At 66.1% G+C, this 44,678-nt stretch carries 44 protein-coding genes, 1 tRNA gene and 1 pseudogene (1 of these 46 cut by a window edge); 20 read left to right on the forward strand and 26 right to left on the reverse strand.

The window, feature by feature from the left end:
- Together EB75_RS24630 and EB75_RS24635 are read right to left on the reverse strand one after the other, a co-directional pair.
- A protein-coding gene (locus tag EB75_RS24630) for a cytochrome P450 (protein ID WP_073697868.1) crosses the window boundary here: on the reverse strand, nucleotides 1-532 show its 5' end (the start). The gene continues 716 nt to the left of window position 1, outside the view; the window shows 532 of its 1,248 coding nt (coding positions 1-532); the start codon lies at nucleotides 530-532; its stop codon lies off the left edge, out of view.
- 6 nt (nucleotides 533-538) lie between these two features.
- Nucleotides 539-1,498 carry a sterol desaturase family protein gene (locus EB75_RS24635; protein ID WP_073697869.1) on the reverse strand — a complete coding sequence of 320 codons (960 nt, stop codon included), beginning with the start codon at nucleotides 1,496-1,498 and terminating at the stop codon, nucleotides 539-541.
- A 170-nt stretch (nucleotides 1,499-1,668) separates the two neighbouring features.
- Here EB75_RS24635 and EB75_RS24640 point away from each other — a divergent pair, with 170 nt between their 5' ends.
- Complete coding sequence (locus EB75_RS24640) at nucleotides 1,669-2,271, forward strand: TetR/AcrR family transcriptional regulator (protein ID WP_168176118.1); 603 nt, start codon at nucleotides 1,669-1,671, stop codon at nucleotides 2,269-2,271.
- Nucleotides 2,272-2,955: 684 nt separating this feature from the next.
- On the opposite strand, the gene EB75_RS24650 is transcribed toward EB75_RS24640, so the two are convergent.
- Nucleotides 2,956-3,882 (reverse strand): hypothetical protein, encoded by a 927-nt coding sequence (locus EB75_RS24650; protein WP_073697872.1) that lies wholly within the window; start codon nucleotides 3,880-3,882, stop codon nucleotides 2,956-2,958.
- Between the two features lie 229 nt (nucleotides 3,883-4,111).
- On the opposite strand from EB75_RS24650, the gene EB75_RS24655 reads away from it, so the two are divergent.
- The 5 genes from EB75_RS24655 (at nucleotide 4,112) to EB75_RS24675 (ending at nucleotide 8,755) form a co-directional block, all read left to right on the forward strand.
- Complete coding sequence (locus tag EB75_RS24655) at nucleotides 4,112-4,543, forward strand: hypothetical protein (protein WP_073697918.1); 432 nt, start codon at nucleotides 4,112-4,114, stop codon at nucleotides 4,541-4,543.
- A gap of 474 nt (nucleotides 4,544-5,017) precedes the next feature.
- On the forward strand, nucleotides 5,018-5,647 hold the full coding sequence (locus tag EB75_RS30215) for an endonuclease domain-containing protein (protein ID WP_353651659.1): 630 nt from the start codon (nucleotides 5,018-5,020) through the stop codon (nucleotides 5,645-5,647).
- Nucleotides 5,647-7,137: an ATP-binding protein gene (locus tag EB75_RS29010; RefSeq protein WP_168176119.1), complete on the forward strand. Its 1,491-nt coding sequence runs from the start codon at nucleotides 5,647-5,649 to the stop codon at nucleotides 7,135-7,137. Before EB75_RS30215 ends, EB75_RS29010 begins: the two co-directional genes overlap by 1 nt.
- Before the next feature lie 10 nt (nucleotides 7,138-7,147).
- Nucleotides 7,148-7,378, forward strand: a complete 231-nt coding sequence (locus EB75_RS24670; protein WP_073697875.1) for a helix-turn-helix transcriptional regulator — start codon at nucleotides 7,148-7,150, stop codon at nucleotides 7,376-7,378.
- A 54-nt stretch (nucleotides 7,379-7,432) separates the two neighbouring features.
- Nucleotides 7,433-8,755, forward strand: a complete 1,323-nt coding sequence (locus EB75_RS24675) for a tyrosine-type recombinase/integrase (protein ID WP_502689393.1) — start codon at nucleotides 7,433-7,435, stop codon at nucleotides 8,753-8,755.
- 43 nt (nucleotides 8,756-8,798) lie between these two features.
- Here the strand turns inward: EB75_RS24675 and EB75_RS24680 are convergent.
- Together EB75_RS24680 and EB75_RS24685 are read right to left on the reverse strand one after the other, a co-directional pair.
- Nucleotides 8,799-8,871: transfer RNA gene (locus tag EB75_RS24680), tRNA-Arg, on the reverse strand.
- A 115-nt stretch (nucleotides 8,872-8,986) separates the two neighbouring features.
- Nucleotides 8,987-9,937, reverse strand: a complete 951-nt coding sequence (locus EB75_RS24685; protein ID WP_073697877.1) for an LLM class flavin-dependent oxidoreductase — start codon at nucleotides 9,935-9,937, stop codon at nucleotides 8,987-8,989.
- An 84-nt stretch (nucleotides 9,938-10,021) separates the two neighbouring features.
- Between EB75_RS24685 and EB75_RS24690 the strand changes: the two genes are divergently transcribed.
- Nucleotides 10,022-10,840 carry a helix-turn-helix domain-containing protein gene (locus EB75_RS24690; protein ID WP_073697878.1) on the forward strand — a complete coding sequence of 273 codons (819 nt, stop codon included), beginning with the start codon at nucleotides 10,022-10,024 and terminating at the stop codon, nucleotides 10,838-10,840.
- A gap of 96 nt (nucleotides 10,841-10,936) precedes the next feature.
- Here the strand turns inward: EB75_RS24690 and EB75_RS24695 are convergent, their stop codons facing one another.
- From EB75_RS24695 to EB75_RS24705, 3 genes are all read right to left on the reverse strand, one after another.
- Nucleotides 10,937-11,638, reverse strand: coding sequence for a DUF4396 domain-containing protein (locus EB75_RS24695; protein ID WP_286150311.1), 702 nt, complete (start codon nucleotides 11,636-11,638; stop codon nucleotides 10,937-10,939).
- Nucleotides 11,639-11,709: 71 nt separating this feature from the next.
- Nucleotides 11,710-12,675: an oxygenase MpaB family protein gene (locus tag EB75_RS24700; RefSeq protein WP_083612549.1), complete on the reverse strand. Its 966-nt coding sequence runs from the start codon at nucleotides 12,673-12,675 to the stop codon at nucleotides 11,710-11,712.
- Nucleotides 12,676-12,822: 147 nt separating this feature from the next.
- Nucleotides 12,823-13,545 (reverse strand): TetR/AcrR family transcriptional regulator, encoded by a 723-nt coding sequence (locus EB75_RS24705; RefSeq protein ID WP_083612550.1) that lies wholly within the window; start codon nucleotides 13,543-13,545, stop codon nucleotides 12,823-12,825.
- A 278-nt stretch (nucleotides 13,546-13,823) separates the two neighbouring features.
- On the opposite strand from EB75_RS24705, the gene EB75_RS24710 reads away from it, so the two are divergent.
- Entirely contained in the window at nucleotides 13,824-14,597 is a 774-nt protein-coding gene (locus EB75_RS24710; RefSeq protein WP_142239801.1) for a hypothetical protein, read from the forward strand.
- Between the two features lie 27 nt (nucleotides 14,598-14,624).
- Here EB75_RS24710 and EB75_RS24715 read toward each other — a convergent pair whose 3' ends face one another.
- Nucleotides 14,625-14,927 carry a hypothetical protein gene (locus EB75_RS24715; RefSeq protein ID WP_073697882.1) on the reverse strand — a complete coding sequence of 101 codons (303 nt, stop codon included), beginning with the start codon at nucleotides 14,925-14,927 and terminating at the stop codon, nucleotides 14,625-14,627.
- Nucleotides 14,927-15,310 carry a heme-binding protein gene (locus EB75_RS24720; RefSeq protein ID WP_073697883.1) on the reverse strand — a complete coding sequence of 128 codons (384 nt, stop codon included), beginning with the start codon at nucleotides 15,308-15,310 and terminating at the stop codon, nucleotides 14,927-14,929. The genes EB75_RS24715 and EB75_RS24720 overlap by 1 nt, the downstream gene beginning before the upstream one ends.
- A 277-nt stretch (nucleotides 15,311-15,587) precedes the next feature.
- On the opposite strand from EB75_RS24720, the gene EB75_RS24725 reads away from it, so the two are divergent.
- From EB75_RS24725 to EB75_RS24735, 3 genes are read left to right on the forward strand one after another with little or no spacing between them, the layout of a single operon-like run.
- A complete protein-coding gene (locus EB75_RS24725; RefSeq protein ID WP_060999945.1) occupies nucleotides 15,588-16,373 on the forward strand; it encodes a bestrophin-like domain in 786 nt (261 codons plus the stop codon).
- Nucleotides 16,374-16,420: 47 nt separating this feature from the next.
- Complete coding sequence (locus EB75_RS24730; RefSeq protein WP_061010375.1) at nucleotides 16,421-16,822, forward strand: ArsR/SmtB family transcription factor; 402 nt, start codon at nucleotides 16,421-16,423, stop codon at nucleotides 16,820-16,822.
- Nucleotides 16,819-17,829 carry a cation diffusion facilitator family transporter gene (locus EB75_RS24735; protein ID WP_061006794.1) on the forward strand — a complete coding sequence of 337 codons (1,011 nt, stop codon included), beginning with the start codon at nucleotides 16,819-16,821 and terminating at the stop codon, nucleotides 17,827-17,829. The genes EB75_RS24730 and EB75_RS24735 overlap by 4 nt, the downstream gene beginning before the upstream one ends.
- Here the strand turns inward: EB75_RS24735 and EB75_RS24740 are convergent.
- Together EB75_RS24740 and EB75_RS24745 are read right to left on the reverse strand one after the other, a co-directional pair.
- The gene (locus tag EB75_RS24740) at nucleotides 17,826-18,260 is read right to left on the reverse strand and encodes an ester cyclase (RefSeq protein WP_064858306.1); all 435 of its coding nucleotides are present in this window, start codon (nucleotides 18,258-18,260) and stop codon (nucleotides 17,826-17,828) included. The two genes, EB75_RS24735 and EB75_RS24740, sit on opposite strands and share 4 nt — an antisense overlap.
- A 48-nt stretch (nucleotides 18,261-18,308) precedes the next feature.
- On the reverse strand, nucleotides 18,309-18,671 hold the full coding sequence (locus EB75_RS24745) for an ArsR/SmtB family transcription factor (protein WP_061006796.1): 363 nt from the start codon (nucleotides 18,669-18,671) through the stop codon (nucleotides 18,309-18,311).
- Nucleotides 18,672-18,754: 83 nt separating this feature from the next.
- Between EB75_RS24745 and EB75_RS24750 the strand changes: the two genes are divergently transcribed.
- Nucleotides 18,755-20,704, forward strand: coding sequence for a heavy metal translocating P-type ATPase (locus EB75_RS24750; RefSeq protein WP_083612551.1), 1,950 nt, complete (start codon nucleotides 18,755-18,757; stop codon nucleotides 20,702-20,704).
- Between the two features lie 21 nt (nucleotides 20,705-20,725).
- Here EB75_RS24750 and rd read toward each other — a convergent pair whose 3' ends face one another.
- Together rd and EB75_RS24760 are read right to left on the reverse strand one after the other, a co-directional pair.
- Nucleotides 20,726-20,908 carry a rubredoxin gene (gene rd / locus EB75_RS24755; RefSeq protein ID WP_073697884.1) on the reverse strand — a complete coding sequence of 61 codons (183 nt, stop codon included), beginning with the start codon at nucleotides 20,906-20,908 and terminating at the stop codon, nucleotides 20,726-20,728.
- A 28-nt stretch (nucleotides 20,909-20,936) separates the two neighbouring features.
- The gene (locus EB75_RS24760) at nucleotides 20,937-22,019 is read right to left on the reverse strand and encodes a fatty acid desaturase (protein WP_073697885.1); all 1,083 of its coding nucleotides are present in this window, start codon (nucleotides 22,017-22,019) and stop codon (nucleotides 20,937-20,939) included.
- A gap of 83 nt (nucleotides 22,020-22,102) precedes the next feature.
- Between EB75_RS24760 and EB75_RS24765 the strand changes: the two genes are divergently transcribed.
- Together EB75_RS24765 and EB75_RS24770 are read left to right on the forward strand one after the other, a co-directional pair.
- Nucleotides 22,103-22,819 carry a TetR family transcriptional regulator gene (locus tag EB75_RS24765; protein WP_162563671.1) on the forward strand — a complete coding sequence of 239 codons (717 nt, stop codon included), beginning with the start codon at nucleotides 22,103-22,105 and terminating at the stop codon, nucleotides 22,817-22,819.
- 43 nt (nucleotides 22,820-22,862) lie between these two features.
- The gene (locus EB75_RS24770) at nucleotides 22,863-24,062 is read left to right on the forward strand and encodes an acyl-CoA dehydrogenase family protein (protein WP_073697886.1); all 1,200 of its coding nucleotides are present in this window, start codon (nucleotides 22,863-22,865) and stop codon (nucleotides 24,060-24,062) included.
- Nucleotides 24,063-24,129: 67 nt separating this feature from the next.
- Here EB75_RS24770 and EB75_RS24775 read toward each other — a convergent pair whose 3' ends face one another.
- A complete protein-coding gene (locus tag EB75_RS24775) occupies nucleotides 24,130-24,750 on the reverse strand; it encodes a hypothetical protein (RefSeq protein ID WP_061006800.1) in 621 nt (206 codons plus the stop codon).
- Between the two features lie 231 nt (nucleotides 24,751-24,981).
- The gene (locus EB75_RS24780; RefSeq protein ID WP_061006801.1) at nucleotides 24,982-25,185 is read right to left on the reverse strand and encodes a hypothetical protein; all 204 of its coding nucleotides are present in this window, start codon (nucleotides 25,183-25,185) and stop codon (nucleotides 24,982-24,984) included.
- 256 nt (nucleotides 25,186-25,441) lie between these two features.
- Between EB75_RS24780 and EB75_RS24785 the strand changes: the two genes are divergently transcribed.
- Nucleotides 25,442-28,918: a serine/threonine-protein kinase gene (locus EB75_RS24785; protein WP_142239802.1), complete on the forward strand. Its 3,477-nt coding sequence runs from the start codon at nucleotides 25,442-25,444 to the stop codon at nucleotides 28,916-28,918.
- A gap of 19 nt (nucleotides 28,919-28,937) precedes the next feature.
- Here the strand turns inward: EB75_RS24785 and EB75_RS24790 are convergent, their stop codons facing one another.
- Complete coding sequence (locus EB75_RS24790) at nucleotides 28,938-29,228, reverse strand: hypothetical protein (RefSeq protein WP_073697887.1); 291 nt, start codon at nucleotides 29,226-29,228, stop codon at nucleotides 28,938-28,940.
- Between the two features lie 214 nt (nucleotides 29,229-29,442).
- Here EB75_RS24790 and EB75_RS24795 point away from each other — a divergent pair, with 214 nt between their 5' ends.
- Entirely contained in the window at nucleotides 29,443-29,781 is a 339-nt protein-coding gene (locus tag EB75_RS24795; protein WP_502689394.1) for a MerR family transcriptional regulator, read from the forward strand.
- A gap of 33 nt (nucleotides 29,782-29,814) precedes the next feature.
- Here EB75_RS24795 and EB75_RS24800 read toward each other — a convergent pair whose 3' ends face one another.
- The 5 genes from EB75_RS24800 to EB75_RS24820 form a co-directional block, all read right to left on the reverse strand.
- Nucleotides 29,815-31,377, reverse strand: coding sequence for an FAD-dependent oxidoreductase (locus tag EB75_RS24800; RefSeq protein ID WP_135356968.1), 1,563 nt, complete (start codon nucleotides 31,375-31,377; stop codon nucleotides 29,815-29,817).
- Between the two features lie 2 nt (nucleotides 31,378-31,379).
- Nucleotides 31,380-31,763, reverse strand: coding sequence for a heme-binding protein (locus EB75_RS24805; RefSeq protein WP_073697888.1), 384 nt, complete (start codon nucleotides 31,761-31,763; stop codon nucleotides 31,380-31,382).
- A 324-nt stretch (nucleotides 31,764-32,087) separates the two neighbouring features.
- The gene (locus EB75_RS24810) at nucleotides 32,088-34,232 is read right to left on the reverse strand and encodes an MDR family MFS transporter (protein ID WP_073697889.1); all 2,145 of its coding nucleotides are present in this window, start codon (nucleotides 34,230-34,232) and stop codon (nucleotides 32,088-32,090) included.
- A 22-nt stretch (nucleotides 34,233-34,254) separates the two neighbouring features.
- Entirely contained in the window at nucleotides 34,255-34,812 is a 558-nt protein-coding gene (locus EB75_RS24815; protein WP_073697890.1) for a type 1 glutamine amidotransferase domain-containing protein, read from the reverse strand.
- Between the two features lie 22 nt (nucleotides 34,813-34,834).
- The gene (locus tag EB75_RS24820; RefSeq protein ID WP_064858314.1) at nucleotides 34,835-35,485 is read right to left on the reverse strand and encodes a TetR/AcrR family transcriptional regulator; all 651 of its coding nucleotides are present in this window, start codon (nucleotides 35,483-35,485) and stop codon (nucleotides 34,835-34,837) included.
- Between the two features lie 144 nt (nucleotides 35,486-35,629).
- On the opposite strand from EB75_RS24820, the gene EB75_RS24825 reads away from it, so the two are divergent.
- Nucleotides 35,630-37,282 (forward strand): alpha/beta hydrolase family protein, encoded by a 1,653-nt coding sequence (locus EB75_RS24825; RefSeq protein WP_142239803.1) that lies wholly within the window; start codon nucleotides 35,630-35,632, stop codon nucleotides 37,280-37,282.
- Here EB75_RS24825 and EB75_RS24830 read toward each other — a convergent pair.
- Nucleotides 37,263-38,084, reverse strand: coding sequence for a TIGR03621 family F420-dependent LLM class oxidoreductase (locus EB75_RS24830; protein ID WP_060999400.1), 822 nt, complete (start codon nucleotides 38,082-38,084; stop codon nucleotides 37,263-37,265). The two genes, EB75_RS24825 and EB75_RS24830, sit on opposite strands and share 20 nt — an antisense overlap.
- A gap of 64 nt (nucleotides 38,085-38,148) precedes the next feature.
- Here EB75_RS24830 and EB75_RS24835 point away from each other — a divergent pair, with 64 nt between their 5' ends.
- From EB75_RS24835 to EB75_RS24845, 3 genes are read left to right on the forward strand one after another with little or no spacing between them, the layout of a single operon-like run.
- On the forward strand, nucleotides 38,149-39,663 hold the full coding sequence (locus EB75_RS24835; RefSeq protein ID WP_353651660.1) for an MFS transporter: 1,515 nt from the start codon (nucleotides 38,149-38,151) through the stop codon (nucleotides 39,661-39,663).
- A gap of 46 nt (nucleotides 39,664-39,709) precedes the next feature.
- Nucleotides 39,710-40,519, forward strand: a complete 810-nt coding sequence (locus tag EB75_RS24840; RefSeq protein WP_073697893.1) for a GNAT family N-acetyltransferase — start codon at nucleotides 39,710-39,712, stop codon at nucleotides 40,517-40,519.
- Nucleotides 40,506-41,732, forward strand: a complete 1,227-nt coding sequence (locus EB75_RS24845) for a lysine N(6)-hydroxylase/L-ornithine N(5)-oxygenase family protein (protein WP_073697894.1) — start codon at nucleotides 40,506-40,508, stop codon at nucleotides 41,730-41,732. Before EB75_RS24840 ends, EB75_RS24845 begins: the two co-directional genes overlap by 14 nt.
- Here the strand turns inward: EB75_RS24845 and EB75_RS24850 are convergent.
- From EB75_RS24850 to EB75_RS24860, 3 genes and pseudogenes are all read right to left on the reverse strand, one after another.
- Nucleotides 41,722-42,948 carry an Nramp family divalent metal transporter gene (locus EB75_RS24850; protein ID WP_073697895.1) on the reverse strand — a complete coding sequence of 409 codons (1,227 nt, stop codon included), beginning with the start codon at nucleotides 42,946-42,948 and terminating at the stop codon, nucleotides 41,722-41,724. The two genes, EB75_RS24845 and EB75_RS24850, sit on opposite strands and share 11 nt — an antisense overlap.
- Nucleotides 42,949-43,013: 65 nt before the next feature.
- Nucleotides 43,014-44,093 carry an NAD(P)H-dependent amine dehydrogenase family protein gene (locus EB75_RS24855; RefSeq protein ID WP_073697896.1) on the reverse strand — a complete coding sequence of 360 codons (1,080 nt, stop codon included), beginning with the start codon at nucleotides 44,091-44,093 and terminating at the stop codon, nucleotides 43,014-43,016.
- An 8-nt stretch (nucleotides 44,094-44,101) separates the two neighbouring features.
- Nucleotides 44,102-44,632 (reverse strand): annotated as a pseudogene (locus EB75_RS24860) (SDR family oxidoreductase); the annotation flags it as partial.
- Nucleotides 44,633-44,678 lie beyond the last annotated feature (46 nt).

Genomic DNA, 44,678 nt, shown 5'->3' on the forward strand with positions numbered 1-44,678 from the left:
GGCCTTGGGCGATGAGCTTGGAGGCGTGCCCGAAGCGGGGCTCGTCCTCGACGGGGACGCCGAGCAGCCGGCAGATGACGATGACTGGCAGCGGGTAGGCGAGGTCTTCGATGACATCGCCGGTGTCGGCGACGCGGCCGAGGAGGTCGTTGACGATCGTGGTGATCTCGGGTCCCAGCTCGCGAATTCTCCGCGGGGAGAACGCTTTCTGGGCCAGTTTGCGGAGCCGGGTGTGATCGGGCGGATCGAGGATGAGGAAGCTGTGGGTGTCGAAATCCGCGGGGTCGGCGCCGCCGGCGATGGCGTTGCGGACGAGGGTGGATTTGCGGCGGTCAACGGCGCCGTCGGGGTGCCGCAGGATTTGGTCGCAGTCGGCGTAGCTGCCGAAGACGACCATGTTGAACTCGGGCAGCGCGAACGGTGCGGCGTGGCCGGCGGCGCGGAACGCCGGGTACGGGTTGGCGCGGACAGCGGGGTCGAAGATCGCTTCGAAGCGCGCCTGGGGGCTGGCGGGAATGGTCGGCACGGTCATCGTGGGTCAGCTCGCTTTCTGGATCGTCGTGGTCGCGCTGGCGGTCGGGGTGGGGGTGTCCCCGTGCTCGATGACGGGTAGCTGCTCCTCGGATGTGTTGGTGGTGGTGGGTGTTTCGCTCCAGCCGGGCGGCTTGAGTAGGTAGTTGACGCGGGCGCGCCAGGTCTTGGCGTTCCATACGTCGCGGGCTGCGCGGGCGAGTTCCCAGTAGTTGACCTTGATCGGGTTGTAGGTGGTGATCTGCTTGGTCAGGCCGTAGGCAACCTGCTCGGTCTCTTCGGCGTAGGTGCCGAACATGCGGTCCCAGATGATGAAGATGCCGCCGTAGTTCTTGTCGAGGTAGGGGTTGTTGACGCCGTGGTGCACGCGGTGGTGTGACGGGGTGTTGAAGATGAACTCGATCCAGCGGGGCAGCAGTCCGACACGTTCGGTGTGGATGGGGAACTGGTAGGTCAAGATGACGGCTTGCAGCAGGAACAGTAGCCACAGGGGCAGGCCGGCCAGCAGCAGCGGGACGTAGAACAGGAACGACGACACGATGTCGGTGGGCATTAGCCAGCCCAGCCGCAGCGCGGTGGTCTGGTTGAAGTGTTGGCTGGAGTGGTGCACGCTGTGCCCGATCCAGAACATGCGGATGCGGTGGTGGGCGCGGTGTTCCCAGTAGTAGACGAAGTCGACCAAGATCAACGCTGGCAGCCACCACGCCGCTGACCACTGCACCGGGGCCACTGCGGCAGCCAGCACCAGCACTGGCAGTTGCACGAACTTGGAGATGACGTCGGTGAATGCGCCGATGCCCGACATCGACAGGCTCGTCACCGCGTCTTTGGCGCTGACTCCGACCATCGGCCGCCGCGGCGGTTGCTCGCGACGCTTCTCGATCCAGTAGGCCAGGAACTCCACGGCGATCAGCACGGCGAACGCCGGAAGCGTCCACAGCGAGAGGTTGTCGAGCAGATCTGACACGGGCGTCCTTCTTTCTGACTGGCGCGGCGCTGGAAGCTGCGGTGCGCGACGACCCCAATCATCGCTAGGGCAGTTGCGTAGGTCAAGTGACCTAAAGTGTGATGTGTGTCCCCCTGCTTTCCGCTGTGGGCTGTGACCAGCAGTTTCGGCGGTCTGGCAGACTGGCGGCCATGACCAGCTCTGCGCCACGAAGCACCGAGCGTCGCGACACGAGTAAGCGTGATGCTTTCGTTGCGGCGGCGGTCAGAGTGATGGCTCGGGACGGCGTGGCAGCGTTGACCACCCGACGCATCGCCGAGGAAGCCAGTCTTCCGCAGGGGATATTTCACTACTGGTTCGCTAACAAGGCCGAACTGCTCGAAGCCGTGCTTCACGCGGTGATGGCCGATGCCGCTACCGCCACCGCACCGCCGGATGTCAACGACGACCCGGCCGCCAACTGGAAGGCGGCATTTCAGAAGATCCGTGAGGACGACGCTGGCCGCCAGCTCGGCGCCTACGAACTCACCGCCATGGCCCTGCGCAATCCCGAGCTAAAGGACATGGCGCAAAGGCTCTACCAGGGTTACCACGACATGGCCCGAACCGACCTCGCACCGCTCGTCGATGAACTCAACGCCGATGGGGCCGATCTCGACGTTAATCTCGTCGCTGCCCTGATCGCCGCGCTGTTCGACGGCCTCACCTTTTCCTGGCTCGCCAACCCCGACGCGCCACCCCCCGAAGAAGTTCTCGACCTAGCGTTTCAGCTGATACGCAAACAGTCTCGTTAAGCAAGCACGTACGTAGGTGCACTCGTCGATAGGCACATTCACGCCAGTCTCAAATCTGGAGAAACAAGGCGCTGCCAGGAACCGCCTACTGGTCCGGCATCGCTCCAGTTCGCGCTGTCTCGTTTCTGGTCTGACGAACCTGGCGGATCCGCCATCATTCCGCCAACAATGGTGCGATTCCGCCACATTCCGTGCGAACCTGCACAGTATCGGCCGTATTGGAGAAGGCAAAGAATGCGGCGAACTCAAACTGTCCGACCGCTTACGGTGCGTGTAGGTCAATGGAACAGGTCGGAAACAAGCGGTTGAGGTAGTGTCTGACGTGCTCTGTCTCTGCGTGTCCTACCGCGATCGAACTGTCGGAGGTAGACCCGTCCCACCAGTGCCAGCGTCCTCGCCGCCGAAAGCCGAACGGCCGTGGTACCTCTAATCCGGTGTGCGTGGCAACGAATGTGCGGGCAGCTCCGACGACGAACCACCAATCGGATCCGGCGAAGGTCACCGTTCCGTCATCGCTGCCCAGATGTGAAAGATTGCGCGACAGACGAACTCGCGCTCGGAAAGGCTCCGGTACCGGCTGCTGTGAGACCATGGCAGGTGTGCAGCCGCCGTCATCGCCAGGTCGATCGTGCCAAGACTCGAACCGGCTCGGGTGAACGATCCAGTTGTCAGCCGGCGCCGGCGTCATGACGGTGTTGCCCTAATGTCACCGCTCGGCCGGACGAAAAGTGTTCGCATCGTGTGATCTTGGAGCTCGTCCGCCTTATGCTCTAGAGGAACTGTACGCTTAGTGGTAGCGAATTCTTCGCAGTAGCTGTTCCATTCACGCATCAGGCGCAGGGCCTTTTCGCGGAGTGCGGGGCCTCGCTTCACTTCCTCGAACGGGCATACAAGCATCTTGCGCAGCGTGGAGGATGGGACGAAAACTAAAGCCTCGTCGCGAAATTCAGGGACATCGCGCGAGTGGTAGTACACGCGTTTGGCGTGATGAAGTCGAAACTGTTCCATAACTTGGCCGGTTTCCTGGCATGTTCTGGCGAACACTGAGCGTAGGGTATCGCGGCGTCTTACCAGTTCGTCGATCTGGTCTTGGCAGGCCCTGCGTGCGGGCCAAGGCATTGAATCAATTGCTCTGCTTGCCAATTCGGCTAACTGGTTGCCGACCAGATCGTATTCCTTCTGGAGGACGTCGACCTTTTTCTGGCAACGGTAGAACTCGTTTGCGATTGCGGTGTACTCGCGTGAGAACGCTTCGGTTTGGTCGAAGTAGGTGTGCAGTCGCTCGTAGTGACGTGCTCGTCCACAGACGGCGAGATACTGCGAGCCAAGCTCGACTGTGTCTTGTCCGGCCTCGATGCGTTGCGCTGTGTCGGCGCCGCCGATTAAGTCTTCTGCAATGTCCTCGGATGTAAGAACTGCCGCACGTGCGAGTGCGTCGATCTGGCGCAGTATCTGTTTGCGTGTCTTGCGGATCTCGACTCGATGCAGGCCGCTCACCCTTCGCACCTCAGCCGGAGCTACGCCCGCCGCGACGGCAAGCTTGGCTGCGGCAACGTTGAGGGCACGGTGCCACTCTGCGGCGACGCCCGGAGCCGGTGATTCGACGAGCATTCACTCAGGGTAGGGCCCGCGACTGACAAACAGCGGTGGCGCGGGATGGCGCTAAACCGTGCGATGTACCGGGGTTCCGCGCTCAATAGTCACCGCGTCCGTCGTGCCGGCCGGTCTGACCTGCGGTTTTCTCGGTTTGGTGACAAATGGCGACTGATGGCGTTCCAGCAATCAATCTTGACTCTGAGGAGCGCAGGTGGCGTCCCCGAAGTTGCAAAGGAACTCTCTCATGGCTGATCTGAATCGACTCGATGAACTCGTCCTAGACCCGACGCAGGTCTTAGCGTTCGGTACGGGCGGGGGCGCGCGAGCGCAGAGTGTGTACAAGGACGGAGCCGCCACGGACGAACCCGTATTGGTCGACGACGCGCAGCTCTACAAGGTGACGGGGCTTGCCGTGAGCGTCGGCGGGCGTGGACTGGACGGCGCAGAGGTACGGACCACCACGCCGATGGAATCCGTGCCAGCGGGCGTCCTGTTCCAAGCAGAGGGCCGCTGCACTCTGTCGATTCGCGCCGATGCGCGTCCGGGATGGGGCGATCGCGGGCCGCGAGGTGTGCTAGCCGTGACGGTCTACATCCAAACGCTCAAACCTGTCGGTTCCGTGACCGATATCCTGCGAGGGGCGAACAGTGGCGCACGCCGCGGTGGCGGTGAATGATGTTCAAAAAGAACCAATTTCGAGAATCAGATCCGTTCCGCCTGTCCACCCTCGGGCGTGGTCGGGCATTCGTGGCCTGGCTTCGCGGTCCAGCACTGATGCGCCGATGGCTGGTCCTGCTGCTCAGCGCGACATCTATGATGTGTCTCGTTGTCGTGCTGGTCCTCGCTTTCGTGATGCACGGTGCATCACCGTCAGTGCCGAGTCCGGCTGACATGACGTCGCGGGACATCCAAGCAGAAGCGTTCCGGGCCGGCCCCACGGCGTCAAAGGTGGTTGATCGCCCTGGATTCGACTGCCACCCCATGCCAGATCTCGGGCTGAAGTACTTGAACCCCATGAATACCGGCCCATCAGTAGTGGCAATAGGAAAAGACGGCGTGGTGTGGGGGCCTATGTGCATCGTGACCGACGGATGGGCCGGTTCCTGAGATGAACGATCCTTTGGCCATCTTCCCGGCGCATCGCCAGCCAATGGTGATTCGGACACTGGTGTGTCGACGTGGCGTCGAGCGGGTCGAGATACCCGGCGTACGTTCGATTTACCGCTCATCGGATGAAGTCCGAACGGTCATCGTTGAACTCAGCAAGAAGCCTTGCTTTGCGCCTCCATCTGGCGAGCCAGGTGACCGCCCGAGCCCTTTCAAGAACTCTTCCCGTCAGCGGCTTTATCAGGCCCTGATTGACGAGTTCGGTCCGATGTGTCAATCCTGTGGACAGCGGTACGGCCACGTGGTCGACCACGATCACTTCTCGGGATTGGTTCGCGGACTACTGTGCCGCGTATGCAACACCTGGGTTGATACCTGTGTGCACGCCGATTCAGCGATCTGCCAGTATGCGTCGTACTTGAACGCACCGCCCGCTGAGAAGTTGGGACTTCAATACCCTGCAGGTCATCGACAACGGGCGATGGACGAAGTTCGCCGCGCAATCCTTGGATTCGATGTACTTGACCCAAGAACCTGGCCGTCGACTGAGCCGGTCGATTGGTCTTGGCCCGCTCCCGATAGCGCGAGCCTCAGCGAGGTGGCTTCCAGATGGTGGAGCGGACACCCTGGTGCGTCGGCGCCAAGGCGGATTCCGCGGGCGGCGGTGGAATGATGAGTGTGGTCCGCATCGCGATGTGCTGCGCAGCAGCAGCATTCATGTTCTGGGCTGTGTCGATGTCGGGGTATGGAACGCTGTTGGTCTGGATCGTGTCCGTTGTGGCACTTTCCGCTGCAACGGGTTACGGGATCTTCCGCGTGCAACGTCGCCGCTGCTGGTCGAAGTATGGACCCGATCTGCGGTTCGCAATGTCGGTGCTAACAAGTCGCCGCAAGTGGGCGGACGTCGCAGAAATTCTTGACCTCTCGGTTGACGCGGACCTACGTCGACCGCCGGTAACACGTGCAGTGGGCCTCGGCCGCGGGGAGCGGAAGGCAGTTCGATACATCCCCAAAATCACCGCAGTGAGGTGTGCGCCCTATGGCATGGCTGTGGCGGTGCTGGGTGCTCCCGGACAGAGCCTGGAGGGCTGGCAAAGACACTCGGGACAGCTCAAGTCCGCGTTGCGAGTGCCGGAAGTGACTGTCACAGAGCCGAGGGCGGGAGTATTCGAACTTGCACTTCGTGTGCGTGATCCACTCGCCGCGGCGATTGTTCTGCAATCACCGCTGAGGGCGGAAGGCTGGGAGATTCCCCTGGGCGTCGATGAGTACGGAGCACCTGTACGCGGCTCTTTTCGCAACGTGAGTGGACTCGTCGTCGGAGGTGTGCCCGGTGGCGGTAAGAGTGCGTGGCTGGCGTTTGCAATGGCTTCGCTGGCTCATCGCGACGACGTTCAGTGGCTGCTGATCGACGGCAAGCAAGGCTACGACCTGGAAGCGTTGTCGCCGCGCGCGTATCGGTACATCAGCGGTGAAGCTGCGGGCGACGTGGAGGTAGTGAGGGACGCACTCCAAGACGTGCAGACACTGATGCGGGAACGTTTGAGGTACTCGCGCGATCTATACGGACACCCGAACCTCTGGTCGACCAGTCCATCTCGTCTGCATCCGGCGGTCGTGGTCGTAATTGACGAGTGCCAGACGTATCTCGACCCGAAGTCGTTCTCAACGAAGGAGACGAAAGCTGCTGGTGCGGAGATTGACTCGATAGTGCGAGACCTCGTGAAACGTGGAAGATCGGCCGGAATCGTAGTCATTCTGAGCACGCAGCGCCCGACTGCGGACAGTATTCCGACCAGCACGCGTGACAACTGCGGATTACGCGTCTGCTTCTCCGTTCGGACGCGAGAGGCGGCAGCGGCAGTACTTGGCGAGTTCTCGACAGAAACTTCGGTGAATCCCATCGGTGCACCAACCGGCGTCGGTGTCAGTTCCGTTGCCGGTAGAGAAGTTCGGTTTCGTAGCCCGTTCGTGCCCGAGCATGTGATCCGCGGGCATATCGAATCGACCGCGGTTCTCGCTGCGAATCCGCTCGACCTCCTGTGCGGCGCGTTGATGGATAGCGTGTCTCGGGACGGCGAAGGGTGCGACGACACAACCATTAGCCATACAGACAGCTCGGACACAAGCCGGCCTCGGCCGGCGCGTGAGCCTCTGACGTGAGGAAGACGTGATGCGAGACGACGTGAAAAGCCGCCCCGGTGCACAGGGCAATTCGAACGACGAGCTGCTGAAGATCGACCAGGTGGCGAGTCTGTTGAAGGTGTCTGTCGGATGTATCAGGGCCTGGCGGCTCAGGGGCGAGGGGCCGCCCGCGATCCGGATCGGTGCAGCCCTGCGCTGGGATCCAGTCGAGGTCTTTGACTGGCTCGACGGGCGGCGCGAGTCGCGCCTGGAGGTGTAGCGAGTGATCGAGGCGAGGACTGGCCCGAATGGGTCCCGCGTGTATCGGGCTCGGGTGTACTACCGCGGACGCTACGTCGCCTCGCGGACCTTCTCCCGTAAGCGGGACGCGCAGGAGTGGGAACGCAAGCAGGTCGACACGTTGAAGACCGGAGCGTGGGCCGACCCGAAGGCAGGGGAGAAGCCGGTCCGCGAATGGTGCGAAATCTGGTTGGCTGCGCAACCGGCGAGGGCGGCGGCAACGGAGCGGAAGATCCGCGGTGTAGTGACGAAGCAAATCGCCGGCACCTTCGGCAGACGACCTTTGGTCTCGGTGCGTCCGTCAGAAGTACAGGCTTGGGCGGCCGACATCTCACGGAAGCAATCCGCCGCGACTGCTCGCCACTCGCTCGGCGTCCTGCGGAGAGTGTTCGACCACGCGGTGCGCGATGGTGCCATCCACCGCAACCCTGCCGCCGGCATACGGCTCCCGAAGGTCCAAGGCAACGACCCGCGCCCGCTGACTCACGACGAACTATGGCGGCTGGCCGATCACCTCAACGAGTTGCGCGACCGTGTACTGGTGCTCGTCGCCGGATATTGCGGCCTGCGGTGGGGTGAGTTGGCCGCGCTGCGGTGGAGCGACGTCGACCTTCGGAACAAGGTGTTGCGTATCTCCCGTGCTTACTCGGAGGAGGCGCCCCGCGGTGAGATGTCGCCAGTGAAGGACCACCAAGCGCGGACGGTACCAATTCCAGGGGTCGTGTCGGACGAACTCGCTATGTTGTCGGCATCCCAGAAATCTGATGGTCTCGTATTTCCCTCCGCAAGTAAGACACCGCTTCGCAACCGAAACTTCCGGCGTGACGTCTTCGACAACGCTGTCGACGCCCTGGACCTCGACATCACCCCGCACAACTTGCGCGATACGGCCGCCTCCCTGGCAATCCAAGCGGGTGCCTCCGTTGTGGCTGTGGCCCGATTGCTCGGCCACGAGTCCGCTGCAACGACCCTGAACCACTACGCCGGCCTGTTCCCTTCTGACCTCGACGACGTTGCGCAGCGGCTCGATGCAGCTGCGCGACGGGTTCAGCAAGGAGACAGCCGGGACGACGATGGGCAGATGGATCAGGAGCGCCGCTGGATTCCGGCGAATGAGGCCGCTGAAATTTTGAACAGCACGCCGGTCGACGATGGGCTCCATGAGGACATCTACGGTCCAGCGGAACCGGGGGACAGCGGTGAGGCGTCGGGTGAGACCGACTACTTGTTGAGGTCACCCGAGAATGCGCGACGCCTGTTGGAGGCCGTGGCGCGTGACAAACCCAGTCAGCCGGCACCATCCGATGCCAGCGAAGCACCGACCAAGCACCGACCAGAGGGGAGCGACGGGCAGTAGGGCAGCTGCCCGGAAACATGCGCTGATCTGCAAAAACACAAAGTGCCCCCGGCAGGATTCGAACCTGCGACACCGGCTTTAGGAGAGCCGTGCTCTATCCCCTGAGCTACGGGGGCGGGGACGCCTCATGGTAATCGGCAATCGGCCGACTGACGGTATCGGGGCGGCGCGGGTGCCTGGATCGTCTGCTACATCTCATGTGCTGACCGCATGCCCACCACGGCGAGTGCCTCATCGCAATAGAGCATGGACTGCCTGCAATTGCCGCAGTTGCTCGGTGAAACCGTCGGGGCCGAGGACGCCGATCCGACACACCAGGTGCCGCGCACCGGCATCGATGAAGCTCGCCAACTGGGCGGCGACGGTGTCGGTCGTCCCCGCCGCGTAAGTCTGGATCTGCTCGAGGACAGCAATGCCGGCCCCGTAGGTGTTGGTGGCGAAATGATCCAGCGCGGCCCGGCCACCGTCGGCGTCGTCGGTGACCAGCACGGTGACAAACAGCGCGGGCGTGACGGCGTCGGCGGCACGGTCGGCGCTCTGCGCCGCGGCCCGAACCTCAGCCAGACCTGACCGATATACCTGCGGCGTCGGCGGATACGGCAGCCAGCCGTCGTACAGTCGGCCAGTGCGGGCCCGGGCACCGCTGGTATCGGCGGCGAGCCACACGGGCGGGCCTGACTCGCTGAATGGCGTGATGCCGGCCGGGATGTCGTCGAGCTGCAGCACTGAACCGTGAAATGAACTGGTTTCCTTGCAATTCCAGAGCTGACGCCATAAGGCGACGGTGTCGTCGAGGCGTGCGAAACGCCGCTGCCAGGGCACCTCCGAGGCCGCATACTCCCTCTCGGACACTCCAGGAAAACCCGCGCCCACCGCCACAGTCAGGCGTCCGCCCGACAGCCGGTCGATGGACGCGAGTACCTGCGCCGTCTGCACAGGCCGGCGCAGCACCGGCTGCAACGCCGCGGTACCCAGCGTGATCCGGTCGGTGACAGCCGCGGCCGCCGACAGAAACGTCAGCGCTTCGATCCGTGGGCGCACCAGCGAATCGTTGGCCCACAGCGAATCAAATCCCAAATCCTCGACGGCCCTTGCCATCTCGAGGAGCTCGCGGAGATCGGTACTGGCCCACGGTTCGGCGGCCAGGGGTGGCATGACACCAAGACGGATTGACTGATCCATGCCACGAGCGTCGCGTCAGCGTCGCTGCGCGACAATTCCCCGCAGGGAATAGCGGTCAGCACCGCAATTGGGTTGACTGGTCGCATGACCGCTTCCGCGCTCGGTGACTTCGGTACGACGCTGCGACAGTGGCGCAATCTTCGTCGGCTCAGCCAGATAGACCTCGCGATCGATGCCGGCACCACCCAGCGACACCTGAGTTTCCTGGAGCAGGGACGTTCAGCGCCCGGGCGCGACATCGTCAGCCGACTGGCCGACTCGCTGAAACTGACGCTGCGGCAACGCAATGCGCTGCTGTCGGTGGCCGGCTTCGCGCCGTCGCATCCGGAGTCACCGCCTGACGCGCCGCTGCTCGAACCGGTGCGCAAGGCACTTCAGCATGTTCTCGACGGCCACTTGCCGTACCCGGCCCTGGTCATGAACGGCTTTGGCGAGCTGGTCGCCAACAACAGCGCGTTCGGCCTGCTGACCGACGAGGTCGCGGACTGGTTGCTCGAACCGCCGGTGAACGTTTTGCGGGTTGCCTTGCATCCCGAGGGCATGGCACCACGGATCGTGAATCTCGACGATTGGCGGCGCCACATCCTGCACGCACTCCGCGAGCGCGGCCCGCACCCGCGAATCGACGCGCTGATCGCGGAACTGGAGAGCTACGGCGTGCCCGCGCCGGGCAGTCAGCCAGTCGAATCTCTCGGCTTCGCGGTGCCACTGCACCTGTCCTCGCCTGACGGTGACGTGCGGCTCATCGCGACCATCGCGACGTTTGTGACCGCGCTCGATGTCACGGTGTCGGAACTGCGCCTGGAAGCATTTCTGCCAGCCGATGCGCAAACCGCTGCCATCCTCGCGCGCCGCAATGAAGACCGACGTCCCGCTGAAAACATTGTTGCAGAACATGTTTGACCGAGTCTTCGGGGTCAGGTCAGGTCAAATCGGCGCCGCCGGCGCGGCGTGCAGTGAGTCGGTGACCTATCGGTGGCATCGGGATTCTGATGTCGGTCACGGTGCCGCGTGTGCGGACGGTGCTGTCTGACTGTGCGACGCGGTGTCGGGTGCGCCGAGTTGATCTGCGACGGCGACAACCAGGCCGCCGAGCATGAAGGCCGTGATCGCCGCGGCCAGCGTCGGCGTACTGAGGCTGGGGATGAATCGCCGGGCTCCCGCGATGTCGGGACCGCCGCCCCCGTGGTACTTGTGCGTCAGTGCGTGGCCTTTGCCTTTTTGCAGCAGGTACCGGTTCACCGGGTAGGCGGCGAAGAAGGCGACAGTCAGCGCGATCATCATGCCGATCCAGAAGATCGGGTTGACCAGGCCGGCGTTCATCGCGCCCGGGATCACCGCCATGACCAGGTTGTCGACGACCTCCATGGTCGCGATCGAGAGGGTGTCGGCGGCCAGCACCACGCTGAGCGCCGTGCCGATCGCCAGGCCGGCCTTCAGCAGCGGCAGCGTCGAGAGGGTGTAGCCGAAGATGAAGGCCAGCGCGATGGCCAGGGCGATGGTGGCCAGGTTCGTCAATCCAAGGGCCGTGCCGATGATCAGACCGACGATCTCACCGATGGCGCAGCCGGTGAGGCAGTGCAGCGTCGCACTGACCGCCATCGCGTTGATGTCGGCGCCGTGGTGCGCATGATCCATGTGAGAGCTGTGGTCATGTTCGGCGTGGTGGTTGCCGTGGTGGTCGTGGGACTCGCTGGCCATGGTGTCGTTCCTCATCGTCTCGATCGCGGTATCGGAGTCGAGACCACCATACCCCCAGGGGGTATATATGGCTAGGCTGTGGAGGTGACGGTGCCGCCCTCGGCCTCGGCGCGGTTGGCCGCAAGTTGCGCGCGCGAGTAGTGGGTGCGCCAGCCGGGTTGTCCGAAGCGTCGGCGCACTGCGAAGTAGGCGGGCCCGAACTGTCCCGCGACCGGGATGGGGATCGCCCGCCAGATGGCGGCGTGGATGCGGCGCTCCAAGCGGTCGACTGCGGTCGTCCGCAGGCCCAGGCCAGCGTGGAACTTCTCCGGGACGCCGGCGAGTACCCCGACGCGGACGGTGCGCGTCACCGGCAGTGACAGCAGTCGCCACAGCGACATCGGGACCAGGTCCCAGCCGCGCGGCTTCGCGAGGTTCAGCGCATGGTCGACGATGAACTGCACCTGGGGATTGACTTCGAGGGTGTCGTCGACGATGGGTTGCCAGTAGTCGCAGAAGCCGGCATAGGTCTCCGGTAGGGCGCGGACGCCGTAACGGATGCCGACCTCCTTGAGTGCGCGGTAGGCCTGTTCGCGTTCGTCGTCGTTGGCGAACAGTCCGAACTCGTCGGCGATGTCGAGGACGCCTTTGAGGATGGATCCCCAGGTCCAGTTCCAGACGTCCTTGTTCCACGCGTGATACGGGCTGCCGTCGGGCATGGATCCAGAGATGGGGCGGTGCAGTTCGTACAGGCCGTGGGCGACCTCATCGGCTTCCGGCCCGGCGAACACGATGCCCATCACCATCTCGTAGGTGCTGATCAGACGGCGGCTCGCTGCCTGCAAGGTCGGGAGGTCCTCAGTGCCGTTGAGCGCGCGGTCCTTCTCGCTGAGGACATGGGCGATCTTCGGGTGCAGCGTCGGCATGATCAGTGCCGGCACGTTGGCGTACAGCAGCACCAGTGGATGGCCGACGACGTGGCGTCCCAGTGAGCCTTCGGCCAATGGGTCGGCCGTTGAGGCCGCGGGGCGCGCGGTGGATGCGGGGGTGGATGTCATTGCACAGACTCCCTTGTCGGCGTCGAGTATAGAGAAAACGGTCGTCTTCTCAACTGGGTGGACGCTAACACGACGCCGCGCAGTAGGCCAGTTCTGCCGTGACGCGCGGCTGTCAAAAAGGGGCTTGACGTGCGGTGATATCCCTTGTCAGAGGGCGATGGGCGAACGCTCCGCAGGGGTGAGGACGATGCGCTCGAGCAGGATTCGGGCCATGTCGAGGATGTCGAGCAGGGTCGCCACGGAAGCTGATCCAAGGTGTTGCACGACCAGCTCGTTGACGCCACCGAGGGCCCCGACCAGCAGCGCGCGATCGGACGACGTCGGAGCGGGATCGGGGCCCGCCGCGCCGCGGACCCGGCGCAGGTGCTGCACCAAGACGCCGGCGAAATCGGCCAGCCCCTGCGACCGGCGCGCCCGGATGCGATCCGTGGAGGCGACTGCCTCGATCACCAGACTCTGGGTGAATGCCGGTTGGGAGGCCAGGGTCCCCAAGTACGTCCGGGCACCCGCTTCGATCACCTCTGCCGCCGTGGTGGCGATGGCCGCTGCGTCGCGCATCCACTCGACCAGAAGATCCACCGCGGCGTAGGTGGCCAGGAAGGCGGCTTCCTTGTCGGGGTACAGCTCGTAGAACGTCTTGGTGGAAATGCCTGCGCGCGAGGCGATCTGGCGCACGCTCGCGCCGGCGTAGCCGTGCTCGGCCACCACTTCCACGGTGGCCACTTGCACCCGGGTCTCCTGCGACTGGCGTACCTCGTCGCGGGTCAGTCCGTGGCGGTGACGCGGCAGCACGGTGGCCGCGTGCCCGGCCTCGTCCAACAACGATGCTCCCGTTGCGGCACGTTGTCGGGCCGGCTCTGCTTCAGTCACTTGCCAGTCCTACGCCACAAGTGCGGCGATTCGCAACCGTGGGTAGTGACGCGATGTGGCAGGAATTCAATCGAGTTGGCAGGTGGCGCCGTGGATCGTGGGGGCTGCTGTGGATGAGACCGATTCGGGCCTGGTCCTGAAGTGCGGAAATTCCGCCATATTTACGCAATTGCAGAATCCTCCCCGCGGCCGGCGAATTGCAAGGTGATCGCCGGGCAAATGTCAAATCGCAGCAATCGTGGTAATGACGTTCTCTGGTTGTCTACACTTCCGTCCAAATGTGTGAATTTGACATGAACGCGTGCGATCCCGTCGATGTGGCGCAGCAGTTGGACGCGACCGGCGTGGCTCGGGTAGCAAACGCCCTGCAATGGGATTGGGTGATTGATTCCCGGGCCGAAATCGACCGGTGGTTGGCCGAGTACGGCGAGCAAGACCATTTCGTCCTGGCGCCACAGGACGGGCACCTGGAATCAATTCACGCTTTCATGGCCAGCGATTCGGTTCGCGCATTTCTCGACAATGTCGTTCGCCAGCGGTTCCCGGACCGCGCGCATGAAATGGCCGGCACCGCGGTGCGTATCGTGGCCGGGCCGCATGCCGACGGCGATGCCTGGTGGTTCCACTACGACGCCAGTGTCGTGACGATGGTGGTCCCGCTGTTCATCCCGGAAGCGGAACCGGGCCGGTCGGGCGAGTTGGTGGGGTACTTCAACAAGCGGCCGTTCCGCCGCTCGGTGCTGGTCAACATCTTCGACAAGATCGTCCACCAGAGCGCAACGTTCCGGCGGCGGATCCTGGACAGCCTCGGCCGGGCCGGCGGCCCGACCGTCGTCGACATGAATGTCGGTGACGTCTACCTGTTTTGGGGATACCGGAGCCTGCACGCCAACATGCCGATCGCCTCGGGTCAGCGGCGCGTGACGCTGCTCATTCACTACGGCCAGCCGCACGCGCCCAGCGGCGCACTGGCCGCGGCCAAGCGCTTGCACTGGGCTTTGCGTGGCCGCACCGACGCCGCGGACCAGCCGGCCGCCGCAGGGGCGTACTGACCGGCGTGGTCCGAGGCGGGTGCGGGCTCAGCGGCAGGTGTTGGCGCTGACCCAGCGGCCGTTCCAGCCGACGCAGCCCTGAACCGGCGGTGGCGGCGGTGGCGGCGGCATGTCCTCAGGTAGTGGCGCGTAGTAGGCCGGCGGCGGAGCGTACGGCGCGACTGCGCCGAAGTCGGTGCATCCGCTGACCGTGATGCGTCGTCCGGCGCCGAAGCAGACATCGGCGCCCGCGGTGCCGGCGGGGACGACCGCGATCAATCCGGGTACGGCGGCTGCGGCCAGTGCGGCGGCGAGCAGCCGGCGGCGGGGGCGTGGCGAGATGGCGGACATCAGTCGCCCAACAGCGGACGGTCGGGCTGCTCGAGGCCACAGCGCTCGCGGAAATCTGTCATCGGCTGACGGATCGCGCGAAGTTCGTTGTGCGCCTGCGGGTTTGCGTCGAAGAAGGTGCGCACGTCGTTGGCGACCTCATCGCGAGGCTTACCCTGCAGGCTGCCGTAGAAGTCGTTGACGTCCGGGTGCGTGAACAGATAGGCCGATGCGGCAGCGGCGACACCCGAAGCTACGCCGGCCAGATCCGCGGGAGTGCAGTTGGGGGCCGCCGGGGCGGCCAGCGCCTGACCCGACATCGGCAGGGCGACGGCCATGACGGCCACGGCGGCTCCTGCGGCAGCCACGACCGCCCGCTGGGCGACCGATTTGGTGAAGACCATTGCCGTATTCCTTTCCACAGTGCCAGCTCCGGGTCGATCGATCACCGGACACAGCCGGACTGTAGCAGGCGGATTGACCCCGCCGACATTTTCTGGGTGCGCGCAGTCCGGAGCTTGCCGGCAGTCAGTTCTGTGCGACGGCCTTGGCCGGGGCGCCGGCCGGGCCGGACGTTGCCGGCGCACCCGGCAACCGAGTGGTGTTGTGCGGTTTCGTGCTCGAAGGAGTTTGCCGGAATGCTTGGCAACGCCTCGAGGTGATTGGCATGCTTGGTCCACTATGGGTGACCTCGGAGTGTTCGGCGCGTGGCTTCTGCTTGCCATGGTTGTCGGCGGGGCGGTCTGCGTGGCGGTCGGCTGCGTGTTCGTGACGCGACGCATGATCGCCCGCGATGCGCGCCCCGAACAGAACTCGTTCCTGTCGCCGTTCCTGACTGTTGTCGGTCTGGTCTACGGAGCGCTCCTCGGATTCACCGTCGTCGTCGGCTGGCAGCAGTTCCTCAGTGCCGAGACGAACGTCGCCAACGAAGCGTCGACGTTGACGACGCTGTACCGCCAGACCGTCGCGATGCCGCAACCCGAGCAGGCGCAGGTTCGCGAGCAACTGCGTAAGTACGCCGCCGCAGTGCAGGGGCCCGCCTGGGGCATGGACGAGTTCGCCGACATCGGCAACAACGGCCGCGCCGCGCTCAGCGAGATGTATCGCATTGTGGGAACGCATAGTTCGGGACCGACGGCGAGCCCGATCGATTCGCAGTTTCTCAGTGAGCTGACGGTGTTGGCCTCGGACCGCAGCGAGCGCATCCTCAATTCCCATCAGCGCATCCCGGCGCTCCTGTGGAGTGCCCTGATCTTCGGTGGGACGGTTCTGATCCTGTTGACCTGCTTCATGCGGCTGGAGAACGCCCGCGCGCACGCGGTCCTGGTCGGAGCGGTCGCCGTCCTGTTGTCGCTGCTGCTGTACGTCATCTACACCCTCGACCATCCCTTCGGTCCGATAGGTGTTACGCCGCAGCCGTTTTCGCATGCGGTCAAGGTGTTCGACATGGTGGACCGCGGCAGCTGATCGCCGCTCCCGGAATCGATCGGCGGTCGACGGTCTATTATCTGCGTATGAATGCAGATAACCAGGTGCCGGCGCCGCTCGCCGACGACCAGGTGCGTCTGGTGGTGGAAGTGTTCCGGATGCTCGCCGACCCGACGCGGGTCCAGCTGCTGTGGGCGTTGAGTGCGTGCGAGCTGTCGGTCAACGAACTGGCCGAGCGCGTCGGCAAGCCCGCGCCGTCGGTGTCACAGCATCTGGCGAAGTTACGCATGGCGCGGTTGGTCCAGACCCGCCGTGCCGGTACGACGATCTTCTACAGCCTTGAGAACGAGCACGTGCGTCAGCTTGTCGTCGACGCCGTGCACAACGCCGAACACGCGGGTCCCGGGGTGCCGGCCCACCATCGGCAGGACCCGGGCGTGCGGAGTCTCGATGCCGACACCGCCGTGCGCAGGGGCGGCCGGCGATGAGCGGGCACCACCCTCACGGCGACCACGATCATGTGCACGAGCACGGCCACCAGCACGATCACAGCCACTCCCACGGCGGCTGGGGCGCGGTCAGAGGGCTGTTCGCTCCCCATTCCCATGACGCGGCGGACAGCCTGGACAGCGCGCTCGAATCGAGCGCCGCCGGTATCCGGGCAGTGAAGATCAGCCTGCTGGTGCTGGGTCTCACCACGGTGGTGCAGATCGCCATCGTGGTGGTGTCCGGGTCGGTGGCCCTGGCGGCCGACACGATCCACAACTTCTCCGATGCCCTGACCGCGGTGCCACTGTGGATCGCATTTGCGTTGGGCGCCAAGGCCGCAACGCGCCGCTATACGTACGGCTTCGGCCGGGTGGAAGACCTGGCTGGGTTGTTCGTGGTCGGCATGATCACGCTGTCGGCGATCGTCGCCGGCTATGAGGCGGTACAGCGGTTGATCCACCCGCAGATGATCGATCACGTGGGATGGGTGGCGCTGGCCGGACTGGTCGGATTTCTCGGCAACGAAACGGTGGCGGTCTACCGCATCCGGGTGGGGCGGCAGATCGGGTCGGCAGCGCTGGTCGCGGACGGCATTCACGCGCGCACCGACGGGTTCACGTCCCTGGCGGTGTTGCTCGGCGCCGGCGGTGTGGCCCTTGGATACCCGCTCGCCGATCCGATCGTCGGGTTGATCATCACGGTGGCGATCCTGGCGGTGCTGCGCACCGCGGTGCGAGATGTGTTCCGTCGCTTGCTCGATGGCGTCGACCCCGCACTCGTCGACACTGCCGAGCAGTCGCTGGCAGCCGAACCGGGGGTGCGGTCGGTGCACAGCGTGCGCATGCGCTGGATGGGGCACCGCCTGCATGCCGACGTCGAACTCGACCTCGATCCCGAGCTGAGCCTGGCGCAGGCCCATCGGATCGCCCACGACGCCGAGCATCATCTGGTGCACGCGGTGCCCAAGCTCACGACCGCGTTGATCCACGCATATCCCGCGCGCTAGACCCTGCCCACTGCGCCGAGTTGCTGCAGCTGCGACAAGGTGTCGACCACGCCCCAGACTTCGGCGATCAACCCGTCGGAGAATCGGATGATGAACATCTCTTCGTACACAACGGTTTTGCCGGTCGGCGCCAGTCCGCGGTACTCGCCGAGATGTGTCCCGGTCACCGTCTGGCGGGAGGCCAGCTTGTCATGGTCGACGACCATGTCGTCGACCATGACGTGAATGTCGGGGAAGGCACGCAGGAGCAGCGTCCAGATGAGCTTCATGGTGTCCGGCCCGGAACCCGCCGCGAGCGGTGAGTGGACCACGGCGTCGGGGAGGAAGACGTCGTCGATCGTGCTCACGATGTCGTCGATGTCGCCGCTGTTGCAACTGCAGTGGAATCGTTCGAAGGTCGCGACATTGGTGCTTGTGGGTGTGGTGGACATGGACCCTCCTTGCGATGTGGCGCAACGGTTCACGAGACCACCCGGCGCTCAGCTCGCGTCGCCCGTGCGGTCCGCCAGCCCCAGTCTCAGGTGCTCGCTGTGATAGACGGCTTCGTCGAGCAGTTGCGCGACGTGGTTGTCGTACAGGCTGTAGACGATGCTGCGGCCGCTCCGGGTGCCGGTCACCAGCCCGAGATTGCGCAGTAGGCGGAGCTGGTGTGAGACGAGCGACTGCTCGAGTCCGATCGCGTCGGCGAGGTCGGTGACGGAGCGAGCGCCCTGGCGTAGTTCGGTGAGGATCATCAAGCGGCTCGGAGTGGCGAGTGCCTGCAGAGTCGTGGCGACCTGAGCCGCGGCGTCAGCATCGAGCCGCCCGGTGGGGCGGTCACGCCCCTCGACACCATGTCCCACGGTTGTAGTGTACTCGTGCACACACATGAAGACGTATTCATTTGTTCTGATAACGTTGGGCGCATGTGTTTGCGAGGTTCGCCATGGCGACGGTGACTCAGGACGCTCGGCCGGCGATGGCCGGTGCGGCGGTGGCTCCGGCGCGCCGCGGATGGTTCGACCTGTCTGAGATGCGCTGGGCAGCAGCGGCTTTGGCGTTGTTCCTCGCCGGTTTGGTGGTGCAGCTGGCCGGTGGCCCGGCATGGGTTTGGTGGGCTCTGTATCTCGCGTGCTACGTCACCGGCGGTTGGGAGCCGGCGCTGGCGGGGCTGCAGGCGCTGCGTGAGAAGACCCTCGACGTGGATCTGCTGATGGTCGTCGCCGCGATCGGTGCGGCCTTGATCGGCCAGATCACCGACGGTGCCCTGCTGATCATCATCTTCGCGACCTCCGACGCGCTGGAAGCGCTGGCCACCGCGCGGACAGAGGACTCGGTGCGCGGCCTCCTGGACCTCGCGCCCGACACCGCGACCCGGTTGTCCGACGACGGCGAGTACGTGGTGCCGGCCACCGAACTCGAGGTGGGCGACGTGGTGCTCGTGCGGCCGGGGGAGCGCATCTCCGCCGACGCCACCGTGATCGACGGCGCCAGTGAGGTCGATCAGGCGACCATCACCGGTGAACCGCTGCCGGTCGCCAAGACCCTCGGTGAAGAGGTCTTCGCCGGCACGCTGAACGGCACCGGAGCACTGCGGATCCGGGTCGACCGGCGGGCCGCCGACTCGGTCGTGGCGCGCATTGCGGCGCTGGTGGAAGAAGCGTCGCAGACCAAGGCCCGCACGCAGCTGTTCGTCGAGAAGGTCGAGCAGCGCTACTCGATCGGCATGGTGGCCGTAACCCTCGCGGTGTTCGTGATCCCACTGCTCGTGGGGGACTCCGTGCGGGAGGCGCTGCTGCGGGCCATGACCTTCATGATCGTCGCCTCCCCGTGCGCGGTGGTGCTGGCCACGATGCCGCCGTTGCTGGCGGCGATCGCGAATGCCGGTCGGCACGGCGTGCTCGTCAAGTCGGCCGTCGTGATGGAACAGCTCGGCGCCGCCACCCGCGTGGCGTTCGACAAAACCGGAACATTGACCCGCGGGACGCCGGAACTCGCCGAGATTCGTCTGCTGGCAGACGATTTCACAGAAGATCAGGCGCTGACGCTGGCCGCGGCCGCTGAGCACCGCAGCGAGCACCCCTTGGGCGCGGCCCTCGTCCGGGCGGCGCTGGCGCGTCGACTGTCCCTGCCGCGCGTCGCCGACTTCGTCGCCGAACCGGGCCGCGGCGTGCGGGCCACTGTGGACGGACGCATCGTCACCGTGGCCGCGCCGTCGACCGAGAGTGCCGAAGCCGCGGCTCAGCTGGAACGACGCGGTTGCACGGCGGTCGTCATGGCGGTCGACGGTCGCGCCGTCGCGGTGTTCGGCATGACCGACGAACTTCGTCCCGACGCACACAGTGCGGTTGCCGCCGTCGCCACGCTGACGGGGCAGGCGCCCGTCCTGCTCACGGGCGACAATGATTCTGCCGCAAGGCAATTGGCCGGCCAGGTGGGTATCACCGAGGTACGCGCCGGGCTGCTGCCGCACGACAAGGTGGCTGCGGTCCGGGACCTGCAGGTCGATGGCGGTCGGCTGGTCATGGTCGGCGATGGCATCAACGACGCGCCCGCGTTGGCGGCCGCGCACCTGGGCATCGCGATGGGTGGCGCCGGTTCGGATCTCACGCTGCAGACCGCGGATGCCGTCGTCATCGGTGACGACCTGCGCACCATCCCCGCGGTGATCGCGCTGTCGCGACGGGCCCGCCGCGTGGTGCTGGCCAACCTGGCAATCGCGGCGACTTTCATTGCGGTGCTGGTGGTCTGGGACCTCGTCGGCACCTTGCCGCTGCCGTTGGGGGTGGCGGGCCACGAAGGTTCGACGATCATCGTCGGACTCAACGGGCTGCGGCTGCTACGGCGCGGTGCCTGGGGCGTGCCCAGCAATGACGCCACGAACCCGGGCCGATGACCCGGGTTCGCAGAGTGCTGCTCAGTCCTCGTAGGGGACGAACTCGTCCTTGCTGACGCCGCAGACGGGGCATACCCAGTTGTCGGGGATGTCCTCGAACGCGGTGCCGGGGGCGATTCCGCTGTCGGGGTCACCGTCGGCAGGGTCGTAGATCATGCCGCAGCGCACGCAGATCCACAGCTGGGCGGTTTGGGTCTCGTTCATGGTGTTTCCTCGGTAAGAAGTGGTGGGGTCAGGGCTCGACGTGTGCCGGGGCGAGGCTGAATCGGTTGGCCCGCTGGAAGGTGCCGAAATCGTTGAAGCGGACGCCGTTGTCGCGCAGCACTTTCTGGCAATCGTGCTTGATCGCTTCGCGGAGGTAGAACGGGTCGCGAACCAGGAAATGGTGGATCGCATGGGTCTCGCCGAAGTTGAAGCACAGGGCGTGGAAAGGCTTGAGCCACTTGGCCGTCCACACCTGCGTCTGCTGCATCACGTTGTGCTCCTCGACGTCGCCGTAGTAGTGCATGTTGGAGCTGACGAAGTGCAGGCAGAATGTGCGTACCGCGTTCGGCGCCAGCAGCGTGACGGCGACGAAGTTCAACGCGGTCACCCAGGAACCGGAAACAGTGTTACCGGAGACGAATTCGTACACGTGCAGGCCGATGAACAGATGCCACAACGCGTAGTGGATGGTCCCGAGCGGGAAGTACAGCGCCAGCGTCTTGGCGGCCAGTTGGCGGGCTTCTTCGGGTGAGCGGGCCTCGTGCTTGATGTAGGCGGTGACGATGGCGCGTTGCCGCAGCGGCTTGGAGTAGATGCCCAGCATGGAGTCCAGCAGGCTGAGCAACCGGTGGCTGCCCCAGCCTTCGCCGTTGGTGATGCCCCGTTCCTCGAGGTCGGAATCGGTGCCCGAGACCTCGTGGTGGTGCAGGTGCAGTGTCCGCCGGATCCAGGGGTTGATGGTGCTCGGCCGGAAGAACCAGACGCCGAACATCATCGCGTTGTGGACCACGCGGTTCTGCCGGAAGTACATCGAGTGGATGAGGTCGTGCTCCAGCTCGTGCAGCAATGACAGCCAGAACGCGGTGATCAGGATGGTCGCGTACCACGGCAGGATGCCGGCCGCGTAGAGCGCGGCGTCGACGACTACGCCGGCGATCGACATCAGGAAGACCGCCATCCCGATGCTGTCCTGGTGGGCGGCCAGGAACGGATGGCGCTCGCGCCAGTCGTTGCCGATGCGGATGAGTTCGCCCCGGACCGCAGCGATGCGGTTGCGGTCCTCCTCGGCCAGGTTGCGCTCACCCGGCAGGCGGGTTGCGATGCGTGCCATGATCTCTCCATTCAAGTTAGAGAACGAATGTTCCGTAAGATATGGTTGTCGATATGGCGAGGTCAATAGCTATAGTTGGTTTCGTGACAGGTAACACAGAGAACAAACGATCTCTATCTGTCGAGGCGGACTCCGGCACCGGGCGGGATCGGCATGGGCGCCGGACGCAGCAGGAGCGCCGTGAGCACACCCGCCGCGCGCTGATGACGGCGGCGCTGGATCTCACCGGCAGTGGTTCGAGCTTCGACGCGCTGAGTCTGCGGCAGCTCGCCAGCAAGGCCGGCGTCGCGCCGTCGGCGTTCTACCGCTACTTCCAGTCGCTCGATGACCTCGGCCTCGCCGTGATTCACGAGACGTTTCGCACGCTGCGCGAGATCATGGGCGAGATGGCCTCTCTCGACATCGATGCGTCCGGTGGCGCCATCCATGTCGGTGTGCAGGCCCTTCGTGGCGTGGTCGCGCGGGACCATGCGCACCTGGCGTTCCTGGCTCGCCAACGCGCAGCCGGTCATTCGGTACTCCGGCGCGAGATCCGATCCGAGATCCGCTTGTACGCCAGCCAATTGGCCACCTACATGGCCCGGTTCGAACCCATCCGGTCGTGGACCGTCGGTGACGTGGAGATGCTGTCGAGCATGTTGATGGCCACCATTCTCGCCGGTATCGACTCGATGCTCGAGGTCATCGCGCGCGGGCTCGACGACGAGACCACGGCGCGCGATCTGGACACGGCCGCCACGATGCTCGAGCGCCAGATTCGGTACCTGTACGTCGGTGCCACCGCGTGGCACAGCAGTTGATGGCCGGCAGAACTGAAACCCCCTTACTACCAACAGGAGTGGCATGACATTCTCACTACAACCCAGCGATGACGTCATCGAGGTGCGCGACTGGGTGCACCAGTTCGCCGCCGAGGTCATCCGCCCCGCCGCCGCGGAATGGGACGAACGCGAGCAGACCCCGTGGCCGATCATCCAGGAAGCGGCGAAGATCGGGCTGTACTCGCCAGAGCTGTTCGGCACTCAGGCCGCCGAGCCGAGCGGGCTCGGCATGCTCACCGTTTTCGAGGAACTGTTCTGGGGTGACGCCGGAATCGCGCTGTCCATCATGGGCACCGGTCTGGCCGCGGCGGCCCTGGCGGGCAACGGAACTCCGGAACAGATAGGTCGGTGGCTGCCGGAGATGTTCGGCTCTGCCGCCGATCCGAAGGTCGCGGCCTTCTGTTCGTCCGAGCCCGATGCCGGCTCCATTCGGGCTCGGGCCCGCTACGACGAGGCCACCCGCGAATGGGTGCTCACCGGCACCAAGACCTGGGCCACCAACGGCGGCATCGCCAACGTGCACATCGTCGTCGCGTCGGTGTACCCCGAACTCGGATCGCGTGGCCAGGCCAGCTTCGTCATCGGGCCGGACACCAAGGGGCTGTCCCAGGGGCAGAAGTTCAAGAAGCACGGCATCCGGGCGTCGCACACCGCAGAGGTGGTGCTCGACAACGTGCGGCTGCCCGAGGACGCGATCCTGGGCGGCCGGGAGAAGTTCGAGGCCCGGGTGGCGCGGGTGAAGTCAGGTGCATCCGCGGGTGGCCAGGCCGCGATGAAGACGTTCGAGCGCACACGTCCGACGGTCGGCGCGATGGCGGTCGGCGTGGCCCGGGCCGCCTACGAGTACGCCCTCGAATATGCCTGCCAGCGTGAGCAATTCGGCAAGAAGATCGGTGAATTCCAAACCATCGCCTTCAAGCTGGCGGACATGAAGGCCCGCATCGACGCTGCCCGGCTGCTGGTGTGGCGGGCCGGGTGGATGGCACGTAACAACGTGCCGTTCGAGAACGCCGAGGGCTCGATGGCGAAGCTGGTGGCCAGCGAGACCGCCGTGTACGTGACCGACGAGGCGATTCAGATTCTCGGCGGCAACGGGTACACCCGTGACTACCCGGTCGAGCGGATGCACCGAGATGCCAAGATCTTCACCATCTTCGAGGGCACCAGCGAGATTCAGCGGTTGGTGATCTCGCGCGCGGTGACGGGTCTGACGATCCGCTGAGTCACGACTCGTCGACCGGCGACCGGGCGCACGCGAATCCGCAAGTCGCCGCGCTCTGAGCCTGCCGTCAGACGAGTTCCGGCACCCTCAGGTGAGCGATCGCCAGCTCGAACTCGCAGATGTCGACCAGGCTGCCACCCAGCTGAGCGAGCTTCTCGGTGCGCAGCGCACTGGCCTGTTCACGGTTGTTGTCCAGCGCGGCGGCGTTGTCGAACGTCACCGACGACACAGCGCGTCCGGAGGGCTTGTCGAGCAGGAGGCTGGCGCTGCAGAACCCCTCGAGTTTTTCTACGGCCGGCAGGACCAGCGTGCGGTAGAAATCGGTCAGCAGATCAGCCTGGTGGGGTTCGACCGAGAACCACGCGACCCGAAGGCAGGCGCCCTCCGGCGAACGGTGGTCGCGGTGCAGTGCGGTGACCTCCCACTCGTTGATCTCCTTGCGGGTGCCGTTCAGCAGCTCTGCGGCGCGTGCCCCGAGTGGCCGCGCGGCGTGCGCCGTCAGGTGCATCACCGCTTCGGACTCCCACGCGCTGGTGGCGATGCAGCGTCCCAATCGCCGGTCCACCATCAGCGACATACCGGCGGCGCCCAGCTCTTCGAGAGCGGGCAGCACGGTGTCGCGCATGTACGCAACGCCCGCGTCGATGGACGCCGGCTCGGCCTGAAACGTGGTTGAGCGTGCGTACACCAGGCGCTCCTCGGTTACGGCAGCGCCCGGTGGCGCTGCTGGTTCTTCCAACAGCGTCCCTTGTCGCCCCCGATGGTGCACGGGCTTTGCCGGAATCCACAGACTGCGTTAAGGAGCGAGCACGGCGGCGCGAAACCACTGGCAGAGCCGCAGCGGAACTCAGCAAACGTTTCTACGACAACGTCCGCAACTCGCCCTCACCGATCCGCGACTGGCTCAGGCGTCAATTGGCTACTGGCCGGTGGCGTAGGCCAGGGTGCGCGCACGTGCCGGCGCGGCGACGTGCGGCAGCGCGGCGGAGTGGACGGCGGCAGCGGCTGCGCTGCGGCGGGCGTTGAACCAGCGGACGCCGGCGGCGGTGACGACCAGCAGCAGCGGCCACAGGCCGATGGCGAAGAGAACGACGGCGTCGATGATGAAGGCGGGTTCGAGCATGGCAGTACTCCCGAGGTTGGTGGAATGTATTTGATCCGTTGGTATTTGGCGGTTCCCAACGGGGAAGCTGATACAAGAACGGTACGGCGCGGGCGCACGGCGACCCAGGTACCGCCGAGACAATCTTTTGGCGATCTCGCCCGAATCGTTGTCCGGAAGGAACAAAGGGACATCAATTTCCGCGGGTGGCCCCCATTCCGGCCTGCCGCGCCGACAATTGAGGGTGGCGACAGCAACCGAACCGAAGGCCTCCGACGTGTCAGAACCCGACGAAACGCAACGTGGCGTCGCGACCGGCATCGTCGCGGAGCTCGAAGCCGAGGGCTTCTACGGCGCCGAGCCCGTCGGACGCGGTGGGTTCGGCGTCGTCTACCGGTGTCGCCAGCCGGCGCTGGACCGGATCGTCGCGATCAAGGTCCTGGGCGCCGACTCGGACGACGTCGACCTCGAGAATTTCGAACGTGAGCAGCGGGCCATGGGCCGGGTGTCAGGTCACCCGAACATCGTGCCGGTGCTGCACAGCGGGCTGACGTTCACGGGGCGCCCGTTCATTGTCATGCCGTACCTGGGCCGGAACACGCTGTCGGCCTGGATCCGGCAGCACGGCCCGCTGGCCGTCGGGGAGGCGCTGACGGTCGGGGTCCGGCTGGCCGGGGCGCTGGAAACCGCGCATCGCGCCGGCGTGCTGCACCGAGATGTCAAGCCGCCCAACGTACTTCTCTCGGCGTACGGGGAGCCGCAGCTGTGCGACTTCGGCATCGCCCGCATCGCGGGCGGCCGCGAAGCGACCATGAACGTGTTCGTCGGATCGCCGTCGTACACCGCGCCGGAGCTGTTCGAGGGTGCGACGCCGACGGCCGCCGTCGACATCTACGGGCTCGCCGCTACCGTCTTCACCTTGATCAAGGGGGAGCCGCCGTTCCAGTTCCAGAAGGGGGAGAATCCCATCGCGTTCGCCCGGCGCGTTCTCGCCGGGCCGGTGCCCGACCTGCGCGGGAGCGGCGTCGCCGATCCCGTCTGCGCTGCGCTCGAGCAGGGACTGAATGTCGATCCCGCACAGCGCCCCGCAACGGTCGCGGAATTCGGCGAGTTGTTGCGGGCCGCGGGTGCGCGCGTCGGACTGAGCATCGCTGACGTCCCGCTGGAGCTGCCGGCAGTCGCGTACGACGCGGTGGAATCGTCGCCGGACACCGGCGGGCGCTCCACCGGAGGGATCGGACTACGGACCGACGGTTCCGGGCGGTCGACCTATCCGCCCAGTTCACCGGCCAGGTTCCGGCCGCCGACGTTCAGCCGCCCGCCGGTGCCGCGGCGAAACATCCTGGACCGGCTGGGTGCCGGGCGCAGGCCGAAGCTGGTGCTCATCCACGGACCGGCCGGCTACGGCAAGACCGTGCTGGCGACGCAGTGGGGCGAGGCGCTGGTCCGCGCGGGCCTGCCGACGGCCTGGCTGACGGTCGATGCCGACGACAACAACGCCTTCTGGTTCGTGGCGCACCTGATCGAGGCGGTGCGTGTCGCGCTGCCCGAGCTCGCGGACGCGTTGCAACAGGAATTCGATGAACGGCCGGACTCCGCGCTGCGGCAGGTGCCCAACCTGTTGATCGACTGGCTGCACTCCCGCAAGCAGACGCTGGCTCTGCTGATCGACGAGTGGCATCGCGTCACCAGCGCCGACAGCCTGGGCACACTGGCTTACCTGCTCGAGAAGGGCTGCCACCACCTGCACCTGGTCGTGGCCGGCCGAAGCGGCACCGGCCTGCCGTTGGGCACCCTGGGTGTGCAGGGTGAACTGGTCGAGATCGACGCGTCGCTGCTCCGGTTCGATGTCGAAGAAGCCCGGGCCCTCCTGGTCGACCGGTGCGGCCTGGATTTGTCGGGGGCCATCGTGGCCGACCTCGAAGAGTCGACCGACGGCTGGCCGGCCGCCCTGCAACTGGCATCGCTGAGCCTGCGTGACGGCGGTGATGCCGCCGCGCTCGTCGGTCGGCTCTCCGGCTCGGACAAGGTCATCGGCGATTACCTGACGTCCAATGTGCTGGACAGCCTGGAGCCCGAGCTCGTCGAGTTCCTGTCGGCGACGTGCATCACGAAACAGGTCTGCAGCGGTTTGGCGACCGCGCTCACGGGGCGCCCACACAGCCGGGAGATGCTCGAGGACATCGAGCGGCGGGACCTGTTCCTGCGGCGGACCGACGCGGACGGGACCTGGTTCCGTTACGCCAATCTGTTCGCCGACCACCTCCGGCACCGGTTGAAGCGTGCGGACGAAGACCGCGTCGCGGCGTTGAACCGAACGGCCGCACAGTGGTTCATGAAGCACCGGATGTACAACGACGCCGTCGATCACTGGATGGCCGCGGGCGATGACGACCAGGCGGTCGACGCCGTCGAGCAGGTATCGCCGGATCTCCTCGAACAATGCGAACTCATGGCACTCATCGGTCTGGCAGCCAAGTTGCCGCCACACCTGGCCGAGGAGCGGCCGCGGCTGCAGACCAACCTGGCATGGGCCAACGTCATTCTCCGCCGGCCCGCGGCCGTGGCTGACGCGCTGCAATTGGCCGAGGACAACATCGACCTGCTCAGCGACGACGAAAGCGACGACGTCCGTTGTGAATTGGACCTGTTGCGCGTGGTGATGGCCGGGCATGCCGACCACATCGACGCGTTCACCGAAACAGCGGCGCAGGCATGTGTGGCCCGGACCGACACCCTGGCCCCGTTCGTGCTGTGCCGCGCGGCGTACACCCTCTCCTACGTCGCGCTGCGCAAGTTCGACTTCGACGGGGCACTGCGCTGGCACCGGTGGGGGCACAAGTATCGCCGATCCATCGCGGGGCCGATGACCGTCGGCTACGGGTATCTCATCGCCGCCCTGGCCGCCAACGAGCAACTCGATGTAGCGGGCGCCGAGGCGCATCTGCGGCACGCGATCAGGATCGCCCTGTCGCCGTCGGGGCGGCCGACTTACATCGCCAAACTCGCCGGGGCGCTGCTGGGTGAATTGCTCTACGAGCGTGGGCAACTCGACGAGGCAGAGGTCCTGCTCGACGAGGCGTACGCCCTCGGGGCGGAGGGCGGCATCGTGGACGTGATGCTCGCGACCTACCGCGCGGGCGCCCACGTGAAGAGTGCCCGCGGTGACACGTCCGGTGCCGAGCACAGACTGTCGGAAGGACTGGGGCATGCCCGGGCGCTGGGGTTGCCCAGGTTGGAGGCGGCACTGAAGCTGGCCCTCATTAGCGCCGCGACCTTGTCCGGGAACGAGATCGACAAGACGCTGGCGCGGCGCGTCATGGCGCACGGTGTGCAGGACTTCGGTGAAAGCGGCGATCTGACAGCAGAATTCAGAGAGGACGCACAGATCAGACTGCTTTTGCTCGACGGGCAGCCGGCGGCATCAACCTCGGCGTGCGAACGGGCTCGGGTCCGGCTCGACAACACCGACAAGCTGCGGCGGCCACGCGCGCATCTGCAGGCCAGGATTCAATATGCCCGGTGCCTCGCGGTGGCCGGGCTGGACGAAAAGGCTCAATGGGTGCTGGCTCCGGCACTGAAAACCTTTGCTGCGCTTGGCTTGAGCAGGCTCCTCGTCGACGAGGGACCGGTAATGCTGCGCGTCGCACGTGACGTGGCGGCCGGCTGGGAAACGGTCGACGTAGCCACTGCGGCCGACATCAGCGACTTCGTCCACAAGCTCGAGGCGGCATCGTTGCATCACACGGGTTGATGGCGCCGGTGGCCCACTGTCACTGCAGACCGGCCACCGACGCCTGTTCATCGCCTGGCGGACCGGCGGCATCATCTATCCCGAGAACTTTTTGCACGACAGCATCGATGCTGGGGATGTCATCGAAGGTCTCGGTCGCAGGAGATGCGGTGTCGCTCAGCACTGTTGCGATGACGTCCCAGGTGTGGCCGGCGGCATGTGCCGACTCGACAGCCGCGCGCAGTTCGATCTGTGCGGCGCGCAGCGCCTGGTGAGCCGCGCTGATGCGTTCGATGTACGCGAGGTGCAACTCCTGCTTCTCTGTCGACATCTCCTGTGCTCCAAGCGTTCTTGAGGCTGATGACCGATTCGGGCGCCGAGACTGAGCTTGTGTGTCAAATCCAGCCCAGATCTGGCACACCAGCTCATGTTCGTCAGCTTCGCCTATACCTGTGCATATCCGGTAGTTTATCTGTGTCAACTGGCATAGATTTCTATATAGCACTGTGCCATGATTCAATGCAAGTAGTGGAACAGGAAATCTCATGAACGATGCAGATCGCCGGCTGATGCCGCCGAACGCAGGACCTTCCGCCGCGGGTCCGGCATCTGATCATGCGGTGTACGGGATCACGGTCGCTGCCGAACTTTCCGGCGCGCCAACACAATCACTGCGGCTGTGGGAACGCCACGGGCTTCTCACGCCGGCGCGCACCGATGGCGGTACCCGCCGCTACAGCGCAGACGACGTGGCCCGGATCGGGCGCATCGTCGCCCTGGTCGCCTCCGGCGTCAACATCGCGGGAATCGGCAGGATCCTCGAATTGGAGGATGACAACAGCGCGCTGCGCAGCGCTGCCGACCGGCGCAACCGGCCGAAGTGACGGCCGGCTGACCAGTTCGCGCGGTTGATGAGGTCAGGCTTTCTCCGAGAGTCCGCGGGTCGCGGGCCCCTCCAGAAGTCGCCCGTCAGGCGCGAACCGCGAGCCGTGTAGCGGGCACTCCCAGGCCCGGTCCGCATCGTTCCACCGCACCACGCCGCCCAGGTGCGGACAGATCGCCGACACGGAGCGTTGTTGTCCGTCGACCAGGCTGTTGGCGCGCAACTGCCACGGGGGACCGCTGACCACTCCGGCACCTTCGGCGAGGCCATCCGGCGAGGTGGCGATCGGGGCGATCCAGCCTTTGGCCAGGTTCAGTCCGACCTCGAGATTCGCGCGCAGCGCGGCAGTCATGCCGCGCAGTTCGTGCGGACTCCAACTGGCGAACGCGCGCGCCCACTCGATGTGGCCACCGAGTAGCTGTGCCGACAGGGCCAGCGCCGCCGCAACGCCGTTGGTCAGGCCCCACTTGTCGAAACCTGTTGCCACCCGGATTTTTTCGTAACCAGGAAGCAGTGGACCGACGTACGGCAACTCGTCGACGGGCGAATAGTCCTGCGCCGACCAGAAGTGTGTCGGATGGGCGCCCGGATAGTGCAGCTCCGCCCACTTGGCGAGTTCGGCCACGTCATGTGCGGGCGCGTGCCCACGGCCCACCGGATGGCCGGCACCACCGACGATGAGCTTCTCGCCGGCCGCAGTGGGTGCGTAGCGCACCGACCGGGTGGGTGAATCGACCGAGATGAACATGCCGCCCGTCGCCTCGCGAGCGACGTCAAATGCCATGCAGTAGGAGCGTTTTGCCGTCAGCCGGGCGAAGAATCCGCCGCGATCCAGGATCGGCGTCCCGGTTGCCAGGATGCACCGGTGTGCGGTGACCGACATCTCGGATCCGGCGGTATCGACGGTGGGGTGTGTTGCTCGCAACGCCACGCGTAACAGTCCGTCGTCGGCCACCGACACGGCGCGCACGCCCTGCAACAGCGTGCCGCCGTGGGTTTCGAGTTCGACCGCCAGACTGTTCAGCAGGGGCATCGGGTCGAGCTGCGCTTGATCACGCAGCCGTACGCCGCCGTGGAAGGGAAATGGGACATCGGCGGTGTCGATCCACTCGGCTTGCGTCAATCCCGCTTCCTGGCAGGCGCTGAACGTGTCGCGCGCGGTCGCGACGCCCGACAACGTTTGGGCGTAAGCGTGATCGGGTTCGGACTGCCATGGGATCGCATGGTTCTCGCAATGCCGGACCAGCCAGTCACGACCCTCGGCGTTGCCACGGACGTAGTCGCGCAAGACATCCGCGTTGTGCTTGACGGCGATGCGTGCCAGCTTGCTGCCCTGTAAGACGCTCAGTTTGCCGGTGGTGTTGCCGGTCGTGCCCGCACCCACATGCCGCGCTTCGACAACCGTCACGTTCTTCCCTGCCCGGGCCAGGAGCACGGCGGTGGTCAGCCCGGTGATGCCGGCGCCGATCACGACCACGTCGGCCGGCGACGCCCGGTCGGTCGACTCGGGCGCCGGCGGCGATGACGGCGACATCACGCGGTCGGCCAACCATAGCGACGTCAGATGGCAGCTTGCCGGAGGTCCGGTCATCGCCATGCCTAGCCGGCCATGAATTCTGCGTAGGCGCTGGCCATTTCGGGTGACAGCACCGTCACATTGCACCGCTGCTGAGTGTCACCGATCGGCGCCAGAATTCCGCGCAGGTCCTGATACTGCTGGGGGTGAGCGGTGAAGTACGCCCGGAGATTGGCCGATGCGACCGGCCGCGGCTGCGAATAGGACGCCACCACAACCTGATTGGCGTCGGGCTGCGCCGTCAGGTAATTGCTGGCCGCGCCGGTGGCCGAACTGACGGTATTCGCAACCGAATCCGGGCTGCAGTCGGTTTCTGCGGCGGCGGTTGCGGGCGTGACCAGGCTCAGACAGACCGGTACGGCGGCCAGCGCCGGGATCAGGCCCGTGATTCGAGTCGAGAGCTTCATTGCATGTCCTCCTCTGTGTTTCGCGGCCGATTGGATGCAGATCAGCCGAGATGGCCGCACGGCATCCGTCGGGCACCGGTGTCATATACCCGCGGTCGTGAATCTCAATCCCCGGCTTTGCTGCCTCTTCGTCACAGCGCATGTTTGAAAATCGTGGAGCGGGTATTCAGCCACCGTCAGGTGGATCCCGTACTCGACGTCCGCTGGAGTGGCTCCGACATCGCCGTCGCTTCTCTCCGGTTCCACAGATCCGGGCGTCCGGTCGGTCCGCACTGGCACCGCCGGGACGGTCCAGCCGCAAACAGGACCGTCCCGGCCACCATGTCAGCCGCGCGGGAGCGTGGCGTGCGGGCGGAACGGTCGGGTCGGGGGCTCTTCGTGCCGCACCGCGCGCATCCGGGTGGTGGGTTGCTCGGCGACAAACTGATGCGGGGGGCCGAGTTTGGTGGTGCGACTCTCGCGCCGGGCGGACTCCCGCTCGATCAGCAGACCGCTGGCGATGCGGTCGAACGCGCTCTGGACATGAATGCGCTCGGGCACGCCCTGGAATTCGTCTGACTGTGTGAGGGTTTCGGTGATCCAGCTGGAGATCACATTGCGTGCCCTGCCGACCTCGGCGGAGCCCGCGGCCGTCAGTGCGTATTCGCTTCCGGAGCGCGTCGCGAATCCGGTGGCCACCAAACGATCGAAGGTCGGTTCGAGCACCTGATGTGGCACCCGTCGATCATCCGCAATGTCGAGCAGGTCGGCTGCCCCTGTCACCGCGGCGTACCGGTAGATCAGCATCAGCGCCCACAGTTGCGCGGTCCCCAGGCGGCTGTTCGAGGTGCGCGCCACCGCTTCGAGGTCAATGCCGTTGCTGCGCTGCAACAACCGGCCGACGGCGACTTCGATGAGTTTCTCCGGCGACTCGGTGGTCGGCATGCCGAAGCCCTCGCCCATGTCGGTGCTGCCACTGGCGGCAGCGTCACGCAGCGGCACCTGTTTGAGGAACAGGGCCAGCACGAAGCCGACGACCGCGACAGGCGCCGCCAACAGGAACACCTGGCTCAAGGAGTCGGCGTAGGCGTTGATGATCGGGGCGGCGGAGTCGTGCGGAAGGCTGTGCAGCACTTTCGGAGACGTTGCCGCCTCGGGTGGCGCGCCGCCCGACCTCATGGCCGACGGGATGCGGTCGCCCAGGAAGTTCGCGAACATCGAGCCGAAAATCGCGGCACCGAAAGAACTTCCGATGGTACGGAAGAACGTAACGCCTGACGTGGCGACTCCGAGATCGGCGAAGTCGACGGTGTTCTGCACCACCAGAATCAGCACCTGCATGCTGAGCCCGATCCCGGTACCGAGGATCAGCAGGAACAACGATTGGGTCAGCGTCGAGGTGTCGGCGTCCATCCGGGACAGCAGCACGAACCCCAGCGCCATGATGGCAGTGCCGGCGATCGGGAAAATCCGGTATTGCCCTGTGCGGCCGACGATCGCGCCGCTGCCCAGTGAGGTGACGAGCAGACCGGCGACCATCGGCAAGGTGCGCAGCCCGGACGCGGTTGCCGAGACGCCGTCGACGAACTGCATGTAGGTCGGTAGGAACGTCAGCGCACCCAGCATCGCGAAACCGACGACGAACGACAGCACACAGCACACCGTGAATACCGGGTTCGCGAACAAGCGGATCGGCAGAATCGGTTCAGGCGCACGACGTTCCACCACGACGAAGCCGACGAGTGCCAGCGCCGACGCGACGAACAACCCGATGATCGTCGCCGAACCCCAGGCATAGGTGGTGCCGCCCCAGCTGGTCGCCAGCGTCAGGCCGGCGGCCCCGAGCCCGACCAGGACGATGCCCGCATAGTCGACGACGGGTCGTCCGGCGCGCGTCAGCTCCGGAATGGCCACTGCCGCAATCCCGATGACCACCACCGCCACCGGCACGTTGACCCAGAATGCCCAACGCCACCCCAGGTGGTCGGTGAACAGCCCGCCTAGCAGCGGCCCGACGACGGTCGTGACGCCGAACACGGCGCCCAAAGCGCCCTGGTACTTGCCTCTTTCGCGCAACGGGATGACCTCGCCGATCACCGCGACGGCCGTCACGGTGATCGCGCCACCACCCAGGCCCTGCAGCGCCCGCGATGCGACGAGCATCCCCATCGATTCCGAGAGTCCACACAGGACCGAGCCGGCCAGGAACAGCAGGATCGCGACCTGAAAGACCTTCTTGCGGCCGAAGATGTCACCGAGCTTGCCGACCACCGCGGTCACGATCGTCGAGGCGAGCAGGTAACTGGTGACGACCCAGGACTGATGGCCGGCGCCGCCGAGGTCGGCGACGACGGTCGGCAGGGCCGTCGCCACGATGGTCTGGTCGAGTGCCGCCAGCAGCATCCCGAGGACGACGGCCAGGAAGACGAAGTTGCGCTGCCGGATGCTGGGGGCCGCGTCCGCGACATCAGCAGGCGGATGAGTGGTCATGGTTGCCACGGTCCGGCCGATGTCAGGTCTGGGCCGGACTGCTCGCCAATGCCTCGGTGATGGCCTCGCAGAACGCCGGTAGATCGGAGGGCGAACGGCTGGTGATGAGATTGCCGTCGATACACACTGCTTCATCGACGACGGTCGCCCCGGCGTTACGCAGATCGGTGCGAACACTCGGATAGCTCGTCACCTTGCGGTCGCGCACGACGTCCGCCTCGACGAGGGTCCACGGGCCGTGACAGATGGCGGCGACGGGCTTGCCGGAGCGCACGAAGTCGCCGACGAACGCCACCGCGGTGTCGTCGACCCGCAACTTGTCGGGGTTCACCGTGCCGCCCGGCAGGATCAGCGCGTCGAACGCGTCGACGCGCACCTCACCGACGGTGCGGTCCACCGCAATGCTGCCCGCTGGTTCGAGGTCGTGATTGCGGGCCTGGATTTCACCGGCCTTGATCGACAACACCTCGACGGCGCCGCCGGCCTTCTCGACCGCGGCGCGCGGTTCCTCGAGCTCGACTCTCTCGACCCCGTCGGCGGCGAGTATGGCGATCCGGCGGCCTTGCAGTTCCTTGAGCACGTGGGTGGGCTACCCGTGTCCGCTACTCCGGAAACACGCGCGTCGCCGGTGGAGGACTGTCGACAATTGCCGGCAACACGAAGGTCCGGAGGTAGTTCCGCGCCACCGTCGGATCGCTACTGCCGGGCACCACGTCCAGCAGCAGGCTCAGTGCCGTCGAGATGAGGAACTGTGCAAGGTCATGCGGATGCAGGCCGGGCCGGAACTGGCCTGTCGTGCTGTTGGCGAGCATGCCTTCGACCATCGACTGGACCGTCCTGGTCAGCGAGCCGTCGTTGGCGATGAGGGTGGCGACGGCACCGTCGGGCGTCTGGTCGGCGATGGTTTGCAGCAGTGGATCGTGCACCAGCTGCGTCGCGACGATGACGAGGCTGTCGATCAGCAGATCGACCGGCGTGGCGTCGGCGGCCACCTGCTGCAGCATCGTCAGCATGTGCCGTTGGGTGGTGCGTTGCACCAACGCTGCGATCAGTTCTTTCCGGGTGGCGAACTGCCGGTAGATCGCGCTGCGCGAGTAGCCGGCCTCGGCGGCGATGACCTCCATGGTGAAGGTCGGACTGCCGCCGTCGATGAAGAATTGCTCCGCGGCGTCGAGCAAGACCTGCCGAGCCTGCTCGGTGTTGTTGCCGCCACCGACGGGACGCCCACGGGGCCTGCGCTGCGGAGCTGACACTCGACGGTCCTACCGGGGATGGGCCAATGGGACCATCAGTATGCCGTAGCCCTGACTGGTCGCCGGGCCGCACTTTAATGACACATGCAAACCAATTTGTTCATTTTCCCGCGGCGGGCAGCGACGCGGGCTAGCGTGCGGTTGATGACGAGGTTGTCCGCACAAGCGTGGGTACTGCTGGCCTCGGGAGGTCTGGCGCTATGGCTGCCGCTCGCGCCGGCGTTGGCCGACGACGCGACCGGTTCCCAACCCGGCGCAGCGGGTCCCTCGTCGCAGACAACGACGTCGGGGGCCACGACATCGCAGAAGTCCACGTCGCAGAAGTCCACGTCGCAGACCGGCAAGTCGCAGCCCGCGACCGACGCGCATGCGCGTAAGTCCGCCGGGCATTCCCCGCGCAACAAGAAGGCCGACGACCCGCCCAAGGTCGACAAGAGAAAGCCCGATGAGGGCAAGTCCGAGCGCGGCACGGCGCCGGCCGGCCCCATCCGCCCGGAGAAAGTGGTTCGGGCGCAGACGGTTCGGCTCAGGCCGACAGTGCCGCCGGTGAGGCTTCCGAACGCAATGGCGGTCGAGCAGCCCCAGTCCCCGGGCGTCGCCGCGCTGCCAGCCTCGGCGATGGCATCGCAGCCGAGCGCCACGACCGCCACCAGCGCCACGACCACCGCCGGCGCCACGACCACGGCCGTCAAAACCGCGCGGCCCAGCCTGATCAACGCCATCGGATCGTTCGTGTTCAACGTCATCGGCGGCGCCATGCTTGCGTTCGCCGGCCCGCCGGCATTGCCGCGGGGGAGCACGGTCACGGTCAAGGTGTCCAGCCTGACCATGCCGGACACCGGGCAAAAGGTTCAGGCGAACTGGTACTTCCCGCAGAACGCCGATACGACGACCCGGATGATCTACTTCCAGCACGGCTTCATGGCCGTCGCCCCGATGTACAGCTACACCCTCGCTGCGCTGGCGCAGAGCACCAACAGCATCGTGGTGGCTCCGACATTGTCCTCCAATGCATTTGATCCGAAAGCCCGATGGCTCGGTGGTTCGGCAGATCAGCAGGCCGTGGCGGACCTGTTCGCCGGTGACCGTTCGGCGTTGACCGAAAGCGCAAGTGCCGCAGCCGGACACCAGGTGACGTTGCCCACGAGTTTCGTCCTCGTCGGGCATTCGCTCGGCGGCGCGCTGGTCATCGGCGCCGCCGGCCGCATGGTGGACAACGGCGCCGTCGCGAACCTGCAGGGCGTGGTGTTGATGGACTCGGTCGACCTGAACAACGTGGTGCCCACCGCGCTGCAGAAGTTGACCGGCGCCGATTACCGCCCGGTCTACGACATTTCATCCGAGCCGTACGTATGGAACCGGGACGGTCTGGTCGGGCGGGAGCTCGAAGCGGCTCGGCCCGGGCAGTTCAACGGGGTCATGCTGGTCGGGGGCCGGCACATCGATGCGCTGCAGGGCGCGAACCCCGTGCTGCAATTCGCCGAGTACGTCGTGGCCGGCTTCTCGCGGTCACCGAACATCGAGGCGGAGAAGACGCTCGCCATCGGCTGGATCAACGACATGTTCGCCGGTACCCAGACCGGAATCTATGGCGCGCCAGGGCAGACCATCACGATCGACACCAAAGCCGGTCCGGCCACCGCGGTGGCGTTGCCGTTCGCGTCCGCTCGGCCCGTGCAGGCCACGCCGTGGGACGGCCTCGCGCAGCTGATCCTGAACACCGTGCTGCAGTTCGCCGTCTACGAGCCCATGGCACAGCCGAGTCCTGCGCGCGCCGTCAGCGCAGTTCTGCGATGACCTTCGCGAAGGCTTCCGAATGCTGTTGCTGGACAATGAAGTAACTCACCCCGTAGCGATCCCGTAGGTCGCGAATCCGGTCGGCCATGTCGGTGGTGCTGCCGCTGAGCACACCAGGGGTCGTCATCAGTTCGGCGTCGCTGAGTTCCGGCTGGAAGTGCCGGGTGATCGACAGGTTCGGAATGCCGGATTCATCGGTCGGCACCGCGGTGATGGCCAGGTTCAGCTCCAGCTCAGCGAAACGGTCGCCAGCGGCGTTGCGCACGAAAGAAATACGCTCGGCGAGGGGATCGTGCGCTTCGGTGCGCGGCCCGCCACCGGTCAGTCCGATGATCTGGGCCTGCTGGGCGGCGACCGTCAGCAGCTTGTCGCCGGCACCGGCGATCATCACCGGCACATCGGGCAGGTGGGTGCGCAGATACGAGGTGACGTGCGCGGTGTACTCGACCCGTTTCCCGGCGCTGGGGAACGGCAGCTCGGCGGCATCGAATTCTTCCTTGACGTACCCGGCGCCGAGGCCCGTCTCGAAGCGTCCCTCGGTCAGGTCGCGCATGGCCGCGATATCGCGGGCCAGCAGCGCGGGCTTGTAGAAGCACGCGTTGAACACGAAGGTGCCCAGGTGCAGCGTGCTGGTCGCGGTCGCGGCCGTCGCCAGCACCGGAAACGGGGCCGGAGCGCCCAGATGGTCGGGCACCAGCAGGACGTCGTAGCCGAGGTCCTCAGCGCGGCGCGCCGCGTCCTGGACCGCTGACCCACTGTCGGTGTGCCGCAGGCCCACGCCGAACCGGAAATCTCTCGTCATGTGTTCGACCTTACGGACGCGCGGGCCGCGCCCGCCGGTGCAAACTGCAGGTGTGAACGCCAGACTGACACTGACCGCGGTCTGTGTGGTGGTGTTCATGCTGCTGCTCGACATGACGATCGTCGCCGCGGCACTGGCCGATATCCAGGCGTCGCTGCACGCGCCCTTGTCCGGGCTGCAGTGGGTGGTCGACGCCTACGCGCTGCCGATGGCGGGATTGCTGTTGACCGCGGCGACGGTGGGAGATCGGTTGGGGCGCCGCCGGTTGTACCTCGGCGGACTGGTGGTCTTCATGTTCGCCTCGGCCGGGTGTGCGCTGGCCCGCAACATCGAGGTGCTCAACGGACTTCGGGCGGTGCAGGGCGCGGCCGGCGCGGTGCTGCTCGGGGTCTCGCTGCCGATGATCGCGGCCGCTTTCCCCGATGTGCGACATCGGGCGGGCGCCATCGCCGCCTATGGCGCGGCGATGGGCGCCGGCGGTGCCGTCGGGCCCCTGCTGGGTGGCGCGCTGGTCACCGCGTACGGATGGCCGTCGATCTTCCTGATCAATCTGCCCGTCGGAGTGCTCGCGCTGTACATCGTCATCTTCGCCGTCCCGGAGAGCGTTGTCGCACAGTCACGTCCGGTCGACGTCTGGGGCACCCTGGTGTTGACGGCGGCACTGTTCGCCGGGGTGTATGTGTTGATCGAGGGCAACCGCTTCGGCTGGAGCAGCCCGATCATGCTGGGGCTCAGCGCATTCTGCGTGGCCGCCCTGGCCGCCTTCGGGTCGCACGAGTTGCGCCGGACCGAGCCGATGCTCGATGTGCGGTTGCTTGCCGGCCCCGGTTTCGCCGGTGTCTCGCTGGCCGCGTTCGCCGCCAGCGGGACCCTGATCGCGTCGACCAACTACCTCGCGTTGTATTTCATGAACACGTTGGGCTTCAGTCCCTTTGATGCCGGGTTGCGGGCGCTGCCGTTGACGCTGGCCATCGTGGCGGGCGCTCCATTGGCGATGCTCGCGGCGCGGCAGATGCCGGTCGCCATGACCATCCCGGCAGGCGTCGCATTGATTGCCGTGGGCATGTGGATGATGACCACAGTAAACGCGGGCACGACGTGGACCCATTTCATCTCTGGCTCGATCGTGGCGGGTCTGGGACTCGGTGGCCTGTCTGCGCTGACGTCCGACGCGGCGCTGCGCTTCGTGCCCGTGGCCGATGCCGGGATGGCGACTGGCACCGTCAGCACCGCGCGCCAGATCGGCATTCTCGCCGGCGTTGCCGGGCTCGGTGCGCTGTTCAGCCGCCACGCCGGTGACCTTGCCACCGCGCGGCTTTCCGCAGCACCGGGCCTCGGCGCCGAAGCTGCCCGACAGTTGAGTGACGGGTTGGCCGCCGGTGCGGGTTTGCGGGCACTCGAGCTGGTGCCAGATCGGTTGCGTCCCGCGCTCGCAACGCTCGCGCGGGAAGCCAGTGCCGCCGGTATGCAGGCCGCACTGACTGCTGCCGCGGTGGCGGCCACCGTCGCCGCGGTGATCGTGGCGGGGCTGGTCCGGGCCGGGTCCCGGCAAACAGTTACCGCCGATACTGTGGATTAGCCAAAGTTGCTACGGCCGGGGCTGAATGCGGATACTTTCAAACCTTATGGTCGGCGCTGCTGTTCTCATCCCAGCGACCGATTCCGGCCGCTACAGCATCGTCATCTCCGACGACCCCGACGAGATCGAAGCGGCGCAGCGGCTGCGATATCAGACGTTCGCCGAGGAGTTGGGTGCCGCACTCCCACAAGCGATTCGCGGGCCCCGCACCGGCGAGATGATCGACATCGACCGCTTCGACGCATACAGCGACCACCTGCTGGCCCGCGACGAGCAGACCGGCGCGATCGTCGGCTGTTACCGGCTACTGTCCCCGGAGGGCGCCCGGGCAGCGGGCGGCATCTTCACCGACACCAACTTCGAGATGAGTGCCGGCATCGACGCGCTGCGGCCGTCGCTGGTGGAGTTGGGCCGTGCCAGCGTGCATCCGGAGCATCGCAGCGGCGCGGTGATGGCGATGCTGTGGGCCGGCATCCTGCGGTATCAGGAACTGACGGGCTATCGGTGGGCCATCGGCAGTCTGTCGGTGCGCATGGAGGACGGCGGTCCCCGCGGTGCCCTGGTGCGCGGGGTCCTCGACCGGGCGTTCCGGAAGCACCCGGCGCCCGAAGAGTTCCGGGTCACGCCGCGAAACCCGGTGCAGGTCAACGGGATTCCACTCGCCGAGCTGCCCGATCCCGGCCGGGTGCGGATTCCACCGATGGTGGCCGGCAGCATCCGGATCGGTGGGCTGATCTGTGGTGAGCCGTCGTACGACCCGGAATTCGACATGGCTGATTTCGTCGTCCTGATCAATCGGGACATGGTGCATCAGCTCTACCTCACCCGGCTCACTCGTGATCATGTCCAGACCTGAAAGCCCCGACATGCTCGGCATCGGCTTCGGGCCGTCGAACCTGGCGCTGGCGATAGCGCTGACCGAGCGCGGGGTGCACGGCCGATTCGTCGATGCCCAGCGCCGGTTCGGCTGGCACCGCGACATGCTGCTGCCCGGCTCCCGGATGCAGATCCCGTTCCTCAAAGACCTGGCCACGCTGCGCAATCCGCAGAGCGCCTTCACGTTCGTGAATTATCTGAACGCGCGGGGCCGGTTGATCGACTTCATCGGCCGCCACGACGTGTTTCCCAGCCGGCACGAGTTTCACGACTACCTGCAGTGGGCCGCCGACCAGTTCGTGGCCGACGTGCAGTACGGCCACCGGGTGGTCGGGGTGGCCGCAGCGGACACCGGATTCGAGGTGCGGTTGGACTCCGGCGAGGCCATCGCCGCGCACACGCTGGTGCTGGGCACGGGTCTGCACCCGGTGCTGCCCGCCGACACCCGCCCCAGCCGGCGGCAGTGGCACAGCCACCAACTGCTCAGTGCGCTGGCCGCTCTCGGTGGCCTGGAGCGGGGCCGGTTCGCGGTGGTGGGGGCCGGGCAGAGCGCCGCCGAGGTGGTCGCCTACCTGCACCACACCTATCCGAAGGCCGAGGTGCACGCCGTGTTCAGCCGGTACGGATACAGCCTGGCGGACGACAGCGCGTACGTGAACCGCATCTTCGACCCGGCGGCGGTTGACGAGTTCTACGGCGCCGACAGCGCGGAGCGTCAGCGACTGCTCGACTATCACCGGTCGGCGAACTACTCGGCCGTCGACGTCGACCTCATCGCGGAGCTCTACTCACGGGAGTACGGCGAGCGCGTGACCGGGGACCGTCGGCTCTTCATGCACCGGGCATGTGCCGTGGGCAGTGTCGACGAGGACGACGCCGAGGTCCGCCTCGGCGTGCGCAACCTCATCGACAACACGACCGAGACGCTGCACTGCGATGCCGTGGTGTACGCGACCGGATATGCGCCCATGGATGTACCGGCGTTCCTGGGTGAGCTGGCGTCCTGCTACGAGTTCGATGCGCAGGGCCGCCCGCTGGCCACCCGCGACTACCGGCTGGTGGCCCGGCCGGACGCTCCTGGCGACATCTACCTCAACGGTGCGACCGTCGAACACAGTCACGGGCTCGGCGCGACGTTGCTGTCGAACGTGGCCATCCGGAGCGGCGAGATCGCGGCGGCGATCAGCCCGTGACGGTCAGGTAGATCAGTACCACGTTGAGCGCCGAAATCAGCACGGCCACAGCCCATCCCAGTGCTGTCACGACGCGATGATTGATGTTCTCGCCCATCACCGCGCGGTTGCTGGTCAGCCGGATCAACGGAATCAGCGCGAACGGGATGCCGAACGACAGCACCACCTGGGAGATGACCAACGCGCGTGTCGGGTCGAATCCGACGGCCAACACCACGAGAGCCGGAATGACCGTGACGGCGCGGCGCAGCAGCAGCGGGTACGAGCGGTTGAGCAGGCCCTGCATGATCATCGCGCCGGCGTAGGCCCCGACCGAGGAGGACGCCAGGCCGGAGGCCAGCAGGCCGATGGCGAAGCACAAAGCGACGGCCGGTCCCAGTGCGTTGCCGACCGCGGCGTGCGCTCCCGCGATGGTGTCGGTGCCGTCGACACCCTGCAGGTGTGTCGCCGCCACCAACAGCATCGACAGGTTCACCGCGCCGGCGACCACCATCGCCAGGCCGACGTCGAAGCGGGTGACGCGCAGCATGTGCCGCAGCGGGGCGCCGCTCTCCGGCTTCCCGTGCCGGTCGCGGGCCAGCCCGGAGTGCAGGTAGACGACGTGCGGCATGACCGTCGCACCCAGGATCGCGGTGGCCAGCAGGAGGCTTTCCGGGCCGGCGAAATGGGGCACCATGCCGCCGGCCACATCTCCGGCCGCCGGTGGATCGACGAGCAGGCTGGTGAGGAAACCGATGGTGATGATCATCAGCAGCCCGGCGATGATCCGCTCGAACGCCCGTTGGCCGCCGCGGTTCTGCACCGACAGCAGGCACATCGAGACCACACCGGTGATCACGCCGCCCACCAGCAGGGGCAGATCGAACAGCAGTTGCAGTGCGATGGCACCACCCACGACTTCGGCAAGGTCGGTTGCCACCGCGACAGATTCGGCCTGCAGCCAGAACGCGAGCCGGGTCGGGGTGCGGCAGTTCTCGGCCACCAGCTCCGGCAGCGACCGGCCTGTCGTCAGCCCCAGTTTGGCCGACAGGTACTGCACCAGACCGGCCATGACGTTGGCCAGCAGGATCACCCACACCAGAAGGAACCCGAACTTCGCACCCGCGCTGATGTTGGCCGCGACGTTGCCCGGGTCCACGTAGGCGATGGCAGCGACGAACGCCGGCCCCAACAGGGACCAGGTGGGGCGCGACGGTGCGCGGGACTCGGTCAGCACTGCACTCACTCTCTATCCGGGTTCGCGAATAGAAAAGTTAGGATAGCCGAAATCTGTGCTTCGGATCAACGTGGGCCGCTGTACAGGCCTTTTCCGGTGACCAACGGCAGGTCCAGCGTCGTCCGGATACCCGGTTCGGCGGCGACCACCGCAGGGATGGCATTCACGACGCGTGCCGCCGTGGCCACCAGGCCGGCGTGGTTGTGGTCGCCCTTGCGGCTGCTGAGACAGAGGTCGAGGGCGTACGACGGCTCGCCCGTCACCTCGACCCGGTACGAGCCGCCCTCCTGCGCGGGCTGCGGCCAGTCGGGGCACAGGTCGTCGCGCAGGCGGGTGATGTGCTCCAGCACGACGGCCGGGTGGCCGTCCTTCATGCCGCGCACCTCGAATCGCATAGCGGCCGTGGTGCCCGCCGGGATGTGTCCCGACGCGATGTCGAAGTCCTCGGGCGCCGGTACCCGGGTGTGCTCCTCGGTCAACTCGTCGAGTTCGATACCGAGGCCCGCGGCCAGCTGGCGCACGACCGAACCCCATGCCAGGCTCAGCACGCCGGGCTGCAGCAGCATCGGCAGCTCGTCGATGGGCTTGCCGAAGCCCATCACGTCGAACATCACTGTCGCGCTGTCGTACGTGGCGTAGTCGACGATCTCCATACACCGGACCTGCTCGATGCTCTGGCAGGTGCCCATGAGGGCAAGGGGGAGAAGATCATTGGCGAAGCCGGGGTCGATGCCGTTCACGAAGAGCGACGAACCGCCGGCCTTGGTGGCGTCTTCGAGCGGTGCGATCAGTTCGGCGGGCAGCACCTGCCACGGGTACTGCAGAAATACTGCCGAGCTGGCGACGACGTTGACCCCGGCCGCCAGGATGCGGCGGTAGTCCTCCAGTGCCTCGGGCAGCCGGTTGTCTGCCATGGCGGTGTAGACGACACAGTCCGGTTTGGCGGCCAGGATGGCGTCGAGGTCATCGGTGGCCCTGATGCCGGTCGAAACCTCAAGTCCGGCAAGCTCTCCGGCGTCCTTACCGGCCTTGGCGGCTGACGACACCCAGACGCCGGTCAGTTCGTAGGCGGGGTCGTTGATCAGCTGGGCCAGGGCGTGGCGGCCGACATTTCCGGTACCGACCGCGGCGACTTTGATGGGCATGCGTTTCCTCACAGGTCCGGGATGGGCAGATCGAGATTCGGGAAGGTGAGGCCGCCGTCGACCTCGAGCACCTTGCCGGTGACGTACGCCCCGGCCGGTGACGCCAGGTACAGCGCGGCAGCGGCGATGTCTTCGGGATCGCCGAGGCGCCGCATCGGGGTGGCCTTCTCCATCGGATCGCGCAATGCGTCGTTGGAGGCGACGATGTCCAGAGCCGAGGTCAGGATCGAACCGGGGGCGATGCCGTTGACCCGGATCTTCGGGCACAGGTCCATGGCGGCGAGTTTCGTGTAGTGCGCCAGGGCCGCTTTGGCGGTGCCGTAGGCGGCGAATCCGCGGCCCGCGAGCCGGCCGACGGCCGAGGTGATGTTGATGACGCTGCCGCCGCCGGAATGCTCCAACATCAGTGGAACGGCCGCCTGAGTCAGCGCGTGCGCGGTGGCCACATTGAAGGTGAAGGCGTCTTTGAGGTCCTGTGCCGAGGTGTACATCAGCGGGCCGGGCATGGTCCCGCCGACGTTGTTGACGACGATGTCTAGTGTCCTGCGCCGTAAATTAGTTGATTAATTGTAGAATTGGCGGGTG

This window comes from Mycobacterium sp. ST-F2, from assembly GCF_001905655.1.
In the GTDB taxonomy this organism is placed as follows: domain Bacteria; phylum Actinomycetota; class Actinomycetes; order Mycobacteriales; family Mycobacteriaceae; genus Mycobacterium.

Bases quoted from the DNA above. Each gene is read 5' to 3' on its own strand.
- EB75_RS24725 (WP_060999945.1), top strand. From the start codon at position 15,588: ATGGGTGACCTCGGAGTGTTCGGCGCGTGGCTTCTGCTTGCCATGGTT.
- EB75_RS24655 (WP_073697918.1), top strand. From the start codon at position 4,112: ATGGCTGATCTGAATCGACTCGATGAACTCGTCCTAGACCCGACGCAG.
- EB75_RS24795 (WP_502689394.1), top strand. From the start codon at position 29,443: ATGAACGATGCAGATCGCCGGCTGATGCCGCCGAACGCAGGACCTTCC.
- EB75_RS24700 (WP_083612549.1), bottom strand. From the start codon at position 12,675: ATGACATCCACCCCCGCATCCACCGCGCGCCCCGCGGCCTCAACGGCC.
- EB75_RS24805 (WP_073697888.1), bottom strand. From the start codon at position 31,763: ATGAAGCTCTCGACTCGAATCACGGGCCTGATCCCGGCGCTGGCCGCC.
- EB75_RS24800 (WP_135356968.1), bottom strand. From the start codon at position 31,377: ATGGCGATGACCGGACCTCCGGCAAGCTGCCATCTGACGTCGCTATGG.
- EB75_RS24810 (WP_073697889.1), bottom strand. From the start codon at position 34,232: ATGACCACTCATCCGCCTGCTGATGTCGCGGACGCGGCCCCCAGCATC.
- EB75_RS24685 (WP_073697877.1), bottom strand. From the start codon at position 9,937: ATGGATCAGTCAATCCGTCTTGGTGTCATGCCACCCCTGGCCGCCGAA.
- EB75_RS24730 (WP_061010375.1), top strand. From the start codon at position 16,421: ATGAATGCAGATAACCAGGTGCCGGCGCCGCTCGCCGACGACCAGGTG.
- EB75_RS29010 (WP_168176119.1), top strand. From the start codon at position 5,647: ATGAGTGTGGTCCGCATCGCGATGTGCTGCGCAGCAGCAGCATTCATG.
- EB75_RS24845 (WP_073697894.1), top strand. From the start codon at position 40,506: ATGTCCAGACCTGAAAGCCCCGACATGCTCGGCATCGGCTTCGGGCCG.
- EB75_RS24640 (WP_168176118.1), top strand. From the start codon at position 1,669: ATGACCAGCTCTGCGCCACGAAGCACCGAGCGTCGCGACACGAGTAAG.
- EB75_RS24695 (WP_286150311.1), bottom strand. From the start codon at position 11,638: ATGGCCAGCGAGTCCCACGACCACCACGGCAACCACCACGCCGAACAT.
- EB75_RS24710 (WP_142239801.1), top strand. From the start codon at position 13,824: ATGTGTGAATTTGACATGAACGCGTGCGATCCCGTCGATGTGGCGCAG.
- EB75_RS24690 (WP_073697878.1), top strand. From the start codon at position 10,022: ATGACCGCTTCCGCGCTCGGTGACTTCGGTACGACGCTGCGACAGTGG.
- EB75_RS24855 (WP_073697896.1), bottom strand. From the start codon at position 44,093: ATGCCCATCAAAGTCGCCGCGGTCGGTACCGGAAATGTCGGCCGCCAC.
- EB75_RS30215 (WP_353651659.1), top strand. From the start codon at position 5,018: ATGGTGATTCGGACACTGGTGTGTCGACGTGGCGTCGAGCGGGTCGAG.
- EB75_RS24650 (WP_073697872.1), bottom strand. From the start codon at position 3,882: ATGCTCGTCGAATCACCGGCTCCGGGCGTCGCCGCAGAGTGGCACCGT.
- EB75_RS24825 (WP_142239803.1), top strand. From the start codon at position 35,630: ATGACGAGGTTGTCCGCACAAGCGTGGGTACTGCTGGCCTCGGGAGGT.
- EB75_RS24670 (WP_073697875.1), top strand. From the start codon at position 7,148: ATGCGAGACGACGTGAAAAGCCGCCCCGGTGCACAGGGCAATTCGAAC.
- rd (WP_073697884.1), bottom strand. From the start codon at position 20,908: ATGAACGAGACCCAAACCGCCCAGCTGTGGATCTGCGTGCGCTGCGGC.
- EB75_RS24735 (WP_061006794.1), top strand. From the start codon at position 16,819: ATGAGCGGGCACCACCCTCACGGCGACCACGATCATGTGCACGAGCAC.
- EB75_RS24780 (WP_061006801.1), bottom strand. From the start codon at position 25,185: ATGCTCGAACCCGCCTTCATCATCGACGCCGTCGTTCTCTTCGCCATC.
- EB75_RS24830 (WP_060999400.1), bottom strand. From the start codon at position 38,084: ATGACGAGAGATTTCCGGTTCGGCGTGGGCCTGCGGCACACCGACAGT.
- EB75_RS24720 (WP_073697883.1), bottom strand. From the start codon at position 15,310: ATGGTCTTCACCAAATCGGTCGCCCAGCGGGCGGTCGTGGCTGCCGCA.
- EB75_RS24790 (WP_073697887.1), bottom strand. From the start codon at position 29,228: ATGTCGACAGAGAAGCAGGAGTTGCACCTCGCGTACATCGAACGCATC.
- EB75_RS24715 (WP_073697882.1), bottom strand. From the start codon at position 14,927: ATGTCCGCCATCTCGCCACGCCCCCGCCGCCGGCTGCTCGCCGCCGCA.
- EB75_RS24740 (WP_064858306.1), bottom strand. From the start codon at position 18,260: ATGTCCACCACACCCACAAGCACCAATGTCGCGACCTTCGAACGATTC.
- EB75_RS24840 (WP_073697893.1), top strand. From the start codon at position 39,710: ATGGTCGGCGCTGCTGTTCTCATCCCAGCGACCGATTCCGGCCGCTAC.
- EB75_RS24760 (WP_073697885.1), bottom strand. From the start codon at position 22,019: ATGGCACGCATCGCAACCCGCCTGCCGGGTGAGCGCAACCTGGCCGAG.
- EB75_RS24750 (WP_083612551.1), top strand. From the start codon at position 18,755: ATGGCGACGGTGACTCAGGACGCTCGGCCGGCGATGGCCGGTGCGGCG.
- EB75_RS24770 (WP_073697886.1), top strand. From the start codon at position 22,863: ATGACATTCTCACTACAACCCAGCGATGACGTCATCGAGGTGCGCGAC.